Source organism: Microbacterium sp. CH1, from assembly GCF_001595495.1.
In the GTDB taxonomy this organism is placed as follows: Bacteria; Actinomycetota; Actinomycetes; order Actinomycetales; family Microbacteriaceae; genus Microbacterium.
Map to the genome: position 1 here is coordinate 1 of NZ_LOSO01000012.1, position 52349 is coordinate 52349.

55 protein-coding genes are annotated in these 52349 nt (G+C 67.2%); 42 read left to right on the forward strand and 13 right to left on the reverse strand.

Annotation, left to right across the window (positions count from 1 at the left end):
* Positions 1-342: 342 nt before the first annotated feature.
* Both AUV07_RS17555 and AUV07_RS17560 read left to right on the forward strand, forming a co-directional pair.
* Positions 343-1023, forward strand: a complete 681-nt coding sequence (locus AUV07_RS17555) for a hypothetical protein (protein ID WP_157523966.1) — start codon at positions 343-345, stop codon at positions 1021-1023.
* 298 nt (positions 1024-1321) lie between these two features.
* The gene (locus AUV07_RS17560) at positions 1322-1954 is read left to right on the forward strand and encodes a hypothetical protein (RefSeq protein ID WP_157523968.1); all 633 of its coding nucleotides are present in this window, start codon (positions 1322-1324) and stop codon (positions 1952-1954) included.
* Between the two features lie 216 nt (positions 1955-2170).
* Here the strand turns inward: AUV07_RS17560 and AUV07_RS08010 are convergent, their stop codons facing one another.
* Positions 2171-3673, reverse strand: coding sequence for a type IIL restriction-modification enzyme MmeI (locus tag AUV07_RS08010; protein WP_197462130.1), 1503 nt, complete (start codon positions 3671-3673; stop codon positions 2171-2173).
* A 173-nt stretch (positions 3674-3846) separates the two neighbouring features.
* Between AUV07_RS08010 and AUV07_RS08015 the strand changes: the two genes are divergently transcribed.
* Genes AUV07_RS08015 through AUV07_RS08030 form a run of 4 tightly spaced genes read left to right on the forward strand, consistent with a single transcriptional unit; the run spans position 3847 to position 5771 of the window.
* Positions 3847-4362, forward strand: coding sequence for a hypothetical protein (locus tag AUV07_RS08015; protein WP_005052752.1), 516 nt, complete (start codon positions 3847-3849; stop codon positions 4360-4362).
* Entirely contained in the window at positions 4359-5312 is a 954-nt protein-coding gene (locus AUV07_RS08020) for a DUF3560 domain-containing protein (protein ID WP_005052750.1), read from the forward strand. The genes AUV07_RS08015 and AUV07_RS08020 overlap by 4 nt, the downstream gene beginning before the upstream one ends.
* Complete coding sequence (locus AUV07_RS08025) at positions 5309-5530, forward strand: hypothetical protein (RefSeq protein ID WP_005052747.1); 222 nt, start codon at positions 5309-5311, stop codon at positions 5528-5530. The genes AUV07_RS08020 and AUV07_RS08025 overlap by 4 nt, the downstream gene beginning before the upstream one ends.
* 7 nt (positions 5531-5537) lie before the next feature.
* Positions 5538-5771, forward strand: coding sequence for a hypothetical protein (locus AUV07_RS08030; protein WP_005052746.1), 234 nt, complete (start codon positions 5538-5540; stop codon positions 5769-5771).
* Between the two features lie 69 nt (positions 5772-5840).
* Here AUV07_RS08030 and nrdH read toward each other — a convergent pair whose 3' ends face one another.
* From nrdH to AUV07_RS08085, 11 genes are all read right to left on the reverse strand, one after another.
* Positions 5841-6101 carry a glutaredoxin-like protein NrdH gene (gene nrdH, locus AUV07_RS08035; RefSeq protein ID WP_005052743.1) on the reverse strand — a complete coding sequence of 87 codons (261 nt, stop codon included), beginning with the start codon at positions 6099-6101 and terminating at the stop codon, positions 5841-5843.
* Between the two features lie 51 nt (positions 6102-6152).
* Positions 6153-6431: a hypothetical protein gene (locus AUV07_RS08040; RefSeq protein ID WP_139833205.1), complete on the reverse strand. Its 279-nt coding sequence runs from the start codon at positions 6429-6431 to the stop codon at positions 6153-6155.
* Positions 6432-6489: 58 nt separating this feature from the next.
* Positions 6490-8601: an FtsK/SpoIIIE domain-containing protein gene (locus AUV07_RS08045; protein WP_005052740.1), complete on the reverse strand. Its 2112-nt coding sequence runs from the start codon at positions 8599-8601 to the stop codon at positions 6490-6492.
* A 664-nt stretch (positions 8602-9265) separates the two neighbouring features.
* Entirely contained in the window at positions 9266-9859 is a 594-nt protein-coding gene (locus AUV07_RS08050) for a hypothetical protein (RefSeq protein ID WP_005052738.1), read from the reverse strand.
* Between the two features lie 126 nt (positions 9860-9985).
* Complete coding sequence (locus tag AUV07_RS08055; protein WP_062635263.1) at positions 9986-11233, reverse strand: M23 family metallopeptidase; 1248 nt, start codon at positions 11231-11233, stop codon at positions 9986-9988.
* Positions 11234-11239: 6 nt separating this feature from the next.
* Positions 11240-13270, reverse strand: coding sequence for a hypothetical protein (locus AUV07_RS08060; RefSeq protein ID WP_062635265.1), 2031 nt, complete (start codon positions 13268-13270; stop codon positions 11240-11242).
* Positions 13267-15795 carry an ATP-binding protein gene (locus tag AUV07_RS08065; protein ID WP_231868220.1) on the reverse strand — a complete coding sequence of 843 codons (2529 nt, stop codon included), beginning with the start codon at positions 15793-15795 and terminating at the stop codon, positions 13267-13269. The genes AUV07_RS08060 and AUV07_RS08065 overlap by 4 nt, the downstream gene beginning before the upstream one ends.
* 115 nt (positions 15796-15910) lie before the next feature.
* Complete coding sequence (locus AUV07_RS08070) at positions 15911-16486, reverse strand: hypothetical protein (RefSeq protein WP_062635269.1); 576 nt, start codon at positions 16484-16486, stop codon at positions 15911-15913.
* A 9-nt stretch (positions 16487-16495) separates the two neighbouring features.
* On the reverse strand, positions 16496-16819 hold the full coding sequence (locus AUV07_RS08075; RefSeq protein ID WP_062635271.1) for a hypothetical protein: 324 nt from the start codon (positions 16817-16819) through the stop codon (positions 16496-16498).
* 16 nt (positions 16820-16835) lie between these two features.
* Positions 16836-17825: a conjugal transfer protein gene (locus AUV07_RS08080; RefSeq protein WP_062635273.1), complete on the reverse strand. Its 990-nt coding sequence runs from the start codon at positions 17823-17825 to the stop codon at positions 16836-16838.
* Entirely contained in the window at positions 17825-18061 is a 237-nt protein-coding gene (locus AUV07_RS08085) for a hypothetical protein (RefSeq protein ID WP_005052720.1), read from the reverse strand. The genes AUV07_RS08080 and AUV07_RS08085 overlap by 1 nt, the downstream gene beginning before the upstream one ends.
* A gap of 312 nt (positions 18062-18373) precedes the next feature.
* On the opposite strand from AUV07_RS08085, the gene AUV07_RS08090 reads away from it, so the two are divergent.
* The 19 genes from AUV07_RS08090 to AUV07_RS08180 all read left to right on the forward strand — a co-directional run bounded on the left by AUV07_RS08090 (position 18374) and on the right by AUV07_RS08180 (position 35690).
* Positions 18374-19138, forward strand: coding sequence for a hypothetical protein (locus AUV07_RS08090; RefSeq protein ID WP_062635275.1), 765 nt, complete (start codon positions 18374-18376; stop codon positions 19136-19138).
* Between the two features lie 856 nt (positions 19139-19994).
* The gene (locus AUV07_RS08095; protein WP_062635277.1) at positions 19995-20669 is read left to right on the forward strand and encodes a ParA family protein; all 675 of its coding nucleotides are present in this window, start codon (positions 19995-19997) and stop codon (positions 20667-20669) included.
* A gap of 1 nt (position 20670) precedes the next feature.
* On the forward strand, positions 20671-21270 hold the full coding sequence (locus AUV07_RS08100) for a hypothetical protein (protein WP_062635279.1): 600 nt from the start codon (positions 20671-20673) through the stop codon (positions 21268-21270).
* A gap of 119 nt (positions 21271-21389) precedes the next feature.
* On the forward strand, positions 21390-22082 hold the full coding sequence (locus tag AUV07_RS08105) for an SAF domain-containing protein (protein ID WP_062635282.1): 693 nt from the start codon (positions 21390-21392) through the stop codon (positions 22080-22082).
* Positions 22083-22088: 6 nt separating this feature from the next.
* A complete protein-coding gene (locus tag AUV07_RS08110) occupies positions 22089-22916 on the forward strand; it encodes a hypothetical protein (RefSeq protein WP_062635289.1) in 828 nt (275 codons plus the stop codon).
* Positions 22913-24520 (forward strand): CpaF family protein, encoded by a 1608-nt coding sequence (locus tag AUV07_RS08115; RefSeq protein WP_062635291.1) that lies wholly within the window; start codon positions 22913-22915, stop codon positions 24518-24520. Before AUV07_RS08110 ends, AUV07_RS08115 begins: the two co-directional genes overlap by 4 nt.
* A gap of 1 nt (position 24521) precedes the next feature.
* Positions 24522-25388 (forward strand): type II secretion system F family protein, encoded by an 867-nt coding sequence (locus tag AUV07_RS08120; RefSeq protein WP_062635294.1) that lies wholly within the window; start codon positions 24522-24524, stop codon positions 25386-25388.
* On the forward strand, positions 25385-26266 hold the full coding sequence (locus AUV07_RS08125; RefSeq protein WP_062635296.1) for a type II secretion system F family protein: 882 nt from the start codon (positions 25385-25387) through the stop codon (positions 26264-26266). Before AUV07_RS08120 ends, AUV07_RS08125 begins: the two co-directional genes overlap by 4 nt.
* 98 nt (positions 26267-26364) lie before the next feature.
* Positions 26365-26559, forward strand: coding sequence for a hypothetical protein (locus AUV07_RS08130; RefSeq protein WP_005052697.1), 195 nt, complete (start codon positions 26365-26367; stop codon positions 26557-26559).
* 15 nt (positions 26560-26574) lie between these two features.
* Positions 26575-26988 carry a TadE/TadG family type IV pilus assembly protein gene (locus AUV07_RS08135; RefSeq protein ID WP_062635298.1) on the forward strand — a complete coding sequence of 138 codons (414 nt, stop codon included), beginning with the start codon at positions 26575-26577 and terminating at the stop codon, positions 26986-26988.
* A 2-nt stretch (positions 26989-26990) separates the two neighbouring features.
* Positions 26991-27440: a hypothetical protein gene (locus AUV07_RS08140; RefSeq protein ID WP_062635300.1), complete on the forward strand. Its 450-nt coding sequence runs from the start codon at positions 26991-26993 to the stop codon at positions 27438-27440.
* Entirely contained in the window at positions 27437-27847 is a 411-nt protein-coding gene (locus AUV07_RS08145; RefSeq protein WP_062635302.1) for a pilus assembly protein TadG-related protein, read from the forward strand. The genes AUV07_RS08140 and AUV07_RS08145 overlap by 4 nt, the downstream gene beginning before the upstream one ends.
* Before the next feature lie 11 nt (positions 27848-27858).
* Positions 27859-28473 carry a hypothetical protein gene (locus tag AUV07_RS08150; RefSeq protein WP_062635304.1) on the forward strand — a complete coding sequence of 205 codons (615 nt, stop codon included), beginning with the start codon at positions 27859-27861 and terminating at the stop codon, positions 28471-28473.
* Positions 28467-29480 (forward strand): hypothetical protein, encoded by a 1014-nt coding sequence (locus AUV07_RS17965; RefSeq protein ID WP_062635306.1) that lies wholly within the window; start codon positions 28467-28469, stop codon positions 29478-29480. Before AUV07_RS08150 ends, AUV07_RS17965 begins: the two co-directional genes overlap by 7 nt.
* 16 nt (positions 29481-29496) lie before the next feature.
* Complete coding sequence (locus AUV07_RS08160) at positions 29497-32820, forward strand: LysM peptidoglycan-binding domain-containing protein (RefSeq protein WP_062635308.1); 3324 nt, start codon at positions 29497-29499, stop codon at positions 32818-32820.
* Between the two features lie 2 nt (positions 32821-32822).
* A complete protein-coding gene (locus AUV07_RS08165; RefSeq protein ID WP_062635310.1) occupies positions 32823-33425 on the forward strand; it encodes a prepilin peptidase in 603 nt (200 codons plus the stop codon).
* Between the two features lie 115 nt (positions 33426-33540).
* Positions 33541-34296 (forward strand): hypothetical protein, encoded by a 756-nt coding sequence (locus AUV07_RS17565; protein ID WP_157523970.1) that lies wholly within the window; start codon positions 33541-33543, stop codon positions 34294-34296.
* A complete protein-coding gene (locus tag AUV07_RS08175; RefSeq protein ID WP_062635313.1) occupies positions 34290-34790 on the forward strand; it encodes a hypothetical protein in 501 nt (166 codons plus the stop codon). Before AUV07_RS17565 ends, AUV07_RS08175 begins: the two co-directional genes overlap by 7 nt.
* Before the next feature lie 18 nt (positions 34791-34808).
* On the forward strand, positions 34809-35690 hold the full coding sequence (locus tag AUV07_RS08180) for a hypothetical protein (protein WP_062635315.1): 882 nt from the start codon (positions 34809-34811) through the stop codon (positions 35688-35690).
* 3 nt (positions 35691-35693) lie between these two features.
* Here the strand turns inward: AUV07_RS08180 and AUV07_RS17570 are convergent, their stop codons facing one another.
* The gene (locus AUV07_RS17570; protein WP_157523972.1) at positions 35694-35858 is read right to left on the reverse strand and encodes a hypothetical protein; all 165 of its coding nucleotides are present in this window, start codon (positions 35856-35858) and stop codon (positions 35694-35696) included.
* Between the two features lie 90 nt (positions 35859-35948).
* Between AUV07_RS17570 and AUV07_RS08185 the strand changes: the two genes are divergently transcribed.
* The 17 genes from AUV07_RS08185 (at position 35949) to AUV07_RS08255 (ending at position 52257) form a co-directional block, all read left to right on the forward strand.
* Complete coding sequence (locus tag AUV07_RS08185) at positions 35949-36227, forward strand: hypothetical protein (RefSeq protein WP_062635317.1); 279 nt, start codon at positions 35949-35951, stop codon at positions 36225-36227.
* Entirely contained in the window at positions 36224-36589 is a 366-nt protein-coding gene (locus tag AUV07_RS08190; protein ID WP_062635320.1) for a hypothetical protein, read from the forward strand. Before AUV07_RS08185 ends, AUV07_RS08190 begins: the two co-directional genes overlap by 4 nt.
* Entirely contained in the window at positions 36586-36744 is a 159-nt protein-coding gene (locus AUV07_RS17575; protein ID WP_157523974.1) for a hypothetical protein, read from the forward strand. The genes AUV07_RS08190 and AUV07_RS17575 overlap by 4 nt, the downstream gene beginning before the upstream one ends.
* Positions 36745-36754: 10 nt before the next feature.
* Entirely contained in the window at positions 36755-36907 is a 153-nt protein-coding gene (locus AUV07_RS17780; RefSeq protein WP_197462131.1) for a hypothetical protein, read from the forward strand.
* Between the two features lie 2 nt (positions 36908-36909).
* On the forward strand, positions 36910-37956 hold the full coding sequence (locus tag AUV07_RS08195) for a hypothetical protein (RefSeq protein ID WP_062635321.1): 1047 nt from the start codon (positions 36910-36912) through the stop codon (positions 37954-37956).
* A gap of 479 nt (positions 37957-38435) precedes the next feature.
* Entirely contained in the window at positions 38436-38702 is a 267-nt protein-coding gene (locus AUV07_RS08200) for a hypothetical protein (RefSeq protein WP_157523976.1), read from the forward strand.
* A gap of 223 nt (positions 38703-38925) precedes the next feature.
* The gene (locus AUV07_RS08205; RefSeq protein ID WP_157523978.1) at positions 38926-43947 is read left to right on the forward strand and encodes a CHC2 zinc finger domain-containing protein; all 5022 of its coding nucleotides are present in this window, start codon (positions 38926-38928) and stop codon (positions 43945-43947) included.
* Complete coding sequence (locus AUV07_RS08210) at positions 43947-44522, forward strand: hypothetical protein (protein ID WP_062635327.1); 576 nt, start codon at positions 43947-43949, stop codon at positions 44520-44522. The genes AUV07_RS08205 and AUV07_RS08210 overlap by 1 nt, the downstream gene beginning before the upstream one ends.
* Before the next feature lie 157 nt (positions 44523-44679).
* The gene (locus AUV07_RS08215) at positions 44680-45108 is read left to right on the forward strand and encodes a hypothetical protein (protein ID WP_062635328.1); all 429 of its coding nucleotides are present in this window, start codon (positions 44680-44682) and stop codon (positions 45106-45108) included.
* 96 nt (positions 45109-45204) lie between these two features.
* Complete coding sequence (locus AUV07_RS08220; protein ID WP_062635330.1) at positions 45205-45927, forward strand: hypothetical protein; 723 nt, start codon at positions 45205-45207, stop codon at positions 45925-45927.
* A 7-nt stretch (positions 45928-45934) separates the two neighbouring features.
* A complete protein-coding gene (locus AUV07_RS08225) occupies positions 45935-46147 on the forward strand; it encodes a hypothetical protein (RefSeq protein WP_062635331.1) in 213 nt (70 codons plus the stop codon).
* A complete protein-coding gene (locus tag AUV07_RS08230) occupies positions 46144-46815 on the forward strand; it encodes a hypothetical protein (RefSeq protein WP_062635333.1) in 672 nt (223 codons plus the stop codon). The genes AUV07_RS08225 and AUV07_RS08230 overlap by 4 nt, the downstream gene beginning before the upstream one ends.
* Positions 46812-48512 (forward strand): ATP-binding protein, encoded by a 1701-nt coding sequence (locus AUV07_RS08235; protein WP_062635334.1) that lies wholly within the window; start codon positions 46812-46814, stop codon positions 48510-48512. Before AUV07_RS08230 ends, AUV07_RS08235 begins: the two co-directional genes overlap by 4 nt.
* A 170-nt stretch (positions 48513-48682) precedes the next feature.
* A complete protein-coding gene (locus AUV07_RS08240) occupies positions 48683-49270 on the forward strand; it encodes an SOS response-associated peptidase family protein (protein WP_231868221.1) in 588 nt (195 codons plus the stop codon).
* 47 nt (positions 49271-49317) lie between these two features.
* Positions 49318-50436, forward strand: a complete 1119-nt coding sequence (locus AUV07_RS08245) for a tyrosine-type recombinase/integrase (RefSeq protein WP_231868222.1) — start codon at positions 49318-49320, stop codon at positions 50434-50436.
* On the forward strand, positions 50417-50767 hold the full coding sequence (locus AUV07_RS08250; RefSeq protein WP_062635338.1) for a helix-turn-helix domain-containing protein: 351 nt from the start codon (positions 50417-50419) through the stop codon (positions 50765-50767). The genes AUV07_RS08245 and AUV07_RS08250 overlap by 20 nt, the downstream gene beginning before the upstream one ends.
* Entirely contained in the window at positions 50764-52257 is a 1494-nt protein-coding gene (locus AUV07_RS08255) for a hypothetical protein (RefSeq protein WP_157523981.1), read from the forward strand. Before AUV07_RS08250 ends, AUV07_RS08255 begins: the two co-directional genes overlap by 4 nt.
* Positions 52258-52349 lie beyond the last annotated feature (92 nt).

Below are 52349 nucleotides of genomic sequence, written 5' to 3' on the forward strand. Positions count from 1 at the left end.
GTCATCTCAGTATTGGTCCGTTCTCGCCCCGTGCAGTGCGAAGGTCAGCAGTGCTGGTGTCTCACCCCATCCTGACGCACAGGGAGCTCGCACAGACTTCAGTTCCTGTGGGCTGAGCTCCCGACATATGAGCGGATCGAGGAGCAGATCGCGATCGACGTGGCCCGCGGCTATCACGGAGACGAGCTTCGAGTTGCGCTCGCACGTCGCGGATACGACGACGGTGGGGCGCTGACTGAGCTCGCAGGGTCGTATTCCCTGCCAGCCGAGGCGGCTTCGCTCCTTGTGGATCACCCGTCGGACTCCGTCCGGGCTGCACTCGCCAGGAACGAGGCGCCCACCGTGACCACCTCGATGCTCGACAGCTTGTCCGAGGACCGATCCCGGGACGTACAGCTTGCGGTCCTCGAGAATCGCAACATCCCAGAGGCAGCCCTCATGCGGTTGATCAAGGATCGGAACTTGAGGTCGTCCGTCATCGCGCGCGGAAATCTGAGCACCCAGCTAATGGTCGAACTCGAGAAGGACGAATCGACACGACGGGACGTCATCGATCGCCTCGACAACAATCCGATGGGCTGGGGAAGGAGCCAATACGGTACGCCACCGGACGACTTCGTCGAACTCCTACGCACATGGGCACACTCTCCCAATCAGCACACGCGGATCGCTGTCTCCCGAAACGCCGCGACGCCCCTGGAACTCCTCGAGGAGCTTGCGGGCGATGAGACCCTCGCCGCCCATGTCGCGAGTGGCTTCGGGACAAGCATTGCCAACAATCATTGGTCGGATGGTTTCCGACTGGGGAAGATTGGCTGGTACAAGCGGTACCTAAGCGACAGCGACCTGGCGTTCATGGCCGCTTCTTCAAGCCCGACCTTGAGAGCGGCGCGCGCTGGGCGACACGGAGGTGACGCGACGGTACTGGATCGGCTCGCAGGGGATCCTGAGCCGTCTGTCCGCACGGCGGTGGGCCAGGAGCGAATGGGTCGGATTCTCACAGCTCTTGGTACTTGCGGATGACGACGACGAGGTCGTCCAGTCGGCGGCCACGCAATCGATTCGAGATCTGCTGCGCAAAGACCAGGAGCCATATAAGGAGTGGTCCGGAGAGTGGCTTCGCGATCAGACCAACTTCGCGCCCTACTTCCCGAGAGCGCACGATGGTCACGTCGACATGTCATTGATGCGGCGCGTGTTCCTCCCGGGTGAGCCAACCTGGCTGTGCTCTGCTGCCAACCTCGACCGTCTAGCTCGGTCAAAGAGCGCTGGCGTTCGCGCGGCCGTCGCGGCGTTCCAAGGGAGTTACGAACCTCGCGGCATGCTCAGCTACTCCCTTAATCTGGATACCTTGTTCGGACTGCTTTCCGATCCTGATGAAACCGTCCGTATCGCCGCCTATGGCAACACTGGAAGCTCTGCGGTTGCTGTAGCGCGCCGAGAGGACATCGCTGAACAGGCACTCGTTGAGTACGCGCGTTCATCGAGTGACGCCGTGCGCTCGGCCGTCGCCTCCAATAGCACTGCGCCCGCACCCGTGCTCGCGAACCTCGCACGCGACCGCTCAGCCGAAGTCCGTGTGGCCGTAGCGATGAACCAGTCCACACCACCAGCCGCGCTTGAGGCGCTTACCCGAGACGACGACGAGGACGTCCTGCTAGGCCTCCTGGGCAACCCCAACTCGCCGACAAGATTCATAGAAGCACAAGCTGATCGCACTGGCGACTACGGCGAATGGGAGCGGCAACGCAGGATCGCCGCCAATTCGAGCGCGCCGGCCGACGTGCTCCGCAAGCTCGCTTACAGCAAGCGAGCGGATGTCCGGCAACTCATCGCTCGACACCCAGCCGTGCCGGCGGACACGCTGGAGATTCTGGCCTTCGATGAGAACCCACAAGTGCGCGACGCCGCGTCGAGACCAGATGTCGTTGCGAAAGACGGTCAAACCGAATGAGCGACTACTGGGTGACGATCGGCCTCGCCGCTCTCATCGGGGTCGTCGTCGGTGCGATCGTCAGCGTCTGGAGCGTCACCAGGAACATCGAGCACAAGTCCGTCATTGAAGAGCGGCAGAAGTGGCGAGACGCATTGCGGGAGCTGATTCCTCGTCTTGTAGACGCCGCCGATCAGGACGACCGCAAGAGGGTGCGAAACTCAATCATCCTGCGACTCAACCCATATCAAGACCAGGCAGCGATGCTCGTCGTCGACCAGCACGTCGAGAATCCATCGCATCAGAGCGGTCTGCTCGTGGTGGCCCACTTTCAGGATCTGCTGAAGCGAGATTGGGAGCGCGCCAAGATCGAAGCGAGCTTCCTCCCCTTCTGGGCGAGGTCAAGGGCTGACAATCGAGTTCGTCGCCAGGCTCACGCCGCCGACCGAGCAACACCATCGGAGTCGTCCGACGCGGCCTCAGCCGGCTCGTAGTCGGGTCACTTTCGCAGGCTAGGTCGAGAGTCGCCGACGACCTTCCACCCCTCGTGTAGCGCCTCGGCGGCGAATCCTGGTCCTTCAACTCGGCAACGACCACCAACAGTTCGTGGATGTCTCCTGAGACACCCGACTTGCGCATAAATGCTGGATCAAGGAATCGCATCAGCCCCATGTCCGCACGCAGCTTCTTGAGCTTGGCGGTGTCGTGGTACCCGTCCGTGAACCGCTGCCGCAGCTCATCGAGGAACATCGGGCCGATGACCTTCATGATGTTGGTCTCGGTGGTGTAGTGCTCGCCGAGCTCACGCCGAGCGGTCTTGTCTTTGACGGCCTGGAAGAGGCTGCCGAAGATGGCCGGCGAGATCGCCGACCAGTTGAACATTGCAGCCGCGATCAGCCGGTCACGCATGCCTGCGTCGAACGACGGGATCGACACCGATTCCTCGAAGACTCCACCGTTGACGTAGGGGAATCGCGAGATTAGCTCGTCGAGGTTTGACTGCCGACGAGACGGCTCACGTCCCATGACCTGGTACAGCAACGACAGCTGAGGCCCGAGGTCGGAACCATCCGTCGCGGTGCGGGTCTCGAGGAACTCGAGGAACAGATCGCGATCCCACACTCCGGCGTCATCGGCGTAGAGGGCGAACAAGGTGCGCACCAGGAACACCGACGCCTCGTGATCGTCGTACCCAGACCCCTCGAGGGCCTCGTAGAGGGACGCCATCAGCTTTGCCGCTTTGATCGACGCAGACTCCTGCGCCTTCGATCCGAAGGTGCGCTCACCGTACCCGGCGAGGAAGGCGAGCACGTCAGCGCGATCCCGCATCTGGGTCAGGGCGAACTCCTGCACACCCTCGCTCTCAGCGTGGAGATCGAGCAGACGGAACCGGCGGAAGTCGCTCGTGATTACCCACCGAGGAACCTCCGGGTCAGGAAGGTCGTCAATGTAGTCGAGCGCCTGCTGCTCAGCCGCGACGAGATCCTTGCCGGCGGACTTCATTTCGATCAGCGCGAGACCAGGGATCAGCGCGTCGATGTATCCGCGCGAGCCGGTCGACGAGCGCTTGACACGCTTCTCGTAGAACGCCGCGCGGGTCTGGGTTATCCCGTACACGCCGAGCAGATCCCGGACGAAGGACTGCGCTTGCTGTCGCTCGTCGCCGGGCTCGTCCTGCCAGTCACGGGTGAACTGCGCAGCGCGGGCTCGGATCTCATTCATCGACAACGACTTCGGCACGATCCCAACGCTATCCGGCCAGACCACTCGCACCCGGTACTACCCGACCTCCGTCCGCAGCGTGGCGGCTGCTTGGCGCCACCACCACAGCGACGACGACGACGACGTCTTGACATGAGCGCCGACTGATTCTAGGGTAGTGAATGTCACATTCACCACCTGAGGGGGTCATCATGCGCGCGTTTCCCGTGAACCGCGACACCATCGACCTGTTGGTCACCGCCGCCTACATTTCCACACCCGCCTACCGCAGCAGCACTCCGCGCGAGCTCGCCGAGAACGCCGACCGGATGGGTCAGAGCCTCTGGGATGAGAACTACGCGAGCGTCAGCTACGCGATCAAGCAGCACATCGCCGCACCGCGCTACGAATGGCAGCCGGTCGCCGAGATCGTCCCCCATGCCGATGACGAGCAGGCGTTGCAGATCGAGCGCAGCCGTCTACTGCTCGCCGAAGTCTCCTGCCATCACCCCGGATGGGATCAGTCCCCTGCGCGTGACCTCGTCGAACGCCTCGGCGACGCGATCGCGCGACGGTTCGCTCACCGCCCGCTCGTCGACTCCCCGGACCACCTGGGCGTGAAGGAGTATGAGGGCCTGCATCGCGCCGCCGAGGTCTGGGAACGGGAGATCGGATTCCGCCACCCTCTCACGCACGACGCGGCCGCGCGGGAAGGGAGCCGGCCATGATGCTCACGATCATCCACGCGGCCGCGGAAGGCACCCTCATCGAAGGGACCAGCCGGGGCGACGGCACGGCCGATACTCTCAAGGCCAACGGCTGGCGGTGGAGCCGGGCGCTCGGATCTTGGTACATCCCCCACTCCCGCGACCGCGAACCGAAGATCGCGATCATCAACCGCACCGCCGAGCAGCTCACCGCTGCCGGGTTCGTCGTCGAGATCTCGATCGACTATGAACGCCGGGCCGCGGCCGTCGTCGAGGCTGACCTGGTCGACCGCAGGAACGATCGCGCTGCCGCCCTGGCGGTGCGCGCAGATCGACGACACCAGGACGCCACCGAAGAGGCAGAGCGCGCGGCCCGCGCGCTGCGACGCCTCCCCGAAGGTGGCGAGCCCATCAAGGTCGGACACCACTCGGAGGCCGGCCACCGCCGAGCGATCGGCAAGGCGGACGCGGCGATCCGCCGCTCCATCGACGCCGACGCGGCGGCACGGCGCGCCCAGGTGCGTGCCGACGTCGCGGCCGCGGCGACCGATGCACGGTATGCGCCGATCACCGTGGCGAACCGGATCGAGAAGCTCCGCGCAGATCGCGCCGGCATCCGTCGACGTCTCGACGGGTCAAGCCGCACCCTTCCTGGCGGGTATGTCGAGGTCACGGCTGCAGCCACCGGCGCCTACGCCGAACGGCTCGAGAGGGAGCTGGCCGCGACCGACGATCAGCTCACCTACTGGCAGGAGGTCCGCGCCGAGCAGGTCGCGACCGGCGCGGCCACCGACCACAGCAAGGACACCATCAGCGTCGGCGACCAGATCAAGTACTTCGGCGCCTGGTGCACCGTAACCCGCACCAACCCGAAGAGCGCCACCATCGTCGACGCCTACGGCCACCGCGGCACAGTCCCTTACACGCACATCCGCGAGCACCGTGCCGGCCAGAGCGGAGCGATCTCATGACCATCGCCGCCCGCCCCCGCACGATCCCGGAGCCCACGACTCGTTGGCTCCGCCGTCTCGTAATCGCGCTGCTGTACATCGCAGCCGCGGTCCTCTCTGGGTGGCTCGGGATCCTCGCCGCGCCGATCCTCGATCGCATCATCGTCACCGCCGCGGCGGTGATCCTCGTCCCCATCACCATCGCGCTCGTGATCGACTTCTTCAGCAACCCAGATTGAGCGTCCGATGCCCGCCTACAAGGTCCAATGGCAGCAGCGCGTCGACGTCACCGCCACCGTCACTGTGGAGCTCGACGAGCTCGCCGACTGGGCATGCGAGCATCTCGGGCTGCGCACCCTCGAGGCCGGTGCGCCGGCAGGCGCGGCGCCGGCAGGGGTTCGGATGATGCTCGAGCGGAACGGGCCTCTGCGGGAGCAGCTGCTGCAGCGGTGGGCAGCGGCGCACATGCCGCACAGATGATGTCCCGCTCCGATGAGCAGAGCAGAGGCCCCACCGGCGAAGAGCTGCCGGTGGGGCCTCTGTCGTCAATCACGCGAGCCGTTGCGCGAGCTCGTCGATCTTGTCGGGACGGAAGCCCGACCAGTGATCCTCATCCGTGATGACGACCGGTGCCTGCAGGTAGCCGAGCGACTTGACCTGTTCGAGCGCTGCGGCGTCTTCGCTGAGGTCGACGACGTCGTACTCGATTCCCTTAGCATCGAGCGCGCGGTGTGTCGCGACGCACTGTACGCATGATTTCTTGGTGAACAGCGTGATCGTCTTGTCGCCGTTCGTCAGTGTGGTTGTCATGGGTGATCTCTCCTCCTTCCTGGGTCTCGTTTGCTGAGCATGGCGGGCAGCTCAGACACGGGCAGCCGCGCGGCGCTTGAGCCACACGATGAGCGCGATCGCACCGATCAGGATCGCGAGGATGACGAGGATCTGTCCCCAGCCGAGGCCGACGCCGTCGACGACGGGGATCGCCACGGTTTCACCCTGCTCGAGCAAGTGGTACTTCAACATCCACGCGCGCAGCGGATCGAGGAACATCCCCAGCGACACTGCGCCACTGGCCAGGACGAGCACGGCGATCAGCAGCAGCGAGATCCAGTCGTCTTCCGACACGCTCTGGTTCGACACGCGATTCATCCCTTCTCTCGGGGCCGGTAGGCCCGCAGCATCATGACGGCCACGACGATCAGGCTGCTTCGGGTCGGCGGTAGCTGATCACCGAGTTGTCGAAGAGCGTCAGCAGCCCGTCCTCACCGCTGTCGAGGTCGCGGTATTCGATCGCGAGGTACTCGTCGTCGACGACGTCGGGCTCCACTCCTTCGACCACTCCCCACAGCCCCAGAGTCGCGTCGACGAGCAGGAGATCTCCGACCTCGAGCTCCACCGCGGGGCCCTCGAGGGATTCGCCGTATCCGTCGCCGTCAGCGGCCGCGTCGACGTCCGGTGCATCGTCGTCGACTTCGGGCACGAACCGGACCCGTTCACGAGAGTCCAGTGGGGTGACATTGGAGGGTCGAAGCGCGTCGTGCTTGGTCGTCGACGGTACCGATGCATCCCAAGCGACAATCTCGGCCGAGGACCACTGGAAGTAGTCGGGCTCGAGCTCCTCCCCCTCGCCGTCGTCGGTGAGCTCCGCTTCCGGGTCGCGCACCATCATCCGCTCGTAGTCGGCAGCGTCGGGACGCAGCGCCGCCAGGTGATCCCAGTCCGCCTTGTCGGTGGAGTCGAGCTTGGCGGGGTCGGGGGTGTAGAACGCCTGAATCTCGACGGGCTGAGATTCGGCGTTCAGAGTGACACCGCGGCCACGCTTGTTGCGAGGGATCGCGACACCGACCGCGAAGCTGTCCCACATCATGTTGGCGCCCTGCGGGGAGAGACGACCGAAGCTGACGCGGGCGCCGAAGTTGTCTCGCATCTCACCGCCGAGGAACTCGACGTCGGGGCGCTGCAGACCGAGCAGGATGTGGATCTTCGCCGACCGTGCCAGTCGCGCGAGATCGGAGAGCAGATCGAGAACGGGGGCCTGCGCCGGCGCACCCTTCGGCTTCACCGTCTTGTACCAGCGCTGCACGCGCGCCTTGAACGTCGCGTACTCGTCGATGATCAACGCGAGGGGGTCGAAGTCCTCGAGCCGGGCCGTGCCGTTCTCGAGCTGCGAGTACCGCTCCTCCATGAGCTCGTGCGCAGCGTGCAGCATCCGCACCTGGTGCTCCACCCGCGCGCCGACGAGCTCGACGTTGGGCCAGTCCCGGAATCCGGCGAACTCGATCCGCTTCCCATCGAGTACCCACACCCGCCAGTGAGCGTGCGCGAGATGGGTGAGCACCGTGTGCTGGAAGCTGGTCTTTCCCGATCCGGTTCCACCGATGACGAGGCAATGCGGGGAGACCGCCGGATGCCACGACTGGATCTGACCGTCTTCGTCAGGACCGATCGGGATCTTGAACGCCTTGTAGGCGGCGTGGGTGAGTGCGGCCGCGGGCTCCACTTCGTGCAGGACCATGTCGGGCATCGTCGGTCGGACCTCGAACGTGATCTTGTCGCCCTCGAGATCCCAGTGCGCACGCCACCGGCCAGGGAGCATCGAGGAGACCACCTTCTCGACCTGGGAGCGCCGCGCCGCGATCGCCATCTTCGGTCCCACGTTGTGCTTGACGTCGATCTTCGAGACCGAGCCGTCATCGGCACTCTTCACCGAGACGCTCGCGGTCGGGTCGATGACCAGCTTGACGACCTCGATCGCGCGCTGCTGCTCACGGGAGACCGGATCACTCACGGGTGCGAGCTCGACGACGAGCACGCACCGCCTCGAGTTGTGCTTGCGTACCCGGTACTCGGCACCAAGCCTGCGTGCAAGGCCTGCGAGGATCTGGTCGACGAAGCGGGGGTCGGTGTCATCGACGTGCGAGGCGTACCGGATCTTGATGCGCTCCGGGAGGCCCACCCATCCACGAGTCCACTTCACCGGCACGACGAGAGCACGGGTTGGCTGTGCCGCACCGAGCATCGGAAGGACCGCCTCGATCGCCGGGTCCATCCGCCCTTCCCGTTGGAAGGTCCGCACGCCGGATGCGACCGCGCCGGCGGCGAGCAACACGGCCACGACCCACACCAGCGGGATCAGATCGGTGAACGGGCGCACCGCGTTCAACCCGGTGGCGGCGGTCGCCAGTGCGATGCACAGCAGCGCCGGGATGATCCCGGTCAGCTGACGCCGAGGAAGAACACCCAGAGCCACCGTCGCCGGTGCAGGTGGGCGCGCCGGCGGACGAGATGCCACACGAGTTGTCGTTGCCATTCGAGCCTCCTGAGTGGGCCGAGTACTTCACGACCCTCTTGCGAGGTATAGGCCGGAGATCTGCTCCTTCGCGGACATCGCGGATTCTCCCCGCGTCTGACGCACTCGTGATGTCCCCTGTGCAAGAGTGTGCTCGAGGAGATCGCCACGGCGGCTGGAAAGGGTTATTGCGCCACATCGCGGCGCAGACCAGCGCAATACCTCCGCCACACCCGCGCTTGACACGGGTGATAGGATCAAGCCCGATCGGCGTTCTGCCGCAGGCACGGTTGTCGAATCGAGCTTGAACCCCTCCCCCTGGGAAATATTTCCAGCAGGCACACCCGCGCAGTTATGTGTCGTGTCTCACTCCAGTTGTCCGATTCTCACGGACCTGTCGAGTCGTCTCACTCCACTTGTCGGATTCTCACTCCAGTTGTCCGATGCTCGGCGCGCCGCGTAGTGCTGCTTCGAGGCGGGAGCAGCAGGGTCGGATTCGTGACAACTCGTGTGAGACAGACCGCTCTGCCGGGACTGCACCGCGAATGAGAGAAGTCCCGGTCAGCCCATCCGAGATCCGACAAGTCAAGCGAGATCCGACATTATGGCGCAATACTGCGCCGCACATCGGCGGCATACTGCACCGCACACCCGGTGCAACACGTCGCCGTGGCGCGGAGTCGGGTCAGTCGTTGGAGTCGGTCGGCGGGGTCTGCGCCTGTCGCCGGCGCTCCCACTCGCCTCGCAGCCATTCGCCCTGTCGTTGTGCTGCAGCGCGGCTGATCCCTCGCGCCTTGGCCGGCGCCGGCGGGAACGGGGCACCCTCGTTGTAGAGCTGCTCAAGGCGGTCGGCTTCCCGCATGAAGGCGACCTCGACGAGACCGGCCAGCGCGGGCGCACCCTCCGGCTCATCCCTCGTCGACCACCACGCAGCCTTGAGGCGCGCGTGCAGCGCGACCGGCAGGTAGTAGGTCTGATGGCGGTATCCCGCGGCTCCTCTTGGGTTCACACCCTGGGCACGGTCGGGGGCAGGAGGGAAAGGGGAGCCGGCGTTGTAGAGCTGCTCGAGGCGGTTGGTCTCGCGGCCGATGGCGACCTCGACGAGACCGGCCAGCGCGGGCGCACCCTCCGGCTCATCCCTCGTCGACCACCACGCAGCCTTGAGCCGTGCATGCAGCGCGACCGGCAGGAAGTATGCGATCGAGCGGTAGCCGGTGGCCGACACTGACCCGGCGGGTCGGTCGGTGTCACCAGCGGCGTTGACATCTGTTGAGGGCACGAGTCACCGTCTGGGTGGGAGAGGCTTCGGCCCCGTTTCGGGCCGGGGCTGCCCCCAGCCTACAGGCCGGTTTCCAGGCCGTCAGGAGGGTTACATGCCGCGAGTTGACTCGGTTTTCCAGGGGGGTCAGAGGCGTCGGCAAGTGCCGTCTGTGGGACAGATCTCGATGCCATACAGGCGGAGGAACTCTTCGGGGTTCACGTAGCCGGCGTACTGCGAGGGGGCACCGAGTGCAGTCGCCTCCTGCAGCCCGGCGACGGCCTGATTCGTCGTCCCGTTCTTGTTGACGGCCAGGTGCAGGTGGCATCCCCCACTGGGCGGCACGTTCCCGACGACACCGATCTGCTGGCCGGCGGTGACGGTGTCTCCGACGTCGACGAGCCGCTCGCTCTTGTACATATGCAGGTAGGACACCACGAACCCATCGGGGTGCTTGATCGACAACCACAGTGAGCTGCTGAGAGTCACCGTGCCCGGCAGGACCGCGTAGACAGGGTCGCCGCACGGGTTTGGCCAGCGCTGCAGGTCGATTCCGACATGCCAACTCGACGCACCCGGAACGGTGATGTCGCGCGGCCCGTAGCCGGAGGTCATCTGGTAGCCGGCCGCAAGGGGGAAAGCGGCCTGCCCGACGACAGTGCTGCTGTCGCAGCTGATCGACCCGCCGACCGCGGTGATGATCTGCTGTGCTGCGGGCTCCCACTTGTCGTAAGCGGTCGGGTATGCGGAGACCTGCACGGTCTGCGCGGCCTCCCCCAGCCCCATGTCCTCCCAGCCGGGGATGTCGAGCAGCCCACGCGGCGATCCGCCGTTGGGGCCCTCCTCGCCGCCGAAGAACGCCTTGGCTGCGTAGAGGGGGTCCATGAGCTCCTCGACGGTGCCCCAGCCCGACACACGCTGCTGGTAGTAGTTGACGGAGTCGTGGTCGCTGCCGACCGCGTCGTGCGGGTAATCGAGGGACTCAGGCACGGAGGAGTTGGCGTACATCTTCAAGCCGGACTCCTGCAGCGCGGTCATGATCGCGATCTGCTGGCCCCGCGCGGACACGCCCAGTGAGCGGGCGACCGAGAGGATGGTGGCCGCGTGGCCGAGCTCCGTCGCACCGAGGGTGCGGGTCGATCCTCCTGTGGTCTGGACCTCGAGCTTGTCGGTGGTCAGCGACCCCGCGGTGCACTGCGACGACCCACCGCCGGAGGCGCCGGCGATCGCCATCATCAGGAACATCGTGTAGCCGGCGAAGAGCACCACCGGCACCAGCACGAGCGCGATCACCCAGAGGACGACCTTGCGCGAACCACCACCGTCCCCGTCGTCTCCCCCATTGACGGCGCCGGCGACGTCGGCAGAGCGCTCGAGTACTCCCGATGCGGACATGCGGGGTTACTTCTGTGCGATCGCGAGCCGGGCGCGCATCTCACCGCTGCGCGGAGAGCGAGGCGCGCGCGCCGGCAGGGACGAGATGTCGACGACACCTGACGAGGGGCGCCGTTCGATGTGTCCCATGCCCGAGGAGTCGACGACGATCCGTCGAGGACCGTCCGGGGTGCGCGTGGGCGCCGGGCCCTGGTCGACGACCATCGAGACCACCTTCGGGTCGCCCGCAGCTCGCGGCTTGCTCGCGCCTGCCGCGGCCGCGGAGACAGCCTTCGACGCTCCCTTGCTCGCGACTCGGCCACCGACCTCGAGCGCCGCGGCGCCGGCGGCGCCGGCCACACCGCCCGCTGCGGCACCCTTGCCGATCCGCGCGGCCGTGAAGACCAGGTCCGCGGTCTTCGAGGCCTTGGCGGCAGCACCCGCGCCAGCGCCGCCCCCAGAGCCCATCTGAGGCGACGGGAGGGCGGGACGGCTCGGTGAGCCGCCAGAGGGCGTCGAGGGCGGCTTGGGAGCCGCGGGCGGGCGTGTAGCGGTCATTGTGCCGATGTCCTGCGCAGCCCCCGCGCCGAAGTTGATGGAGCGCGCGTCGACCTTGTTGTCAGGGCGACGCAGCGCCGCGGCCGCGACGGTGGATACGGCGCTCATCGCCGCGACGGTCTTGACCCCGTCGCGCTGCGCCGGCGCGCCCTTGCCGATGCCGTACTTGGAGAGCTGCTCGGCGATCGACCGGCCGGTCTTCTTGGCAATGCGACGCGCTCGGATGATGAGGAACAGCAGCACGATCATCACCAGCGTCGCAAAGGTCATCTGCGCGACGAGCGGGATTCCCAGGCTGCTGAGCCCGGTGATCGCTGCGACGGTGAGCTTGAGGACGGCCGCCATGACGACTGCCATGAAGACGATGGCGACCAGGCCCATGAAGGTGTCGGCGAGGGACTTCCACAGCGGGTATCGGTTGACCGGGAGGATCCCGATGTAGACGTTCCACATGGTCTTGAGTGCGGAGATCAGGAAGCCGAGAACCGTGACTAGGAACAGCACCCCGAAGGCCATCGGCAGGATGAACAGGGTGAGCGCTCCGGGGGTCATCGTGACGGCCGTGAGCACCTGGCCGAAGTTCGGATTCTGGTTGAACGTCTTCGCCGCCTCGTCGCACCCGCCGACCGCGTCACGGACCTCGTTGCCGCCGGTCTGGATGGGCGCCGAGTTGGTCATCGTGTCGGTGAACGTCGCGGCGCACTGCCCCTCGAGGGCGTGGCCGAACGCGATCGTCTGCGCAGGGATCTTCACGAAGATGTCGACCAGCTGCGACGTGACCGCAGCTGACAGCAGGTTCTCGGAGTCGAGCTCCGTGCTTTTGATGTCGTCGGTGACGACGACGGCAGCGATCTGACCGCCGTACTCCTGGGCGGTGTCGAATGCTCCGCCTGCGGCGGTGAGCGAGGCGATCGGGTTAGCGAGCAGACCGGTCGCCAGCACCGCACAGCACGCAGAGATGAACAACTCCGCCCACCCGGTGGAGTGCCGGCCGAGCATGATCGCCAGGCCCGCGACACCGCCGGCGATCGTCAGCGCGAACGGGATCCATGCGATCTCGCCGAGGAAGTCCTGCAAGAGGTCGGCCAGCGCGCCGAACGGTGCCGCGACGATGTCGACCCACTCGAAGGAGAGCAGCCAGTTGCAGAACCAGATCATCCACGACACCAGACCCAGATGCCCGGTCCAGATCGGGTCGATCCACATGGAGATGAAGAACTTCCCCATCGTGAACACGTCGCCGCGGTCCAGTGGAAGCACCGTGTAGTTGGTCAGGGGGACGCCGTCGCTGTCGGTGATGTCGCCGCCGAGCATGAACGGGGACGAGCCGCCGCCGTCAGCGGCGAAGGCCCAGTACGTGTTGCCGAACAGGACCAGGAACAGGTCGATCAGGATCACGGCGATGACCTTGCTCCACCGCGGGTGATCGTGCGCCCAGAAACGGACCCGCCAGAACGCGCCGCCCAGAGTCTCGAAGGTGTGCCGGTAGAAGGTGATCATGGTGTCACCAGAGACGGGGTCGACAGCACGGCTTCGCGGCGGTCGGGGCGCTCGGGCAGCGTCTTGCGGAACTTTCCGATCCGGCCGCGCTGGTCACGGATCAGTCCCTCGCCGCGCCGCTCAGGGGCGACCTTGCCGTCCGGGCCGAGCGGGGACAGGTCTTCGGTGACCACCTGGACCATCGCCGGGTCTGCCGGCTCGCCGGTCAGCCACTCGATCGCGCGGCGAGCGAGCTCCTTGTCGGTCTGGCGCATCACGTAGCGGGTCTTGAGCAGGCCGCGCGTCTGGGTCTCACCGAAGTCGGCGGGATCGTGGGAGCCAAGGGCGAAGAACGCGCGGTGCTTGCGGCCATCGCGGATGCCGATGCGCAGGTCGCGCTCACCCTCGGGTGACTGGGTGATGTGGTGGCATTCGTCGAAGTAGGCGCCGGCGAGCTCGCCGGGGTTCATGAAGCAGACCTCGCGGGAGATCCCCATGAGCATCGCGTACATCGCGCGGCCGTAGATCTTTTCCAGGGGCATCTCCTCGAACAGGTGCGCGTGCTCGAGCTCGGTCTTGTCCGGCAGCGACAGCCCATGGGTGAGGAAGACCAGGGCACGCGATTTCAGGTCGACAGCGGTCAGCCCGTCGTTGAAGAGGACCTCGCCGATGTCCTTCGACGCGACCAGGTTGATCAGGCCCGACAGCTCATCGCTCTCCGCGGAGGAGATCGTCTTGAGATGTGCCCGCAGGCGACCGAGGCTGGTGATGTCGTGCGCGGCGACGTACTCCGGCTCGAGGAGGCGGGACAGGGCAACGCCTCGGGAGTCGCGAGCCCGGATGCCGAGCATCACCGCGAAGAGCGACTGCACCATGCGTGCGCCGACGAGAGGGCCGAACACCCGCAGCGGGTCCAGCGAGTACTCCGGGGTCATCAGGTCGACGATCGTCGTGGTGTCCGGCCGGAGGCTCTGCGCGAAGACCGCGTACTCCTTGGCCTCTGTGCGGTCGATCGCGACGACGCGGCCGTTGCGGTCGACCGTGTCGCCCATGTCTCCCTTGAGCAGCACACTCTTGCCGGCGCCGAGCTCGGCGACCACGCCGAAGCTGGCGCTGGTGTCGGCCTGGATACTGCCGTCCGCGTCGCGGAGGATCGGGGTGTGGCGTGCGGTGCTGATGTTCTCGCCGAAGCGGGCGCCCTTCTCGTCTCCGAGCTCGTTGCTGGAAAGCGGCACTCCGGTCGCGAACTCCCGGCCGGTCGTGATCTGGGTGAGCTCACGGACGATGCGCCCGGTGGGCGTGCCGGGGATCATCGCCCACCAAAGCTCCTCCTGACCGCCCAGGGGCGCCTCGAGGAGGAAGTCGGCGCGCTTGTACTCGTCTGCCACGAATCGGCCCTTGGCCTTCGCGAGATCGGCGGTATCTGCCCCCACAGCGAAAAGCACCGTCGCCTGAACCTCGACCTCCTTGTCGGAGCGGTTGAGGGAGGCGTGGTACGCGGCCAGCGTCTCTGCGATCTCGCCGAGGTCGGATCCGCCGCCGGTGATCGTCGCGGTGCCCTCCTGATGCTTGTACTGCTCCTCGATGGCGGTTTCGGCCTTCTTGTTGCGACGCTTGACCTCGTCGGCGCCGGTGACGGTGAAACGGATCCCCCAGTCGACGTCGAGGGGGAACTGGTCGACGTGTGAGATCCACTCGACGCCGGGCGAGACCCAGCCGGCCTTGGGCGCGGCGACCATGGCCTGCACCACCTGGTAGGACGACGTCTCGTCCGCGTAGGGGCTGTGCACCTTGAGGTAGCGGCGCTTGAACGGGAGGAACTGCTGCCCGGACTTGGGGGCGATGTCACTCTGCCCGCCCTCGTCGAGCCAAGGGTTTGGCATCGCGGAGGGCATCTGGAAGTGCGCGAGCTCGTCGGCGCCGAATCCGTCCTCCGTACCCTCGGCAGGCGGGACAGGGGCGGCGAGGTCTGCGGAGAGGCCGCGCTGCTGCGAGTGAAGGGCGATCCAGATCTGCTCGGCGGGCGTTGCGCGGGTCGGCTGGAACGCGGCGGGGATGCGGACCTCGATCTCCTTGGCCATCCGCGCAGCAGCGGCGATCTCGGAGTCGGTAGGCAGCTGACGGGGAAGAGCCAGCGTGTCACGCAGCTTGGTGTCGGCGGCGCGCAGTGCCGACATCGCGCGCGCCTTCATCGAACCGGCCGCGAGCGGGACCGAGAACCAGAACGCGCGCGTTCCGAGCGGGATCTGCGCGAGCGCGTCCAGGGTCAGCTCGACCTCGCGCGCCCAGTCGGGGCACTCGTCGATGCGAACCCCATCCAGCATCCGCTCCACGATCGACACCGGGTCCAGGTCAGCGCACAGCCCCAGCAGCAGCCCCTCGCCCCGGTGGGCCTGGAAAAGCGCCTGGTGGTGCGCCTTGACGAGCTGCTTTGCGGCCGCGGTGGCGTAGGCATACGGGAGCGGCTGCAGCCGCCACGTCGCCCAGACCACGCCCGAGCGGGTCCACATCAGGTTGCTCGTCATCGCTGTTGCCGGAATCTGCATCGTCGTCTCGTTTCTCAGTCGGTCGGCGTGGCCAGCAGCAGATCGCGACCGCCGCTGAGGGGGACCGTGATCGGCGTGCCGCCGAGGATGGGGAGGAGGGATGAGTAGCTCATGGTCAGTTGCCTCCTCGGGCTTGCTGCAGCAGGCGCTCGACGCCGCTGACCGCGTGTGCGGGTGCGTGCGCCGGCAGCGGCGTCGAGCGCGGCTGCAGGACCGGCTGCGCCACGACGGGCGCTTCCGGTGCGGGTGCGGTGTTCTCGCTATCCGGGCGGGCGAGCGTGGCTCCGACCGGCTCGGCGATCGTTGTTCCGCCGCCTGCGAAGTGGGGCGGGCGAACCCGCATGGTCACTCCGCGGTAGCGGCCGGCTGCGGGGCGGGTCATCGCGGACATGCCGCTAGTGATGATGCTCAGCAGGTTCCGGCGTGTGGCCGGGATCCTTCCGGCTCCCCACGCTGCTCCCCAGGACACGAAGGCAGCGACGGGAATGTCGACGATCGGAGAGCCAGTCCCCCACACGCTCTGCGTCATCAGCGCGACGACCAGGACGATCGCCAGGACGACGCCCTGCGTCAGCGTGTAGGGGCCCCCAGGGATCTTCGTGCCGTCGTGGAGACGGCCGATGAACTTTGGGAACCGGCGGCTGCGCGTGTAGAAGCGCGCAACCTCTCTCTCTTCGTCGCGATCGGCCACGTTCGCCCCTTACGCGACCAGCCGGTAGACCGTGTCGCCGGCCGCGGTGGTGGTCTCGTTGAGCACCAGGACGTCCGCCGGAGCTGCGATCTGGTGGATCGTCACTCCGATGGCGTCGACGGTCTCGGTCTGGATGAGGCCCATGACCCACTCGCCACCGCCGGCGGCGAGGAACATGGCCAGGCCGCACGCGATGCCGGTGATGATGGTCGTCGCCATGGCGAACCGCACCTTGGCGGCGACGACGAAGAAGATCACTGCTGCTGCGAGAAACACGACCGCCCGGAAAGCAGTCGTCGCATCAGCGGTGATCCCGTTGATCCAATCGAACATGGTTGGTGTTCCTTCCTTAGTTGCCGTTACCGGACGGTGTCGGCGTGGGGGTTGTCGATCCCTTGTCGGAGACCGCTTGCGGTGCAAGATCAATGGCGCTGACCTCCCAGCGGGAGGCACGCGCGGTGAGGGTGAGCGTGTACGTCGAGGTCACTTGCTGGTCCAGCGGGCTCAGCAGTGAGACGGTCGCGAGCACCTTGAGGGTGTCGCCATCGCTCGGGGACTCCGTGGGCGTCAGGTCCGACCGCAGCTCCTCGACGTTGACCATCACGTAGGGGGCGGGCGAGATCGCCACGAAGGATGTGTCCGGGGCGCTGTATCGGGACAGGTCGCCCGAGCCGGCAAGGTACGCGCCGAGGAACGCCGACACCGTCTCCGCAGACGGGTCAGAGGATCCGATGGTCTGCTTGTAGACCAGCGACGTTGTCTCGCCCTGGACGGGAGCGGAGATCTGGGCCGGGAGACCGACTGCCCGCACCGTGTCTCCGTTGACCGCGATCGCCACCTGGAAGTAGCGGCGCGGCCAGCTCGTCGTGCTCGTGTCGTCGGAGTCCGTCACCGACAGCTCCTTGATGTTCGCCGCGACGACGACGTTGACGAAGTCCGAGCCGTCGACGGGTGTGATGGAGACCACGGACAGGTCGCGGTACTCCCAGGCCGTGACCGACAGCTGCCGCAGCGCCGCCAGGTCGACGTAGGTAGCCAGGTCACCCGGCGCGTCCTTCGTCGCGCTCAGCCACGAGGAGACGAATCCCTCCGCGTAACCGCCGGCAGCCTGCTGCTGCGTGCTCAGCCCCGCTGCCTGCGCCTCGGGCGCTGCGGCGACGACGGGCGCCGGACGTGCGGCCGCGGCGAAGAGCGCGATGGGCCCACACGCGATCGCGGCGAACAGGAGTGCGGACAGCACCTTGCCGCCCAGCTGCCGACCATGGGTCCAGCTGCTCCCCTGTGCCGGGACGGTCTTCGTCTCCTTGGCTGGCTTCGACGTCTTCTCGCGGCGCGCCATTATGCAGCTCCTCCCACTCGCAGCTGCGCCACCCGCAGAGCTGCCGGCACCGCTGCCGAGAGCTCCTCAACCGCCTTCACCACGCGGCCATGCGTGGAGGGGTCGAAGGGTGCGTCGAGGGTGCTCGCCACCGCTTCCTCGAACCCCTGGCGCGCACGGATCGCGCGTGCAGCGTCGGGCTTGAATCCTTCCCACATGGCGTCGTCGGCGCTGTCTGCGGTGCTGCTCTCGCTCACGTTTCTGTCCCTTCCGCGGAGTCCTGATGCCTCCCGACCAACGGGGGCATATCTGTATAGGCCGGGTTTTCGGCCCTTCGCGGACATCGCGGATCGAAGAAATCTTGCGTGGATATTGCGCCCATGCAGCGAGGCATGGAAACCGCCCCTGAACGGGCATTTACAGCATCGGATCGCAACTCAGATCCACCGAAGCCAGCATCCGCCGGTCGGGCGCTCTCCTGCCCGGCCGGAACTTTCCAGGATCTGAACCAGGGGTGCTGAGGAACGTGGCCCTTCGTCAACCGACGTCACGACGAAGGGCCATTTCTCATGACTGCTTGGGCGAAGACATCACCTCTTGCCGACCAGCTGTTCGATGAGTGGAACAGCTTCCACTCCCACACCACTCACCACTTCGGAACGCTCGGCGAGCTGACTGGCGATGAGGCCGTGAACCTCATCCGGCAGCCGCAAGCTCCCGAACAGCGCGACGCGCTCCTGCTCGAGCTGCTCACCCTCGAGCACGCCGGCGATACCATCGCCGGCCGCGTCCTGCTCAAGTCGTTCATGCCGCTCGCGCTGCGGCTGCCGAGCAGCTGCAGCAGCATGCGCAGCCTGTGGCAGCACTCCCCCGCCGACGCCCGTACCGCGACGATCGGCGTGCTCTGGGAGGTCATTCACACCTACCCGCTCGAGCGCGTCCACTCCGTCTCCGGAAACATCCGTCTCGAGACGATCAAGAACCTCGGAGTCTGGTTCGGCAGCGAGCACAGCGTCGACGCGATGCCGATCGAGGACGAGCTGCTCGAGAAGATCGCAGGCCCCGACGAGAGCGACGACGTCTTCCGGGATCTGGTGACGATCCTCACCTGGGCGATCGACTCCGGCACCCTCCGCCGCGACGAGGTCCAGCTGCTTGCACGCATCGAGCTCGCAGAGGGTGACCCCGGTGTGGCGCGTGAGGAAGCAGCGGCCGAGCTCGGCGTCAGCCGGGAGACGCTCAACCGCCGAGTGTGCCGAATCCGCACCAAGCTCATGCAGGCCGTCAGTGGCGACATGGAGGCCAAGGTCTCCTACGCCCCGCGCCGCAGCTGAGCCAACCCGCCATCCAGGGGCAAGCGCAGTCGACGAGTCGAGCGCGCCCCACAGGCCGGAGCACACTAACCGCTCCGCCCCCCCAGACAGACAGGGCCTCTGGATGGCCCCCAGGGGCCCTGTCTTCCCCTCCGCCTCACTCGGAGCCCTCCTCATGGCCGAAATCGCCTCAGCAGGCCGCACAGGCCCGCTTACGCCCGCATCCATCGTTTGGATGCCCCCGCCACGACTCCCCTACCAGCCCTCGCGACACGCGCACTCCACCATCGCCAGCGCGGCGCCACACACGCGCTACCCCGCCGCGATGCTCTGCGCTGTACCCACGCAGCAACGTCGCGATAGCCTCCCGCCACTCCCCCGCCAGATCACCGCATCACTCGCGCGATACGCTGAGCAACCCCCGCGCCACACCCGCGCTAGTCATCCGCAATAACACTCGCAATACTCGCGCTAGCTCATCGCCCTACCCGCGCATGATGTTGCGCTCTAACATGCGCACTACTAGCGCGAGTCGGTCGCCTGTACTGCTCTTTGATTGCGCATTGCTTGTGCCTGTACGTCGCGACTTTGGCGCGTTACATGTCGCAGATAGAGCGCAAGTACACGCGCACTGCATGCGCCGTCATTGCTCCAATACAGCGCGTCTAGTGCACGGCGCTAGCGCGGTTGCATCGCAACCTCTAGCGCATGCGCCGCGCACGACACGCGCGATTGTTGTTGCATATAGGCGTGAATGTGACGCTATACTGACGCCCATGAACCCGCCACAGTTGCCCCATACCCGCGCCACACATCCGCACATCGCGCGCTCGACTGGCGCAACCGCTGTCAACACCCTCGTCCGTGGAGGCCGATCGTGAGAATCATCGGCGTCTGCAACCAGAAGGGCGGGGTGGGCAAGACCACCACCGTCATGAACCTCGCGGCCGCGCTGTCCCGCGCCAACAATGTGCTCGTGGTCGACGTCGACCCGCAGCAGTCCGCAGCACGCTGGGCCGAGCGAGCGGGGGATGACCTTCCGTTCGACTTCGCAGCCGACGTCGATCCCAACAACATCATGGGATTGCGTGACCTCGACGGCTACGACATCGTCCTCGTCGACACGCCTGGCAGCCATGAGAACACCGGCGTCCTCACCGCAGTCCTGCAGGTCGCCGACTTCATCGTCCTGCCGCTGGAAGCCGCCACCATGGCGATCGAATCGGTCGCGGACACCTTGGTCGAGCACATCATCCCGACCGGGGTGCCCTACCGACTCCTGCTGAACAAGATCGACACCCGCCGCGGCGGTCGGCGACTCGAGGACTGGGAAGAGCAGCTCGACACCGTCGAGTTCATCGAGGGGCAGATCGGACTCCCGCGTTTCCAGCGTCACATTCGTCTGTCCGCGAGCGTCGAGGACGCTCCCTTCGACGGCAAGGTCGTCACGCAGTACACCGATTCCCGCAAGAACCAAGCAGCGATCTCCGACTACACCAGTGTCGCGTTGGAGCTCACGTCGCTGTGGGCCAACCAGATGAAGGAGGCCTGACATGGCTCGTCAGGATCTCGGAAAACTCACCCGCCGCACCGCGCCGACGCCGGCTCCCGCAGAACCCGTGGAGCCCCCCGTCGACCAGGCTCCGCCCCCGGAGCCCGCCCCTGCAGCGGCGGTCGAACCCGCGGCCGCTCCTGCGAAGAAGCAGGCGCCGCGCAAGCAGCCGACTCGCACGACCCGCACGGAGGACGAAGACGGGGGAGAGAGGGAGGAGCGGGAGACCGCGACCAAGGGCGTCCCCGTCCACCTTCCGGTCCCACTGAACGACCGCCTGCAGGCGTACATGGCCAAGACGCGCAAGAGCCACCAGACGGTCCTCCTGGACGCCGTCTCGGCTACCTATAAGCGTCTTCCTGAACTGATCCGCCAAGCCACCGCCGGCGGAGAAGAGACTGACGAGGACTGGACGGATCTGTTCAACAGGCAGAAGCGTCCCGCCCCCGTCTCCGACGCGGGGCCCCGCGTCAAGCACACCGTGCGCGTTGCCCCGTCGTACCGCGCGATCCTCGATCGCGTCACCGCTGAACTCGATGCTCCCTCCCGGAACTTCGTCATCATCACCGCCTACGAGGCATTCCTTCCGCCTCTCGACTAGACGGTGCGGTGTCCAGCTACAGCAGAAGACCAGCTGTCGCTACAGCGGTATATGAGACACTCACCGAACTGCTTAGACACCTACCCCACATCCGCCCCACGATGAAGGATTGACCTCCAATGACCACCACCACTGACCGCAAGAGCAAGCGCACGAAAGAGACCACCGAGCCGGGCGAGCAGAAGCAAGGACTCACTCCTGCAGTCCTGCAGCCGACGAAGTCTCGCCGGCGCCCCGCGATCATCGCCCTCGGCATCGCGCTTGTCCTCCTCGGCGGAATCGGCGTGTGGTGGGTCACCACGAACCTCACCCGCACCGTCAGCGTCATGGCGACCAGCGTCGACGTCTCGCGCGGGGAGACGATCACCACGGACGACCTCACGACCATCCAGCTCGCCGGCGGGCAGCAGGTCGACGCGGTCTCCGCCGCGGATGCCGCCGACCTCGTCGGAACCACCGCGCTGGTCGACCTGCCCGCCGGCACCCTCATCACGTCGGCCAACACCGGCGACACCCTCGCGGTGCCGGCCGGCTCCTCGATCGTGGGCGTCACGCTCACCCAGGCACAGATGCCCGGCTACCAGCTCGCAGCAGGCGACAAGGTCCGTGTCGTCGAGACCCCCGTCACTCAGGGCGACCCGCCCGTCGAGACCCCCAAGAGCTTCAACGCCACGGTGTTCACCGCCACCTACGACACTGAGACCCAGGTGTGGGTTGTCGACCTGGTCGTGCCGAACCGTGAAGCACCCGACATCGCCGCTCGTGCCGCCACCGGCCGCGTCGCGCTGGTCATCGACTCGACGGGGGAGTGACCCCGCATGGCGATCATCTTCCTTGCCAGCGCGTCCGGCGCTCCCGGCGTGACCACCGCCGCCGGCGCCCTGGCCCTCAACTGGTCCAAGCCCGTGATCCTCGTCGAGGCCGACACCACCAAGACCAGCAGCATCATCCCCGGACTCATCCGCGGGCAGGTCTACCACAGCACCGGACTGACCGAAGCGGCCGTCGCCGACCAGTACGGCGCTCTGACCCCTGACAAGCTCTGGGAACAGACCGTCGAGCTCAGCCCCCGCTCAGTGCTCATCCCCGGCTTCAAGAGTCTGCAGGGCGCCGCCGGCGCGGGCCCCCACTTCTGGCGGGCACTGCTCGACGCGCTGCGCCCCTACGAGTCCGCCGGGTACGACATCCTCGTCGACGGCGGGCGCCTCCACGTCAACGACCCTCGACTCCCGCTGCTGCGCGAGGCGGACAGCATCACCCTGTTCACCGATCGCACGCTGCCCTCCGTGGCAGCCGTGCTCGCACACTGGCGCTCCCTCGACGAGAACCGCAACACCGTCCCCGAGTGGCTGCTGAACACGCTCAACGAGATCGGGCACGCCAGCTACGTCGATCTCCTCGTCACCGAACGCCCCACCACGCAGGAGACCTGGCCTCTCAAGACCGTCACCAAGCAGATCGGCATGAACCTGCTGGGCACCATCCCCTGGGATCCGAAGGGCGCCGCCATCTACTCGGTCGGCGCACCCACCCTCGGCGCCCAGCGCACCCCCTACGCGCGGGCCATCGGCGCGCTGCTGCTCAGCTACAGCGATGTCCTCAACACCCGCACTTACACGACCACCGACTGGGAGGGACAGCAGTGAGCGACCCCACGCCCGACCCCGCAGACCTGGGAAACATCCCGTTCTTCACCGCGCCGGCACCGGCCACCCCGCAGGCGCCGACGACCGCACCGGCCGACACGGGCCTGCGCAACCTGGGCCACGCCGCCGCGCACCTGACCCGCGCGGCACAGCGGAACGCCCCGGCCGAGGCAGTCCCCACGGCACCCGCAGCTCCGATCGTGCCGGCACCGCCCACCATCCCCGAGCGGCCGGCACCCGAGGTCACCCCGCCAACCACCCTCGACGCCCGCAGCGATCTGCCCTGGGCCGACATCGCCGCCATTCGCGACGAGGTCTCCCGTGAGCTCGCCGCAGTGTTCAGCGAGTCCATGGACATCACCGCCGAGCAGCGCGAACAGACAGCGCAGGACCACATCGTTGACCGGGTCCGAGCTCGCGTCGACGACCAGACCCGCCGCCCCGGCGAGGGGCGCTGGCCGGCCCCGATGCAGACCGCCATCCGGCAGGCCGTCTTCGACCAGCTGTTCCGCCTGGGTCGGCTGCAGCCGCTCGTCGACGAGCCCGACGTTGAGAACATCCACATCAACGGGTTCGACGACGTCTGGATCTCCTACGCGGACGGCCGCGTGGTCAAGTACCAGTACCCGATCGCCGAGAACGACCGTGAGCTCGAGCGAGAGATCAACCTGCTCGCCGCCCGCTCGGGGGAGGGCGGCCGATCGTTCACGAGCGCCCGGCCGCGACTGCACATGGACCTGCCCGGCGGGGCGCGTCTGGCAGCGATCGCCGAACCCGTCGCCACCCGACCGACGATCGTCATCCGTATCCACCGCCTCGTCGACGTCACCCTCGACCAGCTCGTGGAGCGCGGCACCATCACCCGCCAGGCGGCAGCCTTCCTCCGCGCGGCCGTCATCGCCGGGGTCTCCGTCGTCACCAGCGGCTTCCCCGGCGCAGGCAAGACCACACTGCTGCGCGCACTCGCCGACTGCATCCCGGCCGAAGAGAAGATCGTCACGATCGAGATGGAGCGTGAGCTCTACCTTCACAAGATCAACGACCGCCACCCGCGAGTGGTCTCACTCGAGGCGAAGCCGGGGGAGGGGGAGCGTGGCGCCGATGGTCGGCTGCCCGGTGAGATCACCCCCGAAGACCTGGTCTACGACACCCTCCGACTGGACACCCAGCGCTTCATCGTCGGCGAGGTCCGTGGCCCTGAGATCTACGCCATGATGCAGGCCATGCAGTCCGGTGTCGGGTCGCTGTCCACCCTGCACGCCGCCAGCGCAGACGACTCGATCGACCGCATGTCGGCGCTGATGCTGTCCCGCGGCAACAACACGACCCCCGTGTACGCCTACCGGATGATCGAGCAGAACATCAAGATCGTGGTGCAGATCTCGAAGATCATCGACCCCGCGACCGGCAAGCCCCGCCGCGTCGTCACCGAGATCGCCGAGATCCTGCCCGGCGAGGAGCAGAACAACTCCCGCCCCGTGGCCTCTCAGGTGTTCCGCTTCGACCGATCCAGCGGCAGCCTCATCACCGCTGACATGCCATCGCCGCGGCTCCTCGAGGAGCTCAAGTTCTACGGCTTCGACCCCGCGAACCTGGGAGTGTGAGATGACTACCGCAACCCTCGCCCTGTGCATCATCGTCGCGGTCGCCGGCGCGATCCTGGTCATCCTCGGCGCCGCCCACAAGCCCAGCACCAGCGGACTTCCCACGCGCAGCGCGCTTCGCGGGAAGGCGACACGCGACTTCACCCGCACGCAGCAGATCCAGCTCGTCGGCGGCGCCGCGGTCGGTCTGGTGTTCGCGCTGATCACCGGATGGTGGCTGCTCGTGATCGCCGTGCCCGTCGCCGCTGTCGGCCTGCCATGGCTGCTGCAGAAGGGCCCCGAGGAGAACACGATCGCCAAGCTCGACGCCCTCGAGTCCTGGACCCGCAGCCTCGCCGGCCTCACCGTCTCCGGCGCCGGCCTCGAACGCACCATCGCCGCATCGCTGAGCAGCTGCCCCGAAGCGATCCGCCCGCAGGTCACGCAGCTCGTCGCGCGCATCAACGCCCGGTGGACCACCACCGCGGCGCTGCAGGCGTTTGCCGACGACCTCAACGATGAGACCGCGGACGTGCTCGTGATGCACCTTCTCCGCAAGGCCGAGCTCCGCGGATCCGGCCTCGCCGCCTCGCTCGAGGATCTCGCCAAGAGCATCTTCGAGCGGGTCAAGATGCGCCGCCAGATCGAAGCCGACCGCGCCACCCCGCGCAACGAGGCACGGTTCGTCGTCTACTTCACCGTCGCGCTGCTCGTACTCCTGGTCCTCGCCCAGCAGTACTCCGCCCCCTACGGCACCCCGATCGGTCAACTCCTGTTCGCCGCATATCTCGTCAGCTACGCCCTCGTATTGCTGTGGATGCGACGCATCAGCCGCGGCGTGCCGGCACCCCGTCTGCTCGTTGCCACCGAGAAAGCTGGTGAGAAGTGAACCTCGCACTGATCGTCCTCCCTGGCCTCGTCCTGGGGCTCGGCTTCGCGCTGGTCATCGCCGCACTGGTGCCCACCCAGCCCAGCCTCTCCGCAGCGCTCGATCGGATCGGCACCACCACCGTCGCCGCCGACCCCGCCTACGCCGCCACCCTCGAGAACCGGGTGGGCTCAGCCGTCCTCCGTCGCGTCGGCGACAGCCCCTCTCTCAAGATCCCCACCCGCGATCTGCGCCTGATCGGCATGAGCGTTAACCGGTTCCTGTACCAGAAGGTGCTCTCCGCCGGCCTCGGCCTCATCGCCCCCATCGCGATCGGACTGATCTTCCAAGTCCTCGGCCTGACCGCGTTCTACATCCCCGCGCTGTTCGGCATCCCCCTCGCCATCGGCGGCTGGTACCTGCCCAACCTGCTCGTCCGCGACCAGGCCGAAGCCGCCCGCAAGGAGTTCTCCCGCTCGGTCGCCGTCTACATGGAGCTCGTCGGATCCGAACGCATCAGCGGCGCCCCTCCCGGCAAAGCCCTCGAGTCCGCCGCCCAGGTCGGACGCAACTGGGCATTCGTCCGAATCCGCCAAACCCTCACCGAAGCCCGCTACGCCGGCACCGCACCCTGGGACGCGCTCGAGCAGCTCTCCCTCGAGATCAACGTCCCCGACCTGGGTGAAATCGCCAAGGTGATCAGGCTCTCGGGGGAGCAAGGAGCGTCGGTATATGAGACACTCAGGGCACGGGGGCAGAACCTCCGGGACCGACTTCTGAATGATGAAGTGACGGAGGCGAACAAAGCGACCAACAAGATGACCATCCCGATGACCCTCACCGGCGTCCTCTTCATGCTTCTGCTCGGAACTCCCTTCGTGCTCAACGCATTCTTCTGAGACGTTGGAAGTCGATTGTCCGCGAAGGCCCCAAACCGAGGCCTATACCTAATAGACCAAGCACCACCCACCCAGAGAGAGAAAGGAACCAGGATCCTATGTCGACCCTGAGCCGAGAGTTCCTGTCCCGCATGCGCGGGCGGGCAGCTCGCTTCACCGAAGAGCCCGAACGTGGCTCCATCACCCTCGAGCAGGTCATCTGGACCGCCGGCATCGCGCTCGCCGCCGTGGCCGTCGTGGCGATCATCGTCACCGCGATCAACGCCTACGCCGGCCAGATCCCCACCGGCTGAAAGAGCCACCCGCAGATGGTCCGCACCTCCAACACCGGTCACCGGCAGCGCCTCAGAGAAGCGCTCGCCGGTGATCGGGGTGCGGCCACGCTGCAGAACACGATCATCGCCCCGGTGCTGCTGCTCGTCCTCGCGGTCTTCCTGCACCTGGGCATCATCCTCCACGCCAACAACCTCGCCCACGCCGCCGCCACCAGCGCCTACAACGCCGCCCGCGCCTACAACGCCAGCGGCACAGACGGCTCCACCGCCGGCCTCGCAGTCCTCAACCAGTCCGGCTCACCGATCAGCGGCGCATCCGTCGCGGTCGACCGCGGCGCCAACACCGTGACCGTAACCGTCACCGGCACCGCCCCCTCCTTCGTCCCCGGACTGACCACCAACATCGACGTCACCGTGACCGGCCCCACCGAAAGGTGGGTGAACTGACCATGCGCGCCATCCGAACCCTCATCGCCAAGCTCCGCGACGAACGCGGCTCCGCCGGCCTCGAGATCGCCATCCTCGCCCCGGCGCTCGCCGCGGTGCTCGTGCTGCTCGCAGCTTCCGGACGTCTCGCGCTGGCCGGCAACGCCGTCGAGTCCGCAGCGTCGGCCGCGGCCCGCGAAGCATCGCTCGCGCGCACCACGGCCCAGGCGCAGGAAGCAGCCGAAGACATGGCGCGGATCTCGATGGAACAGTCCGGCGTCAACTGCACCACACTCTCCGTCAACATCGACGCCTCCGGCCTGAGCGCCCCGATCGGCACCACCGGCCGAGTCAGCGCGACCGTCTCCTGCACCGTCGCACTCAGCGACGCCGCCATGATCGGCCTGCCCGGCACCCGCGTCCTCACAGGCACCGCCGCCTCTCCCGTCGACGCCTACAGGGAGCGGCGATGAACACCATGGTCCAGAGGCTCCGAGCCAAGTTCCGCGACGACAAGGGCGTCGCGACGATCTACTTCGTCATCATGACCGTCGCGTTCCTCGCGATCGTCGGACTCGTCGTCGACGGCGCCGGCAAGGTGCAAGCCAACCAGCAGGCCTACACCACCGCCGCCAGCGCCGCCCGCGCCGCAGCGAACGCCGTCAGCGGCCAAGCGATCAGCGACGGCACCACCGCGATCGACAGCAGCCGAGCCGTCAGCGCCGCCAACGGCTACCTCGCCGCCGCCGGCGTCGGCGGAAGCGTCGCCGTCAGCGGCGACCGCATCACCGTCACCGTAGACACCGACTACTCGGCCACCTTCCTCCCCGTGCCGTTCCCCGTCCAAGCCACAGCCACCGCAGAGCTGATCACCCAATAGGAGCCCCCACCATGAGCATCAAGCGCCTCGCCGTCGCCGGCATCATCGCCGCCGCACTGACGCTGACCGCATGCACGGGCACCGGCAACCCGACCCCCACCGGCAGCCCCACCAACACCCCGACCCCCACGCCGACTGTCGCGCCTATCACCGGCGAAGCACCCGCCGACGAGGATGAGGCGATCACCAAGGCACAGCAGACGATCACGCTCCTCCTCGATGTGTGGGAGCAGGTCGACGCCACAGGTGGAAACAGCCCCGAGCTCTTCGACATCGTCGCCACCGGCCGCATGCTGAGCCGGGTTCAGGAAGACGCTTCACGGACCGCCAACGGGCCGATCCTGAACGAGGACGGAGAGAGCATCGAAGGCCAGGCCACCGTTGAAGGTCGCATCGAGTTCGAGCCGACCACGGCCTACGGCCAGGAATACGAGGGCATCGCCAATGGCCTCGTCATCGTCCCCGGTTGCCAGGATGCCTCCGGGCGCATCACCACGACAGCTGATGGCAAGCCTGCAATGCAGAACCCGACCCCGCGCAACGAAGTTGAGTTCCACGTCATCTACGACGCCGAGACCAAGACCTGGCTCGTCAACGATCGAATCGACTTGGGGACCACATGCTGAGACGAGGAATCGCAGCGCTCGCCGCCGTTATCGCCCTCATCGCGGCCTCTCTCGTCGCCGCCCTGCCCGCGCAGGGCGCCAACGGCGTCTACTGCGATGCGGACAACAGGTGCTACCTCACGATCTCGATGCCTTCGGATCCGGCGCCGAACCCGGACAGCAACGGGTGGACCCCTGGCGCACCGACCTGCTACTACGAGAACTCGCAGTCTGGCCTTCTGCAGCTGGGCTGGACGGATGATCAGATCCGCGTTTTCGATGGCGGCACCTACCAGCGCTTCTACGCGATCATCGACTGCGGTGGCTCGACCTCGTACTGGTCGAACACCCGGCAGTGCTACGTCTTCATGAAGGACGGCGTATGGCCGGCCCGCCCGCCGGGCTACTCGCAGGAGGCCGGCTACTACGGCTGCATCATGTTCAACCCGTCGCCGGGTGGATCGCCTGGTCTGGGCACGGAGAGCAACTTCTGGAGCGAGACGGTCCCGCCTGGGCTGCGTGTGCTCACTCCGGGTGCCGCGGCTCAGCAGCTCATCTCCACGTTCGCCCTGCGCGGCATCGACATCGGCATGGCTCCCGAGGTCAACCCCGAATGGGGTCACCGTCGCGGCTACGTCGGGGTTCCGATCTGGCTCTGGGTCAACAACCCCGAACCGCTGACCTGGGGCCCCTACACGGAGACCGCGACGCTGGGTGGGCAGACGATCACGGCGACAGCTCAGGCCACGTCCGTTCGCTGGCAAATGGGCGACGGTGCGTCGACGACCTGCGGCAACACTGGCACTCCGTACAACGTCGGCTACGGCATGACGACGTCGCCGACCTGCGGTTACCAGTACACGTCGACATCGAGCCGGAACCCCGGCGATCGCTTCACGGTCACGGCCACGACGAACTGGACCGTGACGTGGACCTCTCTCGCCGGCCCTGGCGGCACCGTCAACCTGACCACCAACAGCGCAGTCGACCTCGAGGTCAACGAGCTGCAGACCGTCATCGTCCCCTGACCCCCAAGGAGGCATCATGAACCGCATCGGAAAGGGCCTCGGGTCGCTGATACTGCTCGCCGTGCTCCTGGTCGGTATCCCCGCCGGGCTCGTGTTCTTCGCCGGCAACCCGCTGCCGTCGTGGGACGAGCTCGTGGCCGGGTTCACGATGCGCGACTACACCGGATCCTTCCTGATCGGGACGATCATGCCGATCGTCGCGTGGATCGCGTGGGCGACCTTCGCTGTCGGCTTCCTCGCCGAGCTGCCCGCGCAGCTGCGCGGTGTGCCGCGGCCTCGGATCCCCGGCCTCGGCGTCCAGCAGAAGGTCATGGGCGGTCTGCTCGCCGCAGTCATCGCGCTGTTCTCGCCTGCGGCCGCGTTCGCGTCAGAGGTACCCACGCAGCCTTCGGTGTCCATGAGCGCCTCCGTCGTCTCGGTCGCGACCACCGAGGCTGCGGCTGAGGAGGCCCCTGTCGTCGAGGCAGGCCCGCAGTACGTGGTGACGGGTACGGACACACTCGCCCGGATCGCGGAGAACACGCTGGGCGACCGCAGCCGCGCTGCGGAGATCTCCGCGCTCAACCTCGGCGTGCAGCAGGCCGATGGGGGAGCGCTGACCGCGTCGGGATGGCTGCAGGAGGGATGGGTGCTCACCCTGCCGGCAGACGCCGTCGTGCCGGCCGCAGCGGATGCCGCGGCCGCGCCTGCCAGTGCCGAAGCGGAGACGGTCACCGAGATCACCTACGAGCAGCGTGACATCGTCTCCGGCGACACCCTGTGGGACATCGCGGCCGAGGAACTCGGCGACGGTGCCCGCTACCCCGAGATCTTCGAGGCCTCGAAGGACATCGCTCAGCCTGGCGGCGGCACCATCACCGACCCGAACTGGATCTACCCCGGCCAGCAGGTCAACATCCCCGTGGCCACCGTCGTCCCCATCGCTCCGACCGACGACGCGGCGGGCACCACCGGCAGCACTGGCTCGATCGACACGGACGAGGGCGCTGCCGGCGCCGTCGACGTCGACGTCGACGAGGGTGCGGGTGCCGCGGGTGCTGGCGGCGGCGCTGACGAAGGCGCTGGCGCGTCGGGTGCGGATGCCGCGGCCGAGGACGAGGCCACGAGCGGTCTGGGGTTCACCACGGATGCCACCCAGGCGCCCGCCGACGAGGCGCCCGCCGACGAGGCTGCAGCTCCGGCCGCGGCCGTCGACGTCGATGAGGACGACACGAGCGGCATCGAGGACTACTTCCAGGTCGCCACCATCGGAGGCATCGGCGCCACACTCGCCGCCGGCCTCCTCACCCTCCTCGGGTGGCGGCGTCTCAAGCAGCGCCGCGACCGCAAGCCCCGCCAGCGGATCGCGATGCCCGACGAGACCGTGTCCTCCGTGGAGCTCGAGCTGCGCGCCGTGGAGAACCCGCTGGGTGCCGAGGCGGTCGACACAGCCCTGCGCCACCTGGCCGTGTGGGCGCAGGAAACCGGCAGCCGGATCCCCGCGCTGTACGCCCTCCGCCTCGATGAGAGCTCGGTCGCCGTCTACCTCGACGAGCCGACCGACCTTCCGGCACCGTTCACCCAATACGACCCCGAAGACAAGCTCGCCTGGATGGTCGCGCTGACCGACCTCGAGCCTCTCGACACGGTCCCGTCCGCGCCGTACCCGGCGCTGGTCATGCTCGGCCACGACGACAACAACGGGCACATCTTCGTCGACCTCGAGCGGATCGGTGCGCTCAACGTCACCGGCGCCACCGGAGAGCTGCGCCAGGGCGTGCTCACCGCCATCGCGATCGAGCTCGCCGCGAACACCTGGTCTGAGGACGTCCAGGTCACCCTCGTCGGCGTCGGCGATCGCCTCCCGCTCGCGCTCGGCAGCGGCCGCGTGCGTCACGTCGAGGACACCGACACTCTGCTGCGCAACCTGCACGGACAGGCCGCGGCGGTCGAGGCTGCTCTCGATGAGCTCGGCGTCGACGGGCTCGAGCAGGCACGCACTACCGGAGCGGATGCGGAGGCCTGGGCGCCGGAGATCATCATCCTCGGCGACAACCCGGACGAAGCCACCCGTGAAGCCATCAGCGAGCTGGTCACCCGGATCCCGCGTGTGGGCATCGCAGCTGTCAGCGCCGGCCACCTGACAGGCAGCTGGAACCTGGCACTCACCGAGGACCGCCGAGCCCAGCTCGAGATCCCCGGCACCGGCGTCGCCATCCCGATCACCCCGCAGCTGGTCGGCGCGCGCGAGTACAACGAGATCCTCGCGCTGTTTGACGTCGCCACAGAGGGCGCCGCTACCGGCGTCGCGCTCGACGACGAACTCGAGCTCGACGAGATCCCCGCCGCCGCAGTCGAAGCCGACGAGGTCGAAGCCGAGCAGCTCCCGCTCGTCGACGAGCCCGACGTCGAAATCTCCGAGCCCATCGCCGACGAGACGGAGGCGGAGATCTCCGAGGCGGACGAGGCAGCACCCTCCGCCGTCGATGAGGAGCCGGCGGAGACCGTCACGGTCAACCTGGTCGACGAAGAGGCCGCGGCCGAGCACGACGAGCCGCTCGCGGCGATCACACCGCTGCACCGTGGGCCGTACCTGCAGCTGCTCGGACCCGTCGAGGTTCGCGGCGCGCGCGGAGAGGCGCCGGTGAACCCGAACACCGCCGCGCAGTGGCGATCAGCAATCCGCAAGGGGACCGAGCTGGTCGCGTTCTTGTCGGTGAACCCGAACGCCACCGCCGAGCAGGTACACGCCGTGTTCTGGCCCGGCCAGATCGCCTCGGGCAAGAAGGCAAACGACGACCGCAACGGGCTGACCTCCAAGACCCGCCGCTGGCTCGGACAGAACGATGACGGCGAGCTCTATGTGCCGCTCGTGACGACGGGGGAGTACCGGCTGCACGAGGACGTCCGCTCCGACTGGCAGGACTTCCTCGGTCTCATCGGTGACGAGATCTCCGACACCCCCACCGACCGGCTGCTCGCTGCGCTCGAGCTCGTCAAGGGACAGCCCATCAGCGGCGTCCCCGACAAGCGCTACGTGTTCGCCGACCGGCTGCGCAACGAGATGATCGCGACCATCGGCGACGTCGCCCATGAGGTAGCCACCCGCAGCCTGTCCACCGGCAAGGTCCGCCACGCACGCCTCGCCTCCGCGATCGGCCGGATGGTCGACCCCGTCAACGAGGTCTTCTGGCGCGACGGGCTGCGCGCCGAGCACCAGGCCGGCGACCACGCCGGCGTCGAGCGGCTGATCACCCAGCTCGAGCAGAGCCTTGCCGCCGTCGACGAGGACTACGAGCCCGAACCCGAGACGCAGAAGCTCATCACGCAGCTGCGCCAGCGGCACGCGATGGCCAGCTGATCATGACCACGACCCGCGAGGCTCCCCAGAGCGTGCGTGCGCGACGATACCCGGCGTTGCGGTACCCGCTCGCAGCTCTGGGGGGCTTCGCGCTCTCAGCGGCCCTCACAGCGCCTCTGAGCCCCGATCTGCGTCTCACGGTGGGCGGTTGGGCCATGATCGCCGTCTACGCCGCCTACGGAGCGTTCCTGACGCGCACAGACCTGCAGGAGCGTCGCCTGCCTGACACGCTCACCCTCACCCTCGCCGCGATCCTCACCGGCGCCGTCCTAGCCCTCGCTCTCACCGCCGGCGCCGGCACCGAAGCGATCGCCGCGATCAGCGGCGCGATCGGGCTCGCCATTCTGCTGGCCGCGATCGGACTGGCCGGGCAGGTCGGATTCGGGGACGTCAAGCTCGCCCTCAGCGTCGGACTGCTCACCGGCTGGCACACCTGGTACCTCCCGTTCGTGGCGATCGCGCTCGCGTACGTCCTCGCGTTCCCGCACGCGATCACCGCGGCGATCCTCAAGAGCCGCGGACGCGACACCCACGACCTCCCCTTCGGGCCATATCTGCTCGCTGCCGGCGCGGTCGTCGCGATCGCCGCGATCGTTCCCTCGTGATCTGTCTGGACAGATGCACCGCGACCGCAGAGGCCGCCTCAAGCCCACACTCATGAACCCGAAAGGGCAGCTTGTGAAAACACGGACCCGCACCTGGCGCCTCACACTGTCTGCGGTGGCCGCGGCACTCATAACCGTCAGCTCTCTCCTCGTTGCAACACCGGCGCAAGCTGCAGGCTCGTTCTCTCTGAACAATGGCCATTTCTTCGTCGCTCCGTCTGTCGTCTACCCAGGGTTGATCGCACCCGTCAGCGTGGGCCTGGGTAACAACTCGAACGCCAGCGCAGCCACCGTCACCATCACCTTCGGTATCTTGTGCAACTCCCCGGGTCGGCCAGGTGCGGAAAGCTCAGCGCAGACCATCGTCATCCCGCCGGATCCATCGCGCCCTGCGGGAGGAAGCCAGCTAACTCGGGTAGCAGCTACGGTCGCCGTCCCCACCGCCTGCACCAAACCGACCGGGCCAATTCCGCTCTCGCAGGACGGCTACTTCTGGGTCAAGATGACCCAGGCCGGGATGCCGGACCAGCTGAAGATGGTTCCGATCTGGGTCGGGAAGCCGTTCACCGCAGCCAACTTCCGCGAGAACCTAGTCACCCTCACCAAGCAGAACGATCCCGACTATCAGGCCCACCATCAGCTGCCGCAGATGTATCGCGCCACGTTCGAGCAAGCAGGCCTCGCGATCGACGATCCGCGATACGGGCTCTGGTGGTGCTCGAAGGCAGGGGTTCCCACCAACCACTCGAGCCAAGCAGCGAACTACAACGCGAAATGGGAGCAGTTCTTCGCGACCACAGCGAGCCCGTCCCAAGACGAGATATTGGCCTACATGAAGTCACTCGTCGGCTTGTACGTCTACACATGCTGAACTCGGTCCTCATTCAGGCCCCTTCACGCCGGGGCTACGCCTGGGTCAACGTCAAGTCCTCGCCCCGCCTGAGCTCCGTCGATAGATCGGAGATGTTTCGCGCGCTCCAATGGGGACGGCTTGACGAGCTTCCGGTGGAACCCCGGTTCGCTCGCCAGAACAAGGGTCGGAAGTTCGGCGACCTCCTCTGGACGACTGGCCCCACGAAGATCGCCAGTGACCGATTCGTGGCCGTCCTCGAAGAATCGCGCGCCACGGGTTACTCGACGTTCCCGGTGGAGATCGAGAACCCGCCTGGCATCGTCCTGCCGCGGTATCACGGACTGGTGGTGTTCGGGCGCCCCGGTGATGATTGCTTCTCCATCATGCCGGCGGAACAGCATTGGAAGTTCGGCATAACCGGAGCCCTCCTGCGCGACCTGCGAACTGCGGGAGCCGACGACTTCGAGATCTTGGATGAATCCTCAGTCGCCGCGGCTCCCTTGCCCCGTTGACCTCCCCAGGACGAGTGAATGTCAGGCGAGTACTACAGCCCCGAAGGGGAGTACCTACGGCGCGTGCTGGATCGCCGGCGCGCGCGGCGCGAGGTCGCGGCCGCGGGCTGGTGGTCGCGTCGACGAGCGATCGGCCAGCTCCGCGAGCTCGAGCAGAGCGATGGCCTCGAGGAGGTTGCACAGCTGTGGGCGCGCGAGCTGCTGCGCACCGAGATCGCGAACGCCTGGGCCCGAACCTCCCGACACTCCAACGAGTGGCATCCGCGACTGCTCGAGCATCTTCCCGACCTCGCTGAGGAGGCCGCGGCCGAGGCGGTTCTGCAGGCCGGCGATGACGAGTTGCTCCACCCGTTACTCACCGCCGCGGCCGCGGAGCAGATCGCGCGCGAGAACGTCGACCGGGTCAGGCTCGTGGCCGACGACCCCACGATCTACCTGCTGCACACCACGACACCCGAAGGGGGCCCGATGGTCGTGCTGCAGCACGCCGCGAGCGGGCTGCGCGGCCGCTTCGCCGTCGATCCTGTCGACGGCTTCGGCGACGTGTTCTCCAAGCCCTACGACATCCCGTCGATCAACCCCAACAACCCGCACGACGACGGCAACCGATGGGAGCTGTACGCGGGTCTCGGCATCGGCCGACGCCTGTACCTCGCCGCGGGCGAGCTCCACCCGCACATCCGATGGCGCGCCGGCATCCAGAGCCCCTACGCGGCGCCGCTGCGCACCAGGCTTCACAACGCCGATCCGTACCACTGGGCAGGGCACTGCGCCTGGTGCAACGAGCGACGGATCATCTGGCGTGAAGCCGAGCCGGCAGAGTTCAGCGAGCACCCGATCACTCCGGCGCCGGCAGCGATCGAACCCCGTCTCATCGAGGTCACGACGAGCTCGAGGTAGGGGTCACCCTCCATGGATGCTCGCGCCGACGAAGACCGGGGGAGCGGGCACCATTCGCAACACGTCCTCGCGGCCGCACACCACGCACACCAGCACGCCGGGGCGATCGCGCATCACTACGCCGCAGCAGTGCGGCTGAACGCCGATCGCCAATCCGTCGTCGACCATTCCGCGACGCTACGCCTCCGGCCCGATCGCGCGGGCCATCTCTCCACAGATGACCTTTCCTGGGTCTAAGTTTTGTGGCACAATACCTGTATGGGGATCGAGTGGCCGAAGTCAGCTGACAAGCACGACATTCCCCACGCCGATGCGCTCTACGCCATGCAGAACGCGATCTACACGAGCACCAAGGTCAAGATCAACGAGGGCGACTCCCGCAACCAGCGTCGCGTCTTCGTCGGCCCGCAACACGCGCAGACCGATCGGCTGATCGAAGTGCTCATTGAACTCAAGCCCGGCGGCAACTTCGTCGTCTACCACGTCATGCCGCTGGGCGCCTACTACCGCCGACAGATGGAGGAGGAGAACGGATGACCCTCAGCAAGAAGGACCAGGAGCGCTACGCCACCCTCGCCGCGCTCGAGGAACAGCCCACCGGCACGTCGACGCCGGGGGAGAGCGCCCACGGCGCCGACGCCGCAGCCATCGGGCAGCAGATGCTCCTCGACGCCCTCGGAAGCACGCAGGCCGTCGCGCGAGCGGTCGGTGGACGGCCCCGCGTGGGAGGGACGGCAGCAGGCGCCGGCTCCTCCCCGACGATCCGCACCCGCGTCACCCCGACCCGCAAGCGCGAGGTCGACCAGCTGCGCGCCCAACTGGGGATGAAGAGCGACTCCGACGTCGTCCGGGCAGCACTCGACGAGTACGTGCAACGGCATCTGCAGGCCAGCGCATGAGCCGCCGGGGACCGCTCGAGGCCGAGCTGTACGAGCAGTTCATCGACCAAGGCCTGGACGGGATGAGCGCTGAGATCATGTCATCCGAGATCGCGGCCGACTCTGGCGAGCGGGTCTCGGAGTACGAGCGCGTCGATGTCGGAGACACCGACTAAGGTCCGCGCCATGCGTGTCATTGGGACCATCCGCAGCACCGCCACCGAGCGGATCACCGTCGAGGCAAGCAGCTACCAGGAGGCGCGCGAGCTGCTTGAGACACAGATCCCCGAAGGCCACGAGCTCATCGCCATCCGCACAGACACAGACGCCGACACCTGACCATGGACACACTCGCCACCGACCCGATCCCTGCAGCTCACGCGCGAAGCGCCTGGGCCGCAGGGATCGAGCCCCTGCGCGAAGCATTCCCCCTCCACGCCGACAGGCTCATCCGCGCGATCGCCTACTCACACATCGAGCCCCTCCCCACCCCGATCTTCATCGTCGGCGGAACACCATCGACAAGAGACACCCTTGCCGATGCGCTCGCCGAGCTCGCCGGTGAAGTCGAACGACCACGCATCGACCCACTCACGTTCGCCGGGATCCGCCGTGCCGTAGTCCCCAACAAGCCACTCGTCCTCAACAGCGCCCCCCACGTCAGCCCCCGCTCTCCCCTTAGCGGGCTCGACGAGATCGAGGTAGAGAGCTTCATCTCGTTCTCAACCCCACTCAGCAAAGCATCCGCCCTGATCGTCGCCAGCTCTCAGACAATCCAGCCACTCAGCGCGAATCGCTCCATCACGATCGAGCTGCCCCAGAGACCGCGCAGCGTTCAACCGCTACGCGCCATGGCGAGCGAACCTGCAGCCGCCGGCCGACGCATCATCGCGAGCTACCTGCAACAGAGCACACGCCACCTGGACCTCAACGAGCACGCGATCAACATCGCCCGCCATCCCGACTACGACAAGCCCCGCCGCCTCGGCGCAGCGTTCTACCTCGGCGACACGATCCTGCGCTCCCTCGGGCTCGACACCCCAGCTGCCCCGGCGACCTCATGGCTCAGCCCAGACGACCAGATCGTCTGGGCTCTGCGCGATGCCGTCAGGTATCTCCTCGCAAACGGCGGAGAACTCGCCGACAACGCCAGCGACAGCAAGGAATGGGTGATCGGCCGTGCCGATCGCGACTACCTGTACATCCGGCCAACCGAGGCGCTGCCATTCATCCGAGCCGCCCACGGCGACCCGAATCTCAGTATCAAAGCAATCACCGCGGCGCTGCGGCGCCTGTACCTGATCACATCCAAGACCGGGACTGTGAGCGTGCGGATCGGTGGGGAACCGACCCGCGTCTGGAAGATCCCCACCGACCGCGAGCTCTAACGCGACACGCCGAACAGCAGGGCGGGATCTCTCCCCGACGGGGCCAAAGAGCCCCTCTCGAAGCGACGCCGTCGATATCCCCACGGATCCCGTGCGAACGTAGACGTAACGGGAACCTGCCCCGCCACGCGCATCGGTACACTTTTGAGGTGTACCAACGAATAAGCCATTGATCTGGGGTTTTGCTTCTCGCGGTACACCTGTGATCTGGCAAGGTGTACCAGCAATTTTTGACTCTTGACCAGGCTATTTTCCGTCTCCGGTACACCTGGTACACCTTTTCAGCGCAAGCCCTCACACATGCGCGCCCGCGCGAGGCGAGAAAGGTGTACCAACGGCGATGTCGAACTTTTTCCGGGAACCGATGTCCGCGAAGGGTCCGAGGTTGGGCCTATACCTGACATGGGCGAGAAGACACGGCGGCGGGACACTTCGCGGCAATCCGTGATTCTGATTCAGGATCGTGCTAGAACGGGGACATGCCAGCGACAGCTAACAAGCCGGGACGCCGCAACTACGGCCCTCGTGCGACGAGCACCGTGCGGTACCCGCAGGCGTATCAACCGATTCTTGAGCGCCTCGCCGAGGAAGCAGGAATCCCTCTCAGCAGCTGGCTCGCGCTGGCTGTTTCCAAGCAGGCCGGCCTCGAGATCCCTGACTACGTCCAGGACGAGCTCAAGAAGGCCGAGCATGAGCGTGCTATCCGTGCGACAGAACAGGAGCTTGAGTTGCCACGATCGGCATAAACGACTCGACCCCCTCTGGTCTGCAAACCATCGGGGGTCTTGAGTGCTTTTGGGTCACAGCCTCCTGCAAGAGGCTGATCAGATTTCTGATGCTGCATCAGAGTTCGTCAGTTAGGACGTTCATGATTATAGCCGCGATATTGCGGATGTCTAGCGTTGGTGTGGCCGTCGTGTCGCACCCGCTGGGCGATGCAGCGTGCACCCGAGGGGGTGCGCTGCACCGATGACGCTTGAGTACACCGGCACGGCGACGGCTACGAACTCCATGGACCGCGTTCTCGAGGCGCTCGAGCGCGGTGGGTGGAAGCCTCGCCGCAACGGGAGCCAGCACATGGCGCTGTGCCCCGTGCACGGTGACGCGATGCCGTCGCTGAGCATCCGTTACGACCGGGCCGGCGGCAAGGTGATGATGCACTGCTTCGGCTGCGGTGATGCCTTCGACCTCCGTGACGTGTGCGGCGCGATCGGCCTGACCGTCAGTGACCTGTTCGACGCGCCACTGCCCGCCGACCGCCGCACCAGTCAGCGCACCCCGAGGGCGAAGCGGCCTTCGCTGCCCCCGCGGCTGACGCAGGATGAGCTCGCCCCCAAGACCCCGGACCTGACGGGCGCGACGTGGCGCCAGGTGAAGGTCTACGAGTACGTCGACGACAACGGCGTCGTCCTGCAGCGGGTCCACCGCGAAGAGACCACCCTGGACGGGCAGCGGCACAAGCGGTTCACCCAGAGCTACCGTGGCGCCAATGGCCGATGGGTCAAGCGCAAGCCGGAAGGCTTCGCCCCCCTGCTCTACAACCTCGCCGCGATCCGCGCAGCGGTCGCCGCCGGCGGGGATGTGTGGCTGCTCGAGGGGGAGAAGGACGCCGACAGCGCGATCGCCGAGGGCCTGGCCGCGACCACCAATGCCGGCGGCGCTCCGGCTTTCCCCGCCGAGCTGCTCGAGCACTTCCGGGGCGCCTCGGTCAACCTGGTCGTCGACAACGATCCCGCCGGCGCACAGCGTGCTGCGGGTGTCGGTGCGCAGCTGGCCGAGCTCGGCATCCCGGCGCGGATCTTCCTGCCCAACCTCGACGATCGCAAGTCGGACTTCACAGACCACATGGACGCTGGTGGGACGGTCGCGACGCTCGTCGAGATCACCGTCGACGACGCCCGTGCGATCGTCGCCGCGGCCGAGGCCGACAAGCTCGTGCACGGGCGCACCGGCGTTGCGGTGTGCCTCAAGGAAGCGACCGCGCAGCTCGAGCAGAGCCAGCAGGACCGGGCGACTTCGGAGCAGCACGCCGAGGCGTGGGCGCGGGAGTCCCTCAACCGCCTCGAGCGGATCAAAGCGATCGACCCTGTCCTGACCCCGGAGCAGCTCGGCGATCGCGGCCGCACCGCCCTGCAGGAGTACGCGGCCGCGGTCGCCGAGGGTGCGCGGATCTCCCGTGACACCTACATCGTCGCGGGCCTCGACGTGCCCCAGGCGGTCGCTTCGTCGATCGTCGCGATCCGTCCCGACGTCGAGGAGCAGCCGCCGGCTGAGACCGTCGAGATCACCCCTGCCGCACCCCGCACGCAGACCGGCAGCGGAGGCGGCAACGGGGGAGTGTTCTTCGGGAACGACAACCCCGAGGACCAGCCCGAGAAGCGCCCGTTCATCCAGGGCAACCACTACGACGTCGTCGAGGGGCAGACCGTGCTCATCAAGCACACCCCTGGCGACGAGGACGACAAGTACTTCCGAGTCATGCGCGGGTGGGCGGAGGTTCAGACCGTCGCCATCGAGGACGACGGCACCGACAATGAGATCGCCCGACCCCCGCACCTGTACGTGATCAAGTTCTCCCGGTGGGTTCCGAACGACCGCGGCTACCCGACCCGCGACCCGGACACGGGCCAGTTCAAGACCGAGTCGGTCACCCTGAAGTACACCGAAGACCAGATCCGCGACGGGTCATGGTCAAAGGCGATGCCCTGGCCGGGGTTCCTCGAGTCGAACAGCCGCCGCGGCGCGGATCAGGCGTGGGATGCGATGAACGCGATCAAACCGCCGCGGAACAACAGCATCGTCCACACCACGGTCGGATGGCGCACCGCCGAAACCGGCGACTACTTCGTACACGCCGCAGGCGCGATCGCCAAGGGCGGCGCGGTCGACGTCGACGTGGACGTGGCAAAGACCTCCGACATCTATGCAATGCCCGCCCCCACCACAGACCGCGACGCGCTGCGTCAGGCATGGATCGACGGCACCGTGGCGCTGCGCGAATCTGAGCTCCCGGCCCGCGTGATCGCCCCCCTGCTCGGCCACTCCTGGACCGCCCCGGTCCTGCCCGGCCCGATCCTGCTGCACCTGGTGGGCGGGTTCGCGTCCTACAAGACCTCCCACAGCCGTCTGGCCGTGCAGTACTTCGCACCGAACCTCACCCACAACACCAAGGGCCTGATCTCCGGCGCTGCCGGCGGATCCACCGCGATCGGCCTGCAGCGCACCCTCTCCGCGATCAGCAACGTCCCGGTGATTGTCGATGACTTCGCCCCGGACGGCAACGCCAGCGACGCGATCCGCCGCATCAGCACCCTCGGCCGCACCGTGTTCAACGGCATCGGACGCATCCGCGGCAAGCAGCGCGGCGGCGCCGAGGCCGACCGTCCGATCCTTGCCAGCATCATCACGTCCGGCGAGTTGTCCGCCCAGGGCTCCGCCGACTCCCGCATCGTCAACCTGCCGTTGGACCCCGCCACTCTCAAGAACGGCGGTGAGATCTTCGGGCGCCTCGAGTCCCGCCGTGCCCGCCACGCCCGCGCCCTCATCGGCTCCTCACTCGTGCAGTGGACCGCGGCGCGGCGGCAGCAGCTCGTCGACGACTTCACCGAGGCCGAGGAGGACAGCGAGCACCGCCTGTGCACGCAGGCCTACTGGCGTAAGACCATCCCCAGCCAGAACGGGCACGCTGGCCTCCACGACCGCCTCGTGCAATCCGCTGTGGTCCTGGATCGCGGCATCGTGATCATGCTGATGATGCTCCGCGACCTCGACGTCATCACCGCCGAAGAGGCCAAGGACTTCTACGCCTGGGCGCGTGCCGGCATCGCCGAGGCGATCAGCCTGCAGGACTCGTCCGCATCCGACCCCGCCGAGCAGCTGATGGAGTATCTGCGCGAGGCGATCGCCAACGGCAACGCCCACCTGGCCGGCATGGATGGTGCAGTCCCCGAAGACGCGAGCTCGCTGGGATGGACCGACCATTCCACCGGCATGCACCCGCAGTGGCGCCCCAACGGCCAGCGGGTCGGCATCATCCGCGACCAGCGCCTCTACCTGTTCCCGACCACCGCAGTCGCCGTCGCCCGCCAGATGTCGCAGCGCGCCGACGAAGCATTCAGCGACACCAAGACCTCGCTGTCCTCGTCGATGCTCTCCCACGGGTGGCTCCTCGTCGACGGCGCCGGCAAGCGCAGCGTCGTCCGTCGCACCGGACGCTCGATGCAGCACCGCGTGTGGGACATTCCGCTGTCAGCCCTCACCGGCAGCAACCCCGATGAGCCCTCCGGTGGACCCACCAGCGGAGACGGGGGAGCAGGCCCGGACGACTCGCCCGTGGACTTCCCGGCGCTGTTCGACGCCTCGACCGTCGACGAAGCGCCCACGCCCACTCAGCCGGCGGAGCAGACCCCGCAGTCGGCGCCGCCGGCCCCGGCCGAGCCCGAGCCCGAGCCCGAGCCCGAGCAGCCTGCAGCTGCAGATTCCCCCGTCCCGACCGCGCCCGCACGTCCGAGCACCACGACGTCGGCCGAGGACTTCCGTGCACCGCTGGGCGTGCTCCACACGGACGGGCTCTGGCTGTCCACGGGTGAGCTGATCACCATCCGCGGTCAGCTCGAGCACGCCGGCCAGCTCGCGCAGCTGGCCACGGACCTGAACCTGGGCACCCGCATCAACCAGGGCACGAACGGTGCACGCAAGACCGAGCGCGGCCAGATCTACCTCACGATGGAAGCCGCCCTCGCGCTTGGCCTCCCGCTGGACACCCTGCCCGAATCCACCGACTCCGACTACGGCAAGCTGCTGCGCGAGGCCACCAAGGGGCACCCGTTCATCACCCTGGCGACCGAGGCCGGATTCTCGCTCAGCGGTGACGGCTCCATGACCGGCAGCATCGACGTGTGGCGCGAGGACAACCGCGGCATCGGTGCGCACATCGCGCTCCTGCCCGCCCAGGACTTCCGCTTCATCAGCACGATCCTCGACGGCGACCCGGACCCGGCCACGATCGCCCGCCGCCTGGGCAAGTTCACCGCGGCGCTCAAGTTCCCTTACCGCAGCAGCGCTGGCACTACCGGCACCAAGCTCATGCGCGCACTGCTGCCCCGCGACAAGCACGACGAGATCTACTACCCGCAGGACCGGCCTGCGCCCGTCAAGGACCAGATGATGGCCGAGGGCGACTTCAACTGGCAGCGCAAGCTCTTCGGCGACGAGCTCGAGCAGAAGTGGGCGCATGGGTTCGACCGGGGCGGTTCCTACCTCGCCGCTGCAAGCACCGAGGTCGGCGTCGGCGCGCCCACCCACTACGACGGGCCGCTGCAGTTCACCAAGGCCACGAACAAGCCCGGCTACTGGCTGATCACCGCCCCCGAACCGGGCAGCTGGCTCATGCCCGACATCTTCGCCGCGCAGGGCATCGTCCGCGAAGGGTTCGCCGGCTCTCAGATCTGGGTCAGCACACCCACCCTCGAGCTCGCGAGCGAAATGGGCCTCGAGCTCGAGATCCACGAAGCCTGGCTGTGGGATCGCAAGGCCAAGGTCTTCGAGGCCTGGTACAAGCGCATCCGCGACGCCCGCACCACCCTCGACACCACCGACGTCGACGACCAGGCCGCCCGCGACCTGCTCAAGATCGTCTACGCCGCCGCGATCGGCATGCTCGACTACCGCGGCGACCACGACACCCTCGCCGTGTGGGCCCCGCACCGCCACGACATGATCGTCGCCAAGTCCCGCGCCAACATCATCCGCCGCGTCCTCGCCAACGCCGAGCGCACCGGCCGGTGGCCCGTCGCGATCGAGAAGGACACCGTCGTCTACACCAGCGACCACATCGACCCGCTCGAGGCCTGGCCGGGAGACCCCTCCTGGTTCGGCCGCGGCCTGGGGCAGTACAAGTACGAAGGATCCGACCCGCTCGCGCATCACGCCGAGTTCCTCAACGGTGACGGCTCCTACAAGGGCAAGAAGTACCTCGAGGAGCTGATCTGATGGCACTGAGCAAGGGCGCCCAAGCCCGCCAGATGAAAGCGATGTTCGAGGGCCTCACCGGGCAGAAGATCCCCGACTACACCGCCGAGCACCCCGACACCCGCGCCATGCTCCGGTTCCTCTTCCCTGGCAAGAGCGACCGCTTCCCGATCGCGACCGGCCTCGCCGCCAAGAAGCTCGGTGTCTCCCAGGGCACCGTCCAGCGCTGGATCCGCGGCGCGCAGAACCCGCGTGCCGCGATCACCAAGGAGATCACCAAGCGCGTCCGCCAGTCCGTGACCACCCAGCGCGGCCGCGGGCAGCTCGCCAAGCGCGTACAGGCGCAGCTCCCCACCCGGCAGCGCACCATCCGCATCAACGCCCTGCAGGGCCCCTCCTCCGACCCCAACGACAAGAAGTACGTCGCCGAGCGGTTCAGCAACCTCGACATGTCCCCGTTCGAGCAGCAGCAGCTCTACGACGCATGGGTGCAGGGCGGCGACGCCGGCGCAACCGACTACCTCACCGGCATCTACGACACCCGCTACGTCGACGGCTGGCAGTTCCACGGCATCAAGGGCGTCGAGTGGCGCTGATACCGCCGGCCTCCGCGAGACGAACCACCCCTCCCACTGCGTAGCTCCCACCCGCGCCGTTGCTCGAATCCGTCGACCGGCGCGATACGCTCTATGTAGTGAATGTCACGCTTTTATCAGGCGTGACCGGACTGACGATCAGAGAGAGGACCAGCCGATGGCAGCCACCATGCCCGAGCTCGTCGACTACGCCTACATCGCCGAGAAGCTCAACGTCTCTCAGCAGACCGTGCGCGTCTACGCCACCGGCACCAAGCAGCGCAAAGAAGGGTTCCCCAAGTCCGCGCTCCCCGAGGGCGCACGCTCGCCGCTGTTCCACAAGAAGGACGCCGACGCCTTCATCAAGCGGCGCCTCGAGGAGACCGCCGGCAACACCGAGCAGGAGGAAGCCGCGAAGCAGGCCTACGCCGAGCTCGGCCGCGAGATCAACCTGCGCAGCCGCGAGCAGCTGCAGAGCGCCCTCTTCGACGAGCTCGGCCTGCCGAAGACAGAAAACCTCTCCGTCTCCACCCCGGCGCTCAAGAAGCTGTACGACGAGACCGGCTCAGCCTTCGTCGGGCACGTTCTCCGGTTCCGCGGAAAGTAGGCCGCAGCGACAGCACGGGCACCCGCGCGTCGTTGACCACGACTGCCGCCGTCGCCTATGCTGTGAATGTCACATTCACTAGGTAGGAGGTTGGTCATGGACGTCTCGTCGACCTACACCGACCCTGCCCCGCTCTGGTTCACCCCCGAAAGCGCCAACGTCGAAGCACTCGAGAAGGCCTGGGGAGCCCGCAAGCTCGGCCAAGTCATGGGCGCCGCCCTCGGCAGCTTCAACCGACTCGGCCACGTCGACGCTGGCACCGCCTCCGAGACATTCGGCGTCTCCGAGGGCACCATCCGCCGATGGATCCGTGACGGCGTCCCACCGCGCCGGATCGGACACGTCATCAGCCTCGTCCGCCCCCCACAGGGCGCCTTCGAGCAGGAGCGGAAAGATCTCGTCTACGCCCGCAGCGCAGTGACCAAGATCTCATCCGACCCCAAGAACGCCGTCGCGCTGTGGGGATACAAGGGGTACCTCGAGCAGTGGGATCTCGCAGTCATCAAGATCAAGGACATGCCGGTCCTCACCGTCCGCATGGCCCGCACCGACCGCGATCGCGCCGCCGACAAGCGCCTCACCGCCGGCGGCAAGCTCGTGGAGATCTCGACCTTCCCGAGCTACTGGGCCGCGGTCGTCGCCCGCAGCGAGCTCCTCGAAGACGTCTACCCCTACCGGGTCCAGCTGCGTAACACCAAGCTCGCCAGCGGCGCCGGCAAAGCCTTCCTCGACGAAGCCCCCCGAAAGCCGCTGCGCTCCTACCGGAAGCAGGCACGCACAACCGTCCGCAAGACCACCGCGGCTGAGGCCAGGGGGTGACCGCCGGATGCTCGCACAGATCCCCATCGACCTCCCCGACGATCACGAGCTGCTCGCCGTCGCCACGATCGCGCTCGACGCGGCAGGGGAGTACAGCCTGAGCATCCACAACATCGTCGACGCCTCGATCAGGATGACTCCCACACAGCAGGCCAACGCGCTGCGGATCCTCGCTACCGGCGCCGAAGCCGAAGCGGTCGGCAGAGAGGACATCCCATGAGCGAACGGATGCTCGTCGCGCTCGCGGGCCTCGTCGCGCTCGCGGGTCTCGCCGCGGGCGGCGCGATCTTCGCCCCGCTCACCGGGATGCCCTGGGCTGATGCTCTCCTCGCTCCCGGCATCTTCCTCGCCGCGATGGCCATGATCATCGGTGTGTGGTTCCTCGTCCTGCACATCATGTGGCGCGCGGACCCAATCTGGGAAGCTGGCGGCGCGATCGCCATCGACGACAGTCACAACCTCACCCTCTCCGCGAAGAGGTTCCTCCGACCCGCCGAGCCGGTCACCACCGTCAATCTCGACCAGGCCACCGTTGCGACCTGGTACATCAGCCCGTTCAGCAGATCCGGCACGCTCAGGATCCAGCTGTGGGACCACGATCCGCAGATCACCTTCGGGATCTTCGGTCTCACGCCCCAGGCCGGCGCGGAGCCGCTCGTCGAGATCTCCACCCGCATCCTCGACGCCTCACCCACCGCCACGGCGCGCCTGCAGTACTACCTCGAGCACCGCATCGACGCCGGCACCCTGGACTGCAACTTCACCCCTCACAACTTCCAGCCCATCCCCGAGCTCCTGCCTCCCCTTGAGCCAGGCGTCACGTTCAGCGCAGACGGCCGCGAGATCCGCTACCGCAGGCCCGACCCCGACCCCGACGAGACATCATGAACGGCCTGCATGTCGCCGAGGGCGTAGACCTCCCGCTCGAGCTCATCACCAGCTCCAACGGCATCCTGGCCAAGAAGGGTGCAGGCAAGACCAGCGCAGCCGTCGTGCTGCTCGAGGAGATGCACCAGGTGGGCGTGCCCGTCATCGTCGTCGACCCCAAGGGCGACTGGTACGGCATCCGCACGTCGGTAGACGGGGATCGGCCAGGATTGCCGATCCCTGTGCTCGGCGGGCGTCACGGTGACGTCCCGCTCGACTCCACCGCCGGCGAGCTCGTCGCGGACCTGCTCGTCGACCAGAAGCTCTCCGCCATCCTCGACGTCAGCGAGTTCACCAAAGCCGAGCTGCGGCGCTTCCTCAGAGCGTTCGGCGATCGCTTCTACCGCCGTGCCGATCGCACCCCCACACATTTCTTCCTCGAGGAGTGCCACGAGTACCTGCCGCAGCAGGTCCGCGGTGAGAACGCTGCGCTCGTCGAGACCTGGCAGCGCATCGTCAAGCAGGGCCGATTCAAGGGCCTCGGGATCACGATGGCCTCCCAGCGCAGCGCAGCGGTCAACAAGGACGTCCTCACCCAGATCGACAACCTGTTCGTGCTGCGCACCACCGCACCGCAGGACCGCGACGCGATCAAGGCGTGGATCGACGTGCACGCCGACTCCAAGAGCATCCTCGCCGACCTGCCCACGCTGCAGACCGGCGAATGCTGGCTCTGGCAGCCCGAGCGCGGCGAGCCTCTCAAGTTCCGCTTCCGCATGCGCCACACCTTCGACGCCGGCACCACACCGCGTATCGGCGAGATCGCGTCCTCGCCCACCCGAACCACGCTCGCCGACGTCGACCTCGACGCGATCGCCGCGGCGATCACCCCCCAGCGAGAGACCAGCAGCGACGACGCCGCACACCTGCGCGCCGAGAACATCAGACTGCGCCGTGAGCTCGCAGCCGCGACGTCGGCGCCGCCGCGCGAGAGGATCGTCGAGATCCCCGTCCCCGCCCCCGTCGACGCCGCCACGATCGACGCCCTCCGCCGCGCGATCGCCGACCTCTCGGCCGCGGTCGACCAGCTCGCCGCCGATCCTCCCGCCGGCCCCACGCCGCGCGCTGTGCGCGCGGTTCCCCCAACCACGAAGCCAAAGACATCTCCGGCCGAAGAACCGGCCTCGACGAACGGCACCAAGGCAGACGCGCCAGCGCTGCGCAGCGGCGCGCAGCGGATGATCCTCGCCCTCGGCCGCATGGCACCGCTACGCCTCACCAAGAGCCAGTGGGGGACCGTCGCCCGCCTCAAGACCACCGGCGGAACCTGGTCTACCTACCTCTCCGACATCCGCCGCGCCGGCTTCCTCGACGAGAACACAGCCGGCTACACCCTCACCGACGCCGGCTTCGACTACCTCGGCGGTCGCCCCGACCCCCTCACCCCACGCGAGCTCCAAGCCCACTACCGCTCCGTCCTCCGCCGCGGCGCAGCCGCGATGCTCGACGCGCTGATCAACGCCTACCCCGACAGCCTCAGCAGGGAAGACCTCGGCGCCGCGGCCGACATCGCCACGACCGGCGGCACCTTCTCCACCTACCTCTCCGACCTCACCCGCAACGGTCTCGCCCGCAAGACCGACACCGGCCTGGTCGCCACCGACATCCTCATGAACGGTGCCGAGCTCGAGCACGCGACATCCTCGCCAGGTGTCTGAGACCGGAGATACGCTGCAACGATGTGCGGGCGCTTCGCGATGGACTCACAACCGGGCATTGATCGGGATGAGCTATTCCGATTCGACGAGAGGAGCCTCTGATTTGCGCTAGCTATGGCCTTGACCCGCGGTTCACCGATGACGAGTATCAGGACGCCGTCGATGCCGCCGTGCTCGAGGGGCTTCGCTCGTGGGCGGTGGGCAATGATGGCGAGATTCTCCGCCCTACCGGGAAGAACCTGCGCAACCTGAACCCTATCGTCACGACGCCCTCCACCCTGGAGCTCGCGTGGTGGGGATATCTGGTCAACGGCGCACCCGCGAGCTTCGCGTCGATCAACACAAGGTCGGAGCGACTTGCCGCAAGCAAGGGCTCCCTCCCTGAGCGGGCAATCGTGCCGGTGTCGTACTGGCGCGAGATGGCCAAGCCCTCCCGTGTGTGGCACCACTTCACCGCCCCTGAGGACGGTCTTCTGGCTTTGGCTGCGGTGACGCGGCCCGGCCGGGCCGCGGACGGGACGGAGTACACGTGCTACAGCATCGTGATGCAGCCGGCAGCTCGACATCTGGAGCATGTGCATGATCGAATGCCGCTACTGATCAGTCCCGGATTCACGGAGGAGTGGCTGACGACGGCGAGTCCGGGCGGCGCGCTGATCGACGCTGCGATCGCCGCCGCTGCACCGGTCAACGAGCTGATCCAGGTGACCGCGATGCGCGATGAGAAACCGGCAAAGGGACCTGACCAGCTCTTCTGAGGTTGGGAAAGTTGCATCAATGTTGCGTTTAATGCAACACTCTCGACGTGTCTGATTCCTCCTTCGCGCCCATTCCATTCCAACTGCGTCAGAACATCGTGCCGTTGCACGAAGAGAAGTTCATGCTCGACTCCATGCTGGACGGATGGTCGGAGCAGCAGTCGAGCCGCGGGCTTGAGCGCAAGACAGCTGCGACGCGGGCGAAGCTGATCAGACGCTTCCAGGAGTTCACGGAGACCTACCCCTGGGAGTGGACCTCGTCAGACCTTGAGGCGTTCAGTGTTCACCTGCTGTCGGGTCGTAGGCCGTTGGCGAAGTCCACGTTGCGGGCGTATCAGACCATGATCCGGATGTTCTGCGACTACCTCGTGGATGACCGGTACGGGTGGCGGCAGGCCTGCAGCGATCGCTTCGGGACCTCGCCGCGGCAGATCTGCCATGACTGGAACACCGTTGTGCATCTCGTGGAGTACGAGGGCCGACCGCAAAGACGGGCGTTGACCTACGACGAGCTCGAGCGCTTCTTTGAGGCAGCGGATGAGCGGGTTCTGCGGATCCAGCGCGCAGGCAAGAAGGGCGCATTGGCGGCGCTGCGAGACTCGCTGATCTTCAAGACGACGTATGCGTTCGGATTGCGTCGCGCGGAGGTCGCGGGACTCGATGTCCCGGATCTGAGATCGAACCCGTCGGCTCCGACTTTCGGCACCTGTGGAGTTGTCTACGTCCGCTGGGGCAAGGGGTCACGGGGGTCCGGTCCGAAGCGGAGGACGGTGCTGGCGCTGGCGGAGTACTCGTGGGCGGTCGAGGGGCTGCTGCACTGGGTGAAGTCGGATCGAGAGCACTACGGGGCGGCGGAGTCTGGTCCGCTCTGGCCGACTGAGCGCAACACCAGGGTGTCGTTGCGGTATCTGGATCAGAGGTTCGCGGAGATCCGTGACGAGGTCGGTCTCCCGCCGGAGCTGAGCCTGCACGCGCTGCGCCACACCTATGTGACGAATCTGATCGAATGGGGGTACGCAGAGCGGTTCGTCCAAGATCAGGTCGGGCACGCTTACGCGTCGACCACCGCTATCTACACCTCGGTCGGGGATGACTTCAAGACTCGGGTCGTCGCTCAATCCTTGGCCAGCATCTACGGGAGCACCGATGACCACGAACTCCGATGAGCAGGTCCAGTGGAATCTGCGGGCGATGATGTCTGCTGCCGGGATGTTCCAGACCACGGATCTGCGGGCGCCTCTGCAGGAGCAGGGCGTGGTGCTGTCAAGGGAACAGGTGTTCCGCCTTGTCACGAAGACTCCAGACAGGTTGAACATGACCGTTCTCGCGGCGCTCTGCCGGATCTTCTCCTGCACTCCGAATGACCTCATCGAGATCCGCGCTGTCGCTGCAGCCGCGAAGCGTCGCGCGAACGCCACAGGTCCGAGCAAAGCGAGCATTGGTGAGCTGCGGCCCATTCCCGCACGGCTGCACCGGCCGGCTGAACCGAACGCGTGACTGGCCCGGCGTCGCGTTGCGATCGTTGCCGCCGAGAGGTGATCGCACGCTACCGACTGCTCGGCGGTCGGATCTGCAACCCGTGCTATTCCTGGCTGCGGCGGCACCCTGCGCCTTGCCCGCTCTGCGCGCAGACGCGGGTTCTCGCTCACCTCGGTACCCACGGCGCCGCCTTCTGCTCGCCTTGCGCCGGCCAACCTGGGCGATTCGGTTGCCGCACCTGCGGCCGCGAGGAGAACTTGCAGGGATCGCACTGCGCTCCCTGCCGGCTTGATTCGCGGCTGCGGGTTCTGCTCGATGACGGCACCGGGGACGTCGCAGAGCCCCTCCGCCCGCTTCACTCCTACCTTCTCTCCGGCGGCGGCAGCGACCTCGTTCTGAAGTGGATTCGCCGTGAGCCAGTCCCCTCGACGTTGCGGGCGATGGCGACCGGGACCGTCGTGTTATCTCACCAAACGCTCGATGCTCTCTCTCCATCGACGAAGCTGCGCTACTTCCGCCGCACGCTGATGAGCGCCGGAGTGCTCCCGGAGATCGACGTGCTCCTGCACGACCTGGAGACCTACGGGACGCGGCTGCTTGCAACCCTCCCGGCCGCTCATTCGGCATTGCTGGGCCGTTTCTTCCGCTGGCACATGCTCCCCTTGATCCGCCGCACTCTCCAGGACCGCCCGATGACCCGCGGGACCTTCAGCGCTCGACGCGCCCAGTTGCGCTACATCGCCGAACTGCTCCAATGGTTCGACACGCACGGCATGACGATCGAGACGGTCGATCAACCCGCGATCGACCGATTCGTGTCCGCGGATCGAGTGCGCCAGCAGGTCGGCCCGTTCGTGACCTGGGCGGTCCAAGAGCGGATCGCCCCCAACGTCGCGGTGACAACGATCCGCTCTCGAGGAGCGGGATCTCATCTGTCTGATCCTGATCTGGCCGCGATCGCCAGGCAGGTCTTCGCCGACGAGACGATCCCGCTGCCGACACGACTGATCACACTGTTCGCGGTGGTCTTCGCCCAACCCGTCGAAGCGAGCATCGCGCTCACGCGGGAGCAGATCATCGACGGGTCCGGCCCGATGACGATGACGTTCGCCCGGACGCCGATCCCTGTCCCGGACCGGCTCGCCGCTCTCGTCCGCACACAACTGCGCGCGCTCGACGCGCGCCCCAGCCGACATCCAGACATGCACGGATGGCTGTTCCCCGGAACGATGCCGAACCAGCATGTCACCGCAGCTTCGATCGAGCTCGTCGCCTCCCGGCACGGACTGACCCTGCGTCACTTCCGCTCATCCCGGCTGCAGCATTTTGCGCAGACCGTTCCCGCCTCGGTCCTCGCGGATGTCGTCGGCGTCACAGCCGACACTGCCTACCGCCGCAGCATCGACGCCGGCGGGGCGTGGAGCGACTACCCGCCGCTCCGAGACCTTGGGGAGGGCCAGCGCTCGCTCCGGAAGTTCCACAGCCCGGCACCCGATTCTAGGAACTGACAAACCTCAGAAACGCCCGCCAGCGCGTCCAACGCACGTCGGCAAACCGCCCGTGTCCCCGGCGGAACCGGGCCAGGAACTTGACCGCGGCG

Coding starts and splice junctions, on each gene's coding strand:
- AUV07_RS17560 (WP_157523968.1), top strand. CDS start 1,322: ATGCTCAGCTACTCCCTTAATCTGGATACCTTGTTCGGACTGCTTTCC.
- AUV07_RS08015 (WP_005052752.1), top strand. CDS start 3,847: ATGCGCGCGTTTCCCGTGAACCGCGACACCATCGACCTGTTGGTCACC.
- AUV07_RS08020 (WP_005052750.1), top strand. CDS start 4,359: ATGATGCTCACGATCATCCACGCGGCCGCGGAAGGCACCCTCATCGAA.
- AUV07_RS08025 (WP_005052747.1), top strand. CDS start 5,309: ATGACCATCGCCGCCCGCCCCCGCACGATCCCGGAGCCCACGACTCGT.
- AUV07_RS08030 (WP_005052746.1), top strand. CDS start 5,538: ATGCCCGCCTACAAGGTCCAATGGCAGCAGCGCGTCGACGTCACCGCC.
- nrdH (WP_005052743.1), bottom strand. CDS start 6,101: ATGACAACCACACTGACGAACGGCGACAAGACGATCACGCTGTTCACC.
- AUV07_RS08045 (WP_005052740.1), bottom strand. CDS start 8,601: ATGGCAACGACAACTCGTGTGGCATCTCGTCCGCCGGCGCGCCCACCT.
- AUV07_RS08055 (WP_062635263.1), bottom strand. CDS start 11,233: ATGTCCGCATCGGGAGTACTCGAGCGCTCTGCCGACGTCGCCGGCGCC.
- AUV07_RS08060 (WP_062635265.1), bottom strand. CDS start 13,270: ATGATCACCTTCTACCGGCACACCTTCGAGACTCTGGGCGGCGCGTTC.
- AUV07_RS08065 (WP_231868220.1), bottom strand. CDS start 15,795: ATGCAGATTCCGGCAACAGCGATGACGAGCAACCTGATGTGGACCCGC.
- AUV07_RS08075 (WP_062635271.1), bottom strand. CDS start 16,819: ATGTTCGATTGGATCAACGGGATCACCGCTGATGCGACGACTGCTTTC.
- AUV07_RS08080 (WP_062635273.1), bottom strand. CDS start 17,825: ATGGCGCGCCGCGAGAAGACGTCGAAGCCAGCCAAGGAGACGAAGACC.
- AUV07_RS08090 (WP_062635275.1), top strand. CDS start 18,374: ATGACTGCTTGGGCGAAGACATCACCTCTTGCCGACCAGCTGTTCGAT.
- AUV07_RS08100 (WP_062635279.1), top strand. CDS start 20,671: ATGGCTCGTCAGGATCTCGGAAAACTCACCCGCCGCACCGCGCCGACG.
- AUV07_RS08105 (WP_062635282.1), top strand. CDS start 21,390: ATGACCACCACCACTGACCGCAAGAGCAAGCGCACGAAAGAGACCACC.
- AUV07_RS08110 (WP_062635289.1), top strand. CDS start 22,089: ATGGCGATCATCTTCCTTGCCAGCGCGTCCGGCGCTCCCGGCGTGACC.
- AUV07_RS08120 (WP_062635294.1), top strand. CDS start 24,522: ATGACTACCGCAACCCTCGCCCTGTGCATCATCGTCGCGGTCGCCGGC.
- AUV07_RS08130 (WP_005052697.1), top strand. CDS start 26,365: ATGTCGACCCTGAGCCGAGAGTTCCTGTCCCGCATGCGCGGGCGGGCA.
- AUV07_RS08135 (WP_062635298.1), top strand. CDS start 26,575: ATGGTCCGCACCTCCAACACCGGTCACCGGCAGCGCCTCAGAGAAGCG.
- AUV07_RS08140 (WP_062635300.1), top strand. CDS start 26,991: ATGCGCGCCATCCGAACCCTCATCGCCAAGCTCCGCGACGAACGCGGC.
- AUV07_RS08145 (WP_062635302.1), top strand. CDS start 27,437: ATGAACACCATGGTCCAGAGGCTCCGAGCCAAGTTCCGCGACGACAAG.
- AUV07_RS08150 (WP_062635304.1), top strand. CDS start 27,859: ATGAGCATCAAGCGCCTCGCCGTCGCCGGCATCATCGCCGCCGCACTG.
- AUV07_RS17965 (WP_062635306.1), top strand. CDS start 28,467: ATGCTGAGACGAGGAATCGCAGCGCTCGCCGCCGTTATCGCCCTCATC.
- AUV07_RS08160 (WP_062635308.1), top strand. CDS start 29,497: ATGAACCGCATCGGAAAGGGCCTCGGGTCGCTGATACTGCTCGCCGTG.
- AUV07_RS08165 (WP_062635310.1), top strand. CDS start 32,823: ATGACCACGACCCGCGAGGCTCCCCAGAGCGTGCGTGCGCGACGATAC.
- AUV07_RS08175 (WP_062635313.1), top strand. CDS start 34,290: ATGCTGAACTCGGTCCTCATTCAGGCCCCTTCACGCCGGGGCTACGCC.
- AUV07_RS08180 (WP_062635315.1), top strand. CDS start 34,809: ATGTCAGGCGAGTACTACAGCCCCGAAGGGGAGTACCTACGGCGCGTG.
- AUV07_RS17570 (WP_157523972.1), bottom strand. CDS start 35,858: ATGGTCGACGACGGATTGGCGATCGGCGTTCAGCCGCACTGCTGCGGC.
- AUV07_RS08185 (WP_062635317.1), top strand. CDS start 35,949: ATGGGGATCGAGTGGCCGAAGTCAGCTGACAAGCACGACATTCCCCAC.
- AUV07_RS08190 (WP_062635320.1), top strand. CDS start 36,224: ATGACCCTCAGCAAGAAGGACCAGGAGCGCTACGCCACCCTCGCCGCG.
- AUV07_RS17575 (WP_157523974.1), top strand. CDS start 36,586: ATGAGCCGCCGGGGACCGCTCGAGGCCGAGCTGTACGAGCAGTTCATC.
- AUV07_RS17780 (WP_197462131.1), top strand. CDS start 36,755: ATGCGTGTCATTGGGACCATCCGCAGCACCGCCACCGAGCGGATCACC.
- AUV07_RS08195 (WP_062635321.1), top strand. CDS start 36,910: ATGGACACACTCGCCACCGACCCGATCCCTGCAGCTCACGCGCGAAGC.
- AUV07_RS08200 (WP_157523976.1), top strand. CDS start 38,436: ATGCCAGCGACAGCTAACAAGCCGGGACGCCGCAACTACGGCCCTCGT.
- AUV07_RS08205 (WP_157523978.1), top strand. CDS start 38,926: ATGACGCTTGAGTACACCGGCACGGCGACGGCTACGAACTCCATGGAC.
- AUV07_RS08210 (WP_062635327.1), top strand. CDS start 43,947: ATGGCACTGAGCAAGGGCGCCCAAGCCCGCCAGATGAAAGCGATGTTC.
- AUV07_RS08215 (WP_062635328.1), top strand. CDS start 44,680: ATGGCAGCCACCATGCCCGAGCTCGTCGACTACGCCTACATCGCCGAG.
- AUV07_RS08220 (WP_062635330.1), top strand. CDS start 45,205: ATGGACGTCTCGTCGACCTACACCGACCCTGCCCCGCTCTGGTTCACC.
- AUV07_RS08225 (WP_062635331.1), top strand. CDS start 45,935: ATGCTCGCACAGATCCCCATCGACCTCCCCGACGATCACGAGCTGCTC.
- AUV07_RS08230 (WP_062635333.1), top strand. CDS start 46,144: ATGAGCGAACGGATGCTCGTCGCGCTCGCGGGCCTCGTCGCGCTCGCG.
- AUV07_RS08235 (WP_062635334.1), top strand. CDS start 46,812: ATGAACGGCCTGCATGTCGCCGAGGGCGTAGACCTCCCGCTCGAGCTC.
- AUV07_RS08250 (WP_062635338.1), top strand. CDS start 50,417: ATGACCACGAACTCCGATGAGCAGGTCCAGTGGAATCTGCGGGCGATG.